General features: G+C 66.9%; 50 protein-coding genes and 1 pseudogene (1 of these 51 running past the window's edge). 23 read left to right on the top strand and 28 right to left on the bottom strand.

Annotated elements, in window-relative coordinates; translation table 11 throughout:
• Positions 1-81: 81 nt before the first annotated feature.
• Positions 82-1,131 carry a hypothetical protein gene (locus BN976_RS10360; protein ID WP_051558380.1) on the bottom strand — a complete coding sequence of 350 codons (1,050 nt, stop codon included), beginning with the start codon at positions 1,129-1,131 and terminating at the stop codon, positions 82-84.
• Between the two features lie 85 nt (positions 1,132-1,216).
• On the opposite strand from BN976_RS10360, the pseudogene BN976_RS34360 reads away from it, so the two are divergent.
• The 8 genes and pseudogenes from BN976_RS34360 to BN976_RS10325 all read left to right on the top strand — a co-directional run.
• Positions 1,217-1,438 (top strand): annotated as a pseudogene (locus tag BN976_RS34360) (DUF3427 domain-containing protein); the annotation flags it as partial.
• A gap of 93 nt (positions 1,439-1,531) precedes the next feature.
• Positions 1,532-2,317, top strand: a complete 786-nt coding sequence (locus tag BN976_RS10355; protein WP_036370319.1) for a maleylpyruvate isomerase family mycothiol-dependent enzyme — start codon at positions 1,532-1,534, stop codon at positions 2,315-2,317.
• Positions 2,314-3,012 (top strand): mycothiol-dependent nitroreductase Rv2466c family protein, encoded by a 699-nt coding sequence (locus BN976_RS10350; protein ID WP_036370316.1) that lies wholly within the window; start codon positions 2,314-2,316, stop codon positions 3,010-3,012. The genes BN976_RS10355 and BN976_RS10350 overlap by 4 nt, the downstream gene beginning before the upstream one ends.
• A 162-nt stretch (positions 3,013-3,174) precedes the next feature.
• Positions 3,175-4,923: a VanW family protein gene (locus BN976_RS10345; protein ID WP_051558379.1), complete on the top strand. Its 1,749-nt coding sequence runs from the start codon at positions 3,175-3,177 to the stop codon at positions 4,921-4,923.
• Positions 4,924-4,995: 72 nt separating this feature from the next.
• Positions 4,996-6,090: a hypothetical protein gene (locus tag BN976_RS10340; protein ID WP_235622023.1), complete on the top strand. Its 1,095-nt coding sequence runs from the start codon at positions 4,996-4,998 to the stop codon at positions 6,088-6,090.
• A 74-nt stretch (positions 6,091-6,164) separates the two neighbouring features.
• Positions 6,165-7,190 (top strand): patatin-like phospholipase family protein, encoded by a 1,026-nt coding sequence (locus tag BN976_RS10335; protein WP_036370313.1) that lies wholly within the window; start codon positions 6,165-6,167, stop codon positions 7,188-7,190.
• Between the two features lie 333 nt (positions 7,191-7,523).
• Complete coding sequence (locus BN976_RS10330; protein WP_145977934.1) at positions 7,524-7,847, top strand: hypothetical protein; 324 nt, start codon at positions 7,524-7,526, stop codon at positions 7,845-7,847.
• Positions 7,844-8,146: a hypothetical protein gene (locus BN976_RS10325; protein ID WP_145977933.1), complete on the top strand. Its 303-nt coding sequence runs from the start codon at positions 7,844-7,846 to the stop codon at positions 8,144-8,146. Before BN976_RS10330 ends, BN976_RS10325 begins: the two co-directional genes overlap by 4 nt.
• A 197-nt stretch (positions 8,147-8,343) precedes the next feature.
• On the opposite strand, the gene BN976_RS10320 is transcribed toward BN976_RS10325, so the two are convergent.
• From BN976_RS10320 to BN976_RS10265, 12 genes are all read right to left on the bottom strand, one after another.
• Positions 8,344-8,682: a hypothetical protein gene (locus BN976_RS10320; RefSeq protein WP_036370309.1), complete on the bottom strand. Its 339-nt coding sequence runs from the start codon at positions 8,680-8,682 to the stop codon at positions 8,344-8,346.
• 181 nt (positions 8,683-8,863) lie between these two features.
• The gene (locus BN976_RS34355; RefSeq protein WP_235622022.1) at positions 8,864-9,613 is read right to left on the bottom strand and encodes a DUF6188 family protein; all 750 of its coding nucleotides are present in this window, start codon (positions 9,611-9,613) and stop codon (positions 8,864-8,866) included.
• Positions 9,614-9,633: 20 nt separating this feature from the next.
• The gene (locus tag BN976_RS33560; protein WP_145977932.1) at positions 9,634-9,894 is read right to left on the bottom strand and encodes a hypothetical protein; all 261 of its coding nucleotides are present in this window, start codon (positions 9,892-9,894) and stop codon (positions 9,634-9,636) included.
• A gap of 7 nt (positions 9,895-9,901) precedes the next feature.
• On the bottom strand, positions 9,902-10,273 hold the full coding sequence (locus tag BN976_RS10305; RefSeq protein WP_036370307.1) for a hypothetical protein: 372 nt from the start codon (positions 10,271-10,273) through the stop codon (positions 9,902-9,904).
• A gap of 12 nt (positions 10,274-10,285) precedes the next feature.
• Positions 10,286-10,585 (bottom strand): colicin immunity domain-containing protein, encoded by a 300-nt coding sequence (locus tag BN976_RS10300; protein ID WP_158498014.1) that lies wholly within the window; start codon positions 10,583-10,585, stop codon positions 10,286-10,288.
• Entirely contained in the window at positions 10,582-10,806 is a 225-nt protein-coding gene (locus tag BN976_RS10295; protein ID WP_036370566.1) for a WXG100 family type VII secretion target, read from the bottom strand. Before BN976_RS10295 ends, BN976_RS10300 begins: the two co-directional genes overlap by 4 nt.
• Positions 10,807-10,922: 116 nt before the next feature.
• Complete coding sequence (locus BN976_RS10290) at positions 10,923-12,251, bottom strand: plasmid pRiA4b ORF-3 family protein (RefSeq protein WP_036370302.1); 1,329 nt, start codon at positions 12,249-12,251, stop codon at positions 10,923-10,925.
• Between the two features lie 159 nt (positions 12,252-12,410).
• Positions 12,411-12,677 carry a TA system antitoxin ParD family protein gene (locus BN976_RS10285; protein ID WP_036370564.1) on the bottom strand — a complete coding sequence of 89 codons (267 nt, stop codon included), beginning with the start codon at positions 12,675-12,677 and terminating at the stop codon, positions 12,411-12,413.
• A 90-nt stretch (positions 12,678-12,767) separates the two neighbouring features.
• Entirely contained in the window at positions 12,768-13,691 is a 924-nt protein-coding gene (locus BN976_RS10280) for a ribonuclease HI (protein WP_036370300.1), read from the bottom strand.
• Between the two features lie 74 nt (positions 13,692-13,765).
• Positions 13,766-16,312 carry an SEC-C metal-binding domain-containing protein gene (locus BN976_RS10275; protein WP_036370299.1) on the bottom strand — a complete coding sequence of 849 codons (2,547 nt, stop codon included), beginning with the start codon at positions 16,310-16,312 and terminating at the stop codon, positions 13,766-13,768.
• A 137-nt stretch (positions 16,313-16,449) separates the two neighbouring features.
• Complete coding sequence (locus BN976_RS10270; RefSeq protein WP_036370297.1) at positions 16,450-16,800, bottom strand: type II toxin-antitoxin system PemK/MazF family toxin; 351 nt, start codon at positions 16,798-16,800, stop codon at positions 16,450-16,452.
• A complete protein-coding gene (locus BN976_RS10265) occupies positions 16,784-17,014 on the bottom strand; it encodes a ribbon-helix-helix domain-containing protein (protein WP_011778414.1) in 231 nt (76 codons plus the stop codon). Before BN976_RS10265 ends, BN976_RS10270 begins: the two co-directional genes overlap by 17 nt.
• Before the next feature lie 216 nt (positions 17,015-17,230).
• Between BN976_RS10265 and BN976_RS10260 the strand changes: the two genes are divergently transcribed.
• The 3 genes from BN976_RS10260 (at position 17,231) to BN976_RS10250 (ending at position 21,518) form a co-directional block, all read left to right on the top strand.
• The gene (locus tag BN976_RS10260) at positions 17,231-18,886 is read left to right on the top strand and encodes an NERD domain-containing protein (RefSeq protein WP_036370295.1); all 1,656 of its coding nucleotides are present in this window, start codon (positions 17,231-17,233) and stop codon (positions 18,884-18,886) included.
• 620 nt (positions 18,887-19,506) lie between these two features.
• Positions 19,507-20,949, top strand: a complete 1,443-nt coding sequence (locus BN976_RS10255) for a neutral zinc metallopeptidase (RefSeq protein WP_409366014.1) — start codon at positions 19,507-19,509, stop codon at positions 20,947-20,949.
• 227 nt (positions 20,950-21,176) lie between these two features.
• Entirely contained in the window at positions 21,177-21,518 is a 342-nt protein-coding gene (locus BN976_RS10250; RefSeq protein ID WP_084182264.1) for a DUF4333 domain-containing protein, read from the top strand.
• Positions 21,519-21,901: 383 nt separating this feature from the next.
• Here BN976_RS10250 and BN976_RS32545 read toward each other — a convergent pair whose 3' ends face one another.
• Positions 21,902-22,738, bottom strand: a complete 837-nt coding sequence (locus tag BN976_RS32545) for an N-acetylmuramoyl-L-alanine amidase (RefSeq protein ID WP_084182263.1) — start codon at positions 22,736-22,738, stop codon at positions 21,902-21,904.
• A 115-nt stretch (positions 22,739-22,853) separates the two neighbouring features.
• Here BN976_RS32545 and BN976_RS10235 point away from each other — a divergent pair, with 115 nt between their 5' ends.
• Entirely contained in the window at positions 22,854-24,431 is a 1,578-nt protein-coding gene (locus tag BN976_RS10235; protein WP_036370289.1) for a serine/threonine-protein kinase, read from the top strand.
• A gap of 199 nt (positions 24,432-24,630) precedes the next feature.
• Here the strand turns inward: BN976_RS10235 and BN976_RS33770 are convergent, their stop codons facing one another.
• From BN976_RS33770 to BN976_RS10220, 4 genes are all read right to left on the bottom strand, one after another.
• Positions 24,631-24,792 (bottom strand): hypothetical protein, encoded by a 162-nt coding sequence (locus BN976_RS33770; protein WP_158498013.1) that lies wholly within the window; start codon positions 24,790-24,792, stop codon positions 24,631-24,633.
• 69 nt (positions 24,793-24,861) lie between these two features.
• Complete coding sequence (locus BN976_RS10230) at positions 24,862-25,128, bottom strand: hypothetical protein (RefSeq protein WP_011778418.1); 267 nt, start codon at positions 25,126-25,128, stop codon at positions 24,862-24,864.
• Positions 25,125-25,418, bottom strand: a complete 294-nt coding sequence (locus BN976_RS10225) for a hypothetical protein (RefSeq protein ID WP_036370287.1) — start codon at positions 25,416-25,418, stop codon at positions 25,125-25,127. The genes BN976_RS10230 and BN976_RS10225 overlap by 4 nt, the downstream gene beginning before the upstream one ends.
• 41 nt (positions 25,419-25,459) lie before the next feature.
• Positions 25,460-26,956, bottom strand: coding sequence for an EspA/EspE family type VII secretion system effector (locus BN976_RS10220; RefSeq protein ID WP_235622021.1), 1,497 nt, complete (start codon positions 26,954-26,956; stop codon positions 25,460-25,462).
• Positions 26,957-27,224: 268 nt separating this feature from the next.
• On the opposite strand from BN976_RS10220, the gene BN976_RS10215 reads away from it, so the two are divergent.
• Together BN976_RS10215 and BN976_RS10210 are read left to right on the top strand one after the other, a co-directional pair.
• The gene (locus BN976_RS10215) at positions 27,225-29,357 is read left to right on the top strand and encodes an EAL domain-containing protein (RefSeq protein WP_036370285.1); all 2,133 of its coding nucleotides are present in this window, start codon (positions 27,225-27,227) and stop codon (positions 29,355-29,357) included.
• Positions 29,358-29,425: 68 nt separating this feature from the next.
• A complete protein-coding gene (locus tag BN976_RS10210) occupies positions 29,426-30,145 on the top strand; it encodes a hypothetical protein (protein ID WP_036370283.1) in 720 nt (239 codons plus the stop codon).
• Positions 30,146-30,149: 4 nt separating this feature from the next.
• On the opposite strand, the gene BN976_RS10205 is transcribed toward BN976_RS10210, so the two are convergent.
• The gene (locus tag BN976_RS10205; protein ID WP_235622020.1) at positions 30,150-30,398 is read right to left on the bottom strand and encodes a hypothetical protein; all 249 of its coding nucleotides are present in this window, start codon (positions 30,396-30,398) and stop codon (positions 30,150-30,152) included.
• 224 nt (positions 30,399-30,622) lie between these two features.
• Here BN976_RS10205 and BN976_RS10200 point away from each other — a divergent pair, with 224 nt between their 5' ends.
• Positions 30,623-32,953 (top strand): esterase-like activity of phytase family protein, encoded by a 2,331-nt coding sequence (locus BN976_RS10200; protein WP_036370279.1) that lies wholly within the window; start codon positions 30,623-30,625, stop codon positions 32,951-32,953.
• 1 nt (position 32,954) lies between these two features.
• Here BN976_RS10200 and BN976_RS10195 read toward each other — a convergent pair whose 3' ends face one another.
• Both BN976_RS10195 and BN976_RS10190 read right to left on the bottom strand, forming a co-directional pair.
• Positions 32,955-33,533: a TetR family transcriptional regulator gene (locus BN976_RS10195; RefSeq protein ID WP_036370277.1), complete on the bottom strand. Its 579-nt coding sequence runs from the start codon at positions 33,531-33,533 to the stop codon at positions 32,955-32,957.
• Positions 33,534-33,597: 64 nt separating this feature from the next.
• Positions 33,598-34,176, bottom strand: coding sequence for a TetR/AcrR family transcriptional regulator (locus BN976_RS10190; protein WP_036370275.1), 579 nt, complete (start codon positions 34,174-34,176; stop codon positions 33,598-33,600).
• A 348-nt stretch (positions 34,177-34,524) separates the two neighbouring features.
• On the opposite strand from BN976_RS10190, the gene BN976_RS10185 reads away from it, so the two are divergent.
• Positions 34,525-34,932, top strand: a complete 408-nt coding sequence (locus tag BN976_RS10185; RefSeq protein ID WP_036370273.1) for a RidA family protein — start codon at positions 34,525-34,527, stop codon at positions 34,930-34,932.
• A gap of 75 nt (positions 34,933-35,007) precedes the next feature.
• Here BN976_RS10185 and BN976_RS10180 read toward each other — a convergent pair whose 3' ends face one another.
• On the bottom strand, positions 35,008-36,021 hold the full coding sequence (locus tag BN976_RS10180) for a TerC family protein (protein ID WP_036370271.1): 1,014 nt from the start codon (positions 36,019-36,021) through the stop codon (positions 35,008-35,010).
• 159 nt (positions 36,022-36,180) lie between these two features.
• On the opposite strand from BN976_RS10180, the gene BN976_RS10175 reads away from it, so the two are divergent.
• Together BN976_RS10175 and BN976_RS10170 are read left to right on the top strand one after the other, a co-directional pair.
• A complete protein-coding gene (locus tag BN976_RS10175) occupies positions 36,181-37,107 on the top strand; it encodes an NAD(P)/FAD-dependent oxidoreductase (protein WP_036370269.1) in 927 nt (308 codons plus the stop codon).
• 9 nt (positions 37,108-37,116) lie between these two features.
• Positions 37,117-37,656, top strand: a complete 540-nt coding sequence (locus BN976_RS10170; protein ID WP_036370267.1) for a YceI family protein — start codon at positions 37,117-37,119, stop codon at positions 37,654-37,656.
• Between the two features lie 50 nt (positions 37,657-37,706).
• Here BN976_RS10170 and BN976_RS10165 read toward each other — a convergent pair whose 3' ends face one another.
• Genes BN976_RS10165 through BN976_RS10155 form a run of 3 tightly spaced genes read right to left on the bottom strand, consistent with a single transcriptional unit; the run spans position 37,707 to position 40,944 of the window.
• Positions 37,707-39,296, bottom strand: coding sequence for an MFS transporter (locus BN976_RS10165; protein ID WP_036370265.1), 1,590 nt, complete (start codon positions 39,294-39,296; stop codon positions 37,707-37,709).
• Positions 39,297-39,299: 3 nt separating this feature from the next.
• The gene (locus BN976_RS10160; RefSeq protein WP_036370263.1) at positions 39,300-40,313 is read right to left on the bottom strand and encodes a TIGR03617 family F420-dependent LLM class oxidoreductase; all 1,014 of its coding nucleotides are present in this window, start codon (positions 40,311-40,313) and stop codon (positions 39,300-39,302) included.
• Between the two features lie 22 nt (positions 40,314-40,335).
• Positions 40,336-40,944: a TetR/AcrR family transcriptional regulator gene (locus tag BN976_RS10155; protein ID WP_036370261.1), complete on the bottom strand. Its 609-nt coding sequence runs from the start codon at positions 40,942-40,944 to the stop codon at positions 40,336-40,338.
• Between the two features lie 343 nt (positions 40,945-41,287).
• Between BN976_RS10155 and BN976_RS10150 the strand changes: the two genes are divergently transcribed.
• Both BN976_RS10150 and BN976_RS10145 read left to right on the top strand, forming a co-directional pair.
• Positions 41,288-41,533, top strand: coding sequence for a type II toxin-antitoxin system VapB family antitoxin (locus BN976_RS10150; RefSeq protein ID WP_036370259.1), 246 nt, complete (start codon positions 41,288-41,290; stop codon positions 41,531-41,533).
• Complete coding sequence (locus tag BN976_RS10145; RefSeq protein WP_036370257.1) at positions 41,530-41,925, top strand: type II toxin-antitoxin system VapC family toxin; 396 nt, start codon at positions 41,530-41,532, stop codon at positions 41,923-41,925. The genes BN976_RS10150 and BN976_RS10145 overlap by 4 nt, the downstream gene beginning before the upstream one ends.
• 73 nt (positions 41,926-41,998) lie before the next feature.
• Here the strand turns inward: BN976_RS10145 and BN976_RS10140 are convergent, their stop codons facing one another.
• From BN976_RS10140 to BN976_RS10130, 3 genes are read right to left on the bottom strand one after another with little or no spacing between them, the layout of a single operon-like run.
• A complete protein-coding gene (locus tag BN976_RS10140) occupies positions 41,999-45,361 on the bottom strand; it encodes an ATP-binding protein (RefSeq protein WP_036370255.1) in 3,363 nt (1,120 codons plus the stop codon).
• On the bottom strand, positions 45,354-46,043 hold the full coding sequence (locus tag BN976_RS10135; protein WP_036370252.1) for a DUF4194 domain-containing protein: 690 nt from the start codon (positions 46,041-46,043) through the stop codon (positions 45,354-45,356). The genes BN976_RS10140 and BN976_RS10135 overlap by 8 nt, the downstream gene beginning before the upstream one ends.
• Positions 46,040-47,542 (bottom strand): DUF3375 domain-containing protein, encoded by a 1,503-nt coding sequence (locus BN976_RS10130; RefSeq protein WP_051558377.1) that lies wholly within the window; start codon positions 47,540-47,542, stop codon positions 46,040-46,042. The genes BN976_RS10135 and BN976_RS10130 overlap by 4 nt, the downstream gene beginning before the upstream one ends.
• A gap of 199 nt (positions 47,543-47,741) precedes the next feature.
• Here BN976_RS10130 and BN976_RS10125 point away from each other — a divergent pair, with 199 nt between their 5' ends.
• The 3 genes from BN976_RS10125 to BN976_RS10115 form a co-directional block, all read left to right on the top strand.
• Positions 47,742-48,488 carry an alpha/beta fold hydrolase gene (locus tag BN976_RS10125; protein WP_036370553.1) on the top strand — a complete coding sequence of 249 codons (747 nt, stop codon included), beginning with the start codon at positions 47,742-47,744 and terminating at the stop codon, positions 48,486-48,488.
• Between the two features lie 5 nt (positions 48,489-48,493).
• A complete protein-coding gene (locus BN976_RS10120; protein WP_036370551.1) occupies positions 48,494-49,120 on the top strand; it encodes a DUF1345 domain-containing protein in 627 nt (208 codons plus the stop codon).
• Positions 49,121-49,251: 131 nt separating this feature from the next.
• A protein-coding gene (locus BN976_RS10115; protein ID WP_235622019.1) for a DUF6766 family protein crosses the window boundary here: on the top strand, positions 49,252-49,366 show its 5' portion. The gene runs 272 nt beyond the window's last position; 115 of the gene's 387 nt are visible here — the first part of the coding sequence; the start codon lies at positions 49,252-49,254; its stop codon lies off the right edge, out of view.

Raw genomic sequence — 49,366 nt, 5'->3', positions numbered from 1 at the left:
CCATGTCGTCGTCGATTCTTCCTGCCCAAACACTCGGGCAACAGAGTCCCACAACGACTGGACCACTACACGGGGCTCACCTCAGGGTGTGTGTCGCGAGGGCGAGATGGCGCTGCAGTCTCTAAACAGTACCAGTGACGATGACCGCGTGATTGCGTCGAGTCGCTTGAGGATGCGCGAGTGCCGCTTGTCATCGATCTTCAAATACAGTCCGAGAGAGCCCATATCGACCGGACCGGTGGCGTGTGTGAGCACTCGCGGCAGCGCCTCGATGATGTCGACGAAGTCCGTGATGAACTCCCGATAGCTCGTCAACGGATCGTCGAGCATGCGCGCGCAGTCGGCGACGATGTCGACGTGCTCCGACCGTACCGGCAGCACCCGGCAGCGCTCCGAGAGCTCCAGGAACCGTTCCAGGTAGTCCATCGTGCGATGCGCAATGTGCTTGATCGCCTCCGGATCCGCCTCCTCGCCGCCCTTGCCCGTGAACGCCGCCATGAACGCCGGCGCTGCCATAAAGCCTTCCAACTGGTGGGCCGTCGCGATCATCTCGTCGATCAGAGTGACCACCGTGGACGCCAGATGCACCGGCGACAGAGCGACGGTAGACGTCGGCGCGGTGAAGCCGAGCTCGCTGTCGCGCAACCGCGACTGCAGCGGAGCGGCCCGCTGCACCAGGATCGACGCGAACAATGCGTGCGGCCACGCCGAAGGCTTCTCCCGCACCAGCGCATCCAACTCGGCCGGTGTGGTCGCCAGCTGCGCCACCGGCGAATCATCCTGTGCCGCCTCAGCGTCCGATTCAGGATCATCGGTGATCTTGCGCATGGCCGCGGCCCCGTCTTCGCCGTAGATGGCCCGCGTGTCGCCGATCAGCGTCCACCGCTTCTGTCGCTCGGCGCGACGGGTCATCTCGAACTCCCGCTCGGCCGCCTCGTCGGCCTCCAGTTGGCGTTCTTCTTCCATCTTCTGCGCGAGCCAATAGATTCCGGCGAACACACCCACGAGTACCGCGCCGCCGACGAACCACCAGATGTACTTGATGACGAATCCGACCGCCAGAAGCAGCAGCAGGATGGCGCAGAACACCGCGCCGTCGCTCGGCTGCGAGTAGCGACCCCTCGATGCCATCTCCGTCTCCTCCCCAGGCCGGATCGTGGAGCCATCACGGTAGAAGCGAGGTCTGACATCTCCGGTTCCACAGGAGGCCAGCAGACTTAGCCCAGAGTTGTTCCACTGGGAATCGCAATCTACGACGTCGGCTACATCCCAGACAGGACAGCGTTACATCAACCATCGTCGTGCCGGATCGCACATCCTGCTGTTCGTTTGCGAGACGAAGAAGTCAAAGTTCGGCGATGGCGCGCCGTACGTTTTCCTCGGGCCGGCGGATTGGGTGTCACACGAGGGCGAGCGGCCGATGGCGATCACCTGGCAGCGAGTGCCTGGCCGCACCCGAATCGGCCGAGCCGACGCGCCGAAAGTGGCAGGCTGGCCATACTGGCAGTGCTCACACCGAAGGAGATTGCCCATGAAGCCCGACATCACGAGTGCGGCGGAGGTTCGCGGCGCGTTGGAGCACTGCTTCGACACCTACGAATCGCTGTGCGCCGACCTCGGCGATGACGAATGGCAGACGCAGTCACTGTGCCCGGACTGGACGGTTCGCGGTGTCGTCGACCATGTCACCAGCATCGAGGCTGCCATGACCGGCTGGATGCCCGACGACGACACCACTCCGCCGCCGTTCGAGCGCGCAGGGGAGTTCCTCGCCGACTCCGCGCCCTACCTCGACAAGGTCCGCGGCGTCTTCGACGCGAGGCGCCGCGACCTGGCGGCCCTGACGGACGACGATTTCCGCCGGCCCTCCTGGACGCCGATCGGTCCCGGCACCTACGGCGGGTTCCTGGCAATCCGAGTCTTCGACTTCTGGGTCCACGAGCGTGACATCACCACGCCCCTCGGACGGACGACCGACGACTCCGGCGTCGGCGCGGAGCTGTCGCTGGCACAGGTGGAGAACTCGATCGGCTACATCGTCGGGAAGAAGATCGGCGTTCCCGACGGCAAGAGCATCACCTTCAACCTCACGGGACCGATCACCCGGCAGCTGCATGTTGCCGTCGACGGGCGGGCGGCCAAGGTAGAGCACCTCGACAATCCAGACGTCGTGGTGACGACCGATTCGACGACGTTCATCCAACTGGCCTGCGGGCGGATCGACCCGCAGGAGCAGATCGATTCGGGGAAGATCAGCTGGACCGGCGACGATGCACTCGGTGACCGGGCCGCCCGCAATCTGAGGTTCACGATGTGACGAATCCGCCTGTCTCCGTTGACTTCCATTTCGATGTCATGTGCCCGTACGCCTACCAGACATCGCGGTGGATTCGTGCCGTGCGCGACCAGACCGGCCTGCACGTGAACTGGCGCTTCTTCAGCCTCGAGGAGATCAACCGCCAGGAGGGCAAGAAGCATCCCTGGGAACGGGAGTGGTCCTATGGCTGGTCGATGATGCGGATCGGCGCGCTGCTGCGCCGGCGGTCCATGGCTGACGTCGACGCGTGGTACGAACGCGCAGCGCGGGCATTGCACGTCGAAGGGCACAAGCCGCACGAAAAGGCTGTCGCGCGACACCTTCTCGAAGAACTCGGCTTCGATCCGGGGCTCGTCGATGAGGCGGTGGATGACCCGACGACGAGTGATGAGGTCATGGCCGACCACAACCGTGTCGTCGACGCCGGCGGCTACGGCGTGCCCACGCTGTTCTTCCCCGACGGGCAATGCCTGTTCGGCCCGGTGCTCATCGACCCGCCAGCCGGTGAAGCGGCACTGCGGCTGTGGGACGCCGTAGTCGCATGGACGGAGTTCCCCCACCTCTACGAGCTGCAGCGGCCCAAATCCACCGCCGATCAGCTGGCGATCGCCGAGGCGTTCCGCCCGTACCTGGAGGCCAGAGACTGGGTTTCGATCAACCGCGGCAAGGTTGTCGGTTTCGACGATCTGCGGTGAGGTACAGCTAGCGCATGGACATTCTCGCGCCAACTGCCAACTGCCGACGGGCGAGGGTGCTAACTGCCCGTGATCGGCCCACGGCGCGGACGGCCATCGATCCGTAAGCTGATTGACGACGTGTTTGCCGACACGCGAAACGATGTACGAGGAACTGAGTCGATGCCGCTCGAAGGGCGCCCCGCCGGCACGCCGGGCGGCACAGTGCACCCGCAGGTCATCCCCGGCGCCAAGCCCGCCAAGCCCCGCCGCTTCCGGGGCCTGTGGCTTCTGCTCGCCGCCCCGTTCGCCGTCCTGGCGGGCCTCTACCTCGGCGATCTGATCCTCAGCTCGGACAGAGTGCCCCGTGGCGTGACCGCCGCCGGCGTGCCCATCGGTGGTCTCACGTTGACCGATGCCGAAGAGCGGCTGCGCGCCGCGGTCACCCCGCGCACCACCCGACCGGTCCCCGTCACCGCCGGCCCCGAGCGCGCCGAGATCGACCCGACGTCGGCCGGCCTGTCCGTCGACTGGCGCGCCACCGTGGATCAGGCCGGCGCCCAACCGCTGAACCCGCTCACCCGCCTCTCGTCGCTGTTCACCACACGCGAGATCGGCGTTGTTTCCACTGCCGACGACACCGCCCTCACCGCCGCGCTCGACGACCTGGGCACCCGCGTCGCCCAGGATCCAGTCGAGGGCACGGTGCGCTTCGAGGGCCGCGAACCCGTCGGGGTGAACCCGGAGACCGGCCACCGACTCGACGTCGACGCTGCCACCGAACTGCTCAAGCGTGACTGGGCCACCGGCAGCACCGTTGATCTGCCGATGATCGAATTGGAGCCCCGCACAACGGCGTCCGACGTCGAGGCCGCCGTCGCCGACATCGCCGCGCCCGCGGTGTCCGGGCCGCTGGTCATCACCGGCGAGGACGACGTCCGCGCCGTCATCTCTGAGAACGTCATCGCGTCGGCCCTGACCTTCACGGCCGACGACGGTGAGATTGTGGCCACCATCGACCAGAACGCCATCGCCGACGCCGCCCGGCCCCAACTCGCCGACTCGGAGGTCCCGCGGCGCGACGCGACCATCGACTTCACCGCGTCCCCGCCGGCGAAGGTGCCGTCGCAGGACGGCCGTCGCATCGAATACGACGACACCCTCGCCGACCTGATGGACGTGTTGACCGACACCACCGACCGCGAGGTCGCGGCCGTCTATGTGGACGAGCCGGCGACGTTCACCACGGCCGACATCGACGCGCTCGGCCCCGTCCAGGTCATCGGCGAGTTCCAGACGTCCGGGTTCTCCGGTGACTCCGGCGTGAACATCAAACGCGCTGCAGATGCGATCGACGGCATCGTCGTCGCGCCCGGGGAGACGTTCAGCCTCAACGGCGCCACCAACCCGCGCACCGCCGCCAACGGCTATGTCGAGGCCGGCATCATCCTCAACGGCAGACCGGACAGCGGCGTCGGCGGCGGTGTGTCCCAGGTGGCCACCACGCTGTTCAACGCCGCGTACTTCGCGGGCATGGAACTCGTCGAGCACCAGGAGCACAGCTACTACATCAGCCGCTATCCGGCGGGCCGGGAGGCCACCGTGTTCGGCGACGAGATCGACGTCAAGTTCCGCAACGACGGACCGACCCCGGTGCAGATCCAGACCACGTGGACGTCGTCGGCGATCACCGTCCAGTTGGTGGGGATCAAACGCTACGAGGTGACGTCGGCGCAGAGCCCGCGCTCGGCGCCGACGAGCCCGAGGACGATCACCATCCCGGCAGGGGAGTCGTGCAGCGCCAGCAGCGGCGCACCGGGATTCACCATCACCGACACCCGCACCCTGCGCGACATCGTCACCGGCGATACCCGCACGGAATCCCACACCGTGCGCTATGACCCAATTCCCAAGGTGGTGTGCGGGGGCTGACGGACTGGCTGCAGACCGCACGCGGTAAGAGGGCGGTCTGACATGTCCCTGCTGCCGAGTAGCGTCCGCGCCATGACTGACAGACACAGACGACGCAGAACCAAGCAGGCGCGTCGGGACGCACGCCGGGCACGGAAACGCCGCGCTGGCACCGGCTCTGAACCGCCTCCCGACGATCCGCAGCAGGACCCGACCAACGCTTTGAGTCCATGGAGCTTCCTGGTGTTCGCCAGCCAGCAGGTCGAGGCGGCAAAACCAGACCCCTTGGCGAACTTCCGTTCCCACCAGGAAGACCCAATCGATATCGACTACCTCGTCAAGAGCCTCGTCGATGACCCCGACCCCGGATCCGCGTCCGTCGTAGCGCTGTTCGCCGAACTGCTGGACGGCGAACTGCAGCTTCGCTGCCGGGAAGCGCTGAACGCCTACAACGGGCCGCTGGTGCCATGGGTCACCGCACTGCGAGACGTCGACGTGTACCGCGCTGTGCGCCTCACACACGTGCTCGGAGACTTCGACCAGATCTTGCTCGGGGCCCGACTCCTCGACGGGCAGGAAGCGACATGCGGGGTTCTGATTAATCACCTCGATGACTCCGAGATCGCCGATGCCGCACTATTTGTGGTCACCATCGACGACGCCGTCGACGAACTGTCCGGTCCTGACTGCACGGCCGCCGACATGAGTCTCGCCGATGCGCGGGCCTGGATCGAGTGCGGACTCAAGCGAAACTTCATCTTTCGCGACACCGCGACGTGGCCCGATTGCCGGCCGCTGCTGCAGTGGCTGGTCGGTCGACTGCCAGACGGCGGCGACCTCTATCAGTCACCCATGTGGGACCCGGATGCGAGCAAGGCGCTGTTCGATGAGTTCTTTGCGTCCGAGGCAGGCGCGGTCTTCGACAGTCGCGACCACCGATACCTCTTGCAGGAACTCACGGAGTCGGGCACGGCCGACCCATTGCGGTGGAGCGCGGCGCGCGTGGAACAGGTGCTCGACTCTCCGCTGTCGGAAGGCGATCACCCGCTGAAGGTCCTCCTGGATGTGCCCGCCCTCCTGAGGGCGTACATCCCGTTTGCGCACGAGCGGAGCGGAATCCGCGAGGGTTTGACCGCACGGGCCCTCGCCGCCCTCGACTGGAGAGATGTTGGCGCTAGGTCCGCCTGAACCTGGCGGCTGCGGTTGAATCCTGTGGTCTGCGGTCTCACCGCAGTGCCCAGCGAACGTGTCAGGCTGGACTGATGGCTGCGAAGCGAAACCCCCACCGCGCAGATCTCGTGCTGTCCGGCGGCGGAGTCAAAGGAATCGGTCTGGTGGGCGCGGTCGGCGCGCTGCGCGACGCCGGCTATGCCCTCGAACGCATCTCGGGAACCTCGGCGGGCTCACTGGTCGGCGCGGTGGTGGCCGCCGGCAGCCAGGCCGGCGGGCTCAGCGCCGAGCAGTTGCGCGAGATCGCGGTGAGCGTGCCCTACCGGAGGTTCCGCGACAGCGGCCCGATCGAACGCATCCCGCTGATCGGGACCGCCTGGGGTCTGGCGCGCGGGACCGGGATCTACCGCGGCGACTTCGCCCATCAGTGGATTCGCGGCGAACTGAAGAACCTGGGTGTGCGCACGTTCGGTGACCTGGCCATCGACGCCGATCACCTGCTGCCGGAGCGCCGCTACCGGCTGGTGGTCACCGTGGCCGACCTGACCACGGGCCAGTTGGTGCGGCTGCCGTGGGATTACGAACGCATCTACGGCCTGGATCCCGACGAGCAGTCCGTCGCCGACGCGGTCCGGGCGTCGATGTCGATACCGTTCCTGTTCCGGCCTTTCACGTTGAAAGACGCTGCTGGGCAACGCTGCACACTGGTCGACGGCGGGGTGCTGTCGAACTTCCCGATCGACTCGTTCGACCGGCCCGACGGTGCCGAGCCCCGCTGGCCGACGTTCGGCGTGACGGTGGTGCCCTACCTGCCCGCCCCGACGGCCCAGCAGTTGATCCCCGGCCTGCGGCTGCCGTGGGACGGGCCCACCTTCCTGGAGAGTCTGATCACCACCATGCTGGTCGGACACGACCAGGCTCATCTCAACCAGCCATGGGTGAAGGTGCGCGCCATCCAGGTGGACTCCACCGACGTCGGCGTCCTCGACTTCGACATCACCCGCGCCGAGGCCGACGTCCTGTACGACAAGGGCTACGCGGCGGCCACCGAGTTCCTGTCGTGCTGGGACTGGTCGGGGTACCTCCAGCGCTTCCGTCGTGCGCATTACGTGACGTGACGCCTGCTCTCCGCTGGGTTGGAACGGCCCAGACGGCATGAATGCAGACCGTCTGTCCATCCCGTCCGCGTTCGGGCGCTGCCGAACCGCGTCATGAGGCAAACCTGTGCCGGCGGCGACATCTCGGGACTCTCGGCTGAGCAGCGCGGCAGCCGACTGGCATGACGCCGAATTGGTGAACGGAAGCGCCGCGCTGCGCCCATAAACTGAATTCGTGAGCGTGCTGGACGTCTGCCTGGCGACGTCGACAGAGTTCGGCCCGACGACGAGCCCGCCGTGTCCCGTCAATCCCGTTGCCCTCGGGCGTCACCCAGATCTGAAAAGGCAGACAGCATGACAACGTCCGCCCGACTGCGCGGCTTGGACTCTGGAACGTGGTGCACGGCTACCTGGATGGCGCCACTGACCACTCAGGTCGACCTGGCACTGCTCATCGTGACCTCATGGCTGCTCGGGAAGTGGTTCCCGGGCACCGGCGCGGTACCACTTCTCCTCGTGAGCGCCGCCGCGGTGTTGTCTCTGTGCGTGGTGGCCGTGATTGTCCTCGCAAGATCAGCGACATCACGCGCGCAGGGCGTCGCACTGAGCATCGCCGGGGCATATACGGTTGTCCTCGTCGGCGCAGCCGCCTACGGAGTCTGGATCCTGCGATGGTGAATAAGGCTGCAGCACAACCGCGTAAGCCGGATTATGGGCCGGTCACCTTTCTGGCGGCGCTGGGCAACATCTTCGTCGTGGAGCTCGCGGTGTGGGTGTTCCTGCCGTGGTTTCTGCTCGCGATCTACGTCGTGCCACTGCTTCTGATCGATCTGGTGCTGGCGATGGTACTGAAGTCGCGGCACGGGACTATGGGGCAGGTCGGTCGAGGGACGTTGATCGGCTTGATCGCAGCGCCGGCAGCGCTGGCGGTGTTCTTGCCGGGGCTGCTACTCGCCCAAGCCCTGGGTTTTGTCTGAGGGATACTCAATCGGGCGGGTTGAGAAGGCGAGATACTGCTCCGGCAATTCGCGAGACTGCCTCTGCCGCTGGGGGTCTCTGAGACCACAGGCCGGGAGATAGGCGTGCCGCGCGCCTGGGTGACACCCTTCACGTCGCGTTCATCAGGGCCGTCAATGGCACCGGTTTGTGACTGCTAGGTGGCAAATGGCGTCGGCTAAACCTGTTGCGCTAACCGCTCGCCCTTGTCCGTGAGATTGAGCCAGCAGTACCACGGCCATATGTCCTGCTGGTCGAAACCGGCCACGTAGACACGACGGATGCGTTCCACCGCCTCGTCGAGCGGTTCGGTCCACGCGGTGAATCCTGTCTCGTCGGACACCTCGCCGACCTCGAACAACCCTTCCTCGACCAGGTCGTGAATCAGTGTCAGCGTCGCGTCTTGAACCGCGCTAAGGGGGGCGCCGGGCTTAGATTCAGATACTTCCCAATGGATTCGGTCGAGCGCGACCCAATCGGCAAGACCTCTGCGGAGGATGGTTTCGCGCGGGGTCATCTCCCCGCCCTTCTTGTGCGCCGCACGGTCCGATCCTATTTGTGTTCCACTCGGTCAGGCGCTGGCATTCGTTTCACGGACGCACAATCACGACTGTGGCGGGCGAGCGAGATTGCGAGGTCTGCTTGCGTCGCTTGTATCCTCGTGGCGGCTCAGAGGGATAGGCCCACGTCTGCCGATGTCATGAGTCGGCGTCGCGACTCCAGGTGGCCAATCTGCCCCGCGGGGTGCATACCACCAGCGCGCCGTGAGGACCGCAAACGCTCCACGCTTCGTATGTCTCGTCTGGCGGGACCTCCAACTGGGTGCCGTCGCTGAAGACGATTTGAAGCGTTCCGTTCGTCGCCGCGGTCGCTGTTTTGACCGTCCGTCCCACCAGTTGGCGCGCCGGTTCGAACGCTTCCTCAACATCTGTATCGGGCGAGAGCGAAATGCTCTCGCCATGGAGCTCCATCCTGAACGGAGACTCGATGACGATGAAGTAGGCGTCCGACAATTGCAGCCTGAGCGTGAACTCGATCAACACTGACTGCACTATCGTGCCGTTCAGGCCTAGATCCATCGCACCGGCGATTGGAGTCCGCTCCGCGTCGGGATCGGTTGTGAGGAGTTCCATCTCGTCCGACCGAGGCCACCTGGACGGAGGGTCATCACTGACCCATGCGTATTCCAGCCCCGACACACGGCCGTCGGCAAGCCAGACGATGATTTCTCCCTGATAGCCGGCACTGTCTTGCACAAGGGCGCGCGCGGGGAACGGCCCGTTCGGGAAGCCTGTGACTGCTGTCCGACCCGCGGTCTTCACGTCGAGGATCCAAGGCGCCGAGCGACGGACGAGCGCCTCACCGAGGCTGTCAATCAGCGCGCGGGATCCAGGGACGTCCGCGGCGGTGATGATGGAACGCACCACATTCGCCTCGTCTGCGGCCATCGGGCGCCAGCCCTGAGATGTCATGGCCATTCACCGATCCGGTGAGTGTTGAAGCGGGCGAGGACAGCGGTGACCGCCCGCCCGTACTCGGTCGGCTCCCATTCGTCGTCGAGGTTGTTGATGAGTTCATCGCCGAGTGCGGTAACGATCCCCTCTGAATCGGAGCGAGACACCTCGTGAAGCCGAATTCGCGCCGCTAAGGATGGGTTGCGACGATCGAGGACGGCGTGGAGGAGTGCCGTCTCGGCGGTGTTGAGACAATCTGTCAGCCTCAATGGCATGGGAGCGTCATCCCTCTAGTTCGACGTAGGGCTGTGAGCCCCGGATGCGAACCCGGCCCCAATCACCCTCCGCCACAAACAGATCGTCAGTGACCTCGAGGGTGTCGATGTTGCCAAGATCTTCTTCGCCCGTCGCATCGGTGTAGTGGCGATCTGCCCTGGCAAGCCACTCGATCCCTTTGACATGCGGAAATACGAGACTGGCCATGGCATAGCAGTACTGCTCGCCGGGGCGTGGTGCATGATAAGCGGGACTGTCGGGAGTCAACACTGCATCGAGCCTGAAAGTTAGTCGGTCAGCAGACTCGGCGATCGCGAGGACGTAGCTGTCTTCAAGATAGACACCGGCGAGGCCAGGAAACTTCCCGTAGTCGATCATTGACAGCCAGCCTCACTCGAATCCAATGTCTCTCAGTGCGTGCCTCGCGCGTCGGGCGCATTCAAACAACCGCTCGCCATCAATGTCTTCAGGGTCAGTCCGAATGTTCGGATCGGCGACATGAGCATCGGCGTCTTCGAACAGCTCCTGCAGGATCGGATAGACAGGTTCGCCGAGTGTGCGTCGTTCAGCTTTAAATGTCTGCAGGAACGACCTTTCGAATGCTGCAGCGGAAATCGAGTGGCCGATGAAGCTGTCGATCGTGTTGAGGTACGCAGTTATGTCGGGTAAAGGCCGCTCTTCAAACATCATCGAAGGGATCCTCGCTCGAGTGTGTCCACGAGGGTGGCTGCGCCGTCGAACCATTCCGCCCACAACGGCGAGTACGCGGACGCCGCTCCCGACCAGCCGCGAGGCATGTTACTCCAGTCCCATTGCATACCGGTGAGCTGCTCGTGAAGCGCGACGGCGTCGGTCCTCACCGCGCGGGACGTGTTGAACGCGAAGTCGGGAACTACGTTCAGGTGGTCCATGGCTTCCTCGACAGCTGTGTTTTCGTTCGAGTCAGTCTATGAGCGCGAGGAAGAGGGTCTCGTCGCCAATTTGCCGGGAGGCAGCTACTGATCGGCCGGCCGCACCCCGACCGTCCTCAAACGCCGAGCGCCCGCCGCGCCAGCGCGGCCGCCACGGGACTGATCAGATCCCGCCGACGCCACGTGACCGGCTGATCGGTGACGTTGATCAGAACCTCGTATGCGGGGAGGTGGCGCAGGGCGGATCCGGTGACGGGAGTCCCGTCCGCGTGGCGCCACCCGAGTTCGGTGAGGATCGCGGCGATTGTGTTCAGCGGCAGTTGGGCGTCCGGGGAAGCCGCGGCGTAGGCGAGCATCACCAGGCCGGCCTGCACGTGGAACTCATCGCCGAGCTTGGGGTTCAACCGACTGGCCAGGTGCTCCCACAACGCCTTGACGTCGCGCTGGGCGGACTGGCCGGCCCTGGTCAGCAATAGTTGGCCCTTGTTCTTGCGGAGCAGGCCGACGTCCTCCAGCATCTCGCGGAATTGCAGTAGCGGGTAGCAGTGTGCCTCGCGGTTCTTCGCTCCGATCCAATCCGCCATCACCGGAACCACTTTCGATGCCTCCATCACGTCAGCCGGTTTGAGATAGCCCGCTCCGGTCAGCGGGATGCCGCCGTCCGCCGCCCGATCCAAGAACCACTGGAAGCCTCGCAGGTGGCCGATCAGATCCGCCGCCTCAAGCGGGGTGTGTTTCTCGGTCAGCGCGAGCGCCGCCTGGGAAAGGCTGTCGCCGTGCGCGGTGTAGGTGAGCCGCTGAACCAGGTCGACCAGACGCGGGTCGACCTTCGCTTCGCGCAACACGAAGTACGGGCCGCGCAGGGCGTCGTTGATCCGATCCGGTTCGAAACGGGCGGGGTCGGGAAGCACCTCGGCGAGGCTCGCCGCGTCGACCAGGTGCCCGCAGTCCTCCGGCGGGGCGGCACCCTCGCCGCCGACGACCGCCGCCGCGGCACACTCGCCATCGGCGGGCAGAACCTGCTCCAGGCGCAGCGTCAGCTCCCAGTTGTCGCCGTAGTCGTAGAGGTAGTGCAGCACATCGCCGGTGGCAGTCAGGGTTTCGTCCAGGCGGGTTTCGGCGGCAGGAATGCCGTCGTCCTCGAAGTCGGCCTCCGCGACGTCGTACGGGCACAGGAACAGCTGGCTGTCCCTGTCGAACGCGCCGCCACCGAGGGAGAAGCGGTGCAGATGCGAGTCGGTCCAGTCGAACGCCACCTGCAGGACCTGATGCACAAAGTCCAACGTCAGGTCCGAGCGCAGATCGATGCGCCGCCAGATCGGCGGATCGGCGTCGTCGATGTCCACCCTGACCCGGTAGACGACGGCATCGTCCCGTCGCGGGTGACGCAGATCGGGCCGCGACTCCAGGTTGGTCACCACCCGCAGGTGTCGCCGGTCTGTCACTGGGCCCTCTGCTCGTCTGTTCGGTCTGCGGTCGAGTCGATCATTATCTGCCTCGCCGACGGTGGAGGAGAGAGGTTGGTGTCCAGGCCGGCAGATCCCACGTCGCGGTCGAGGCGCATCAACGAAGCGCAGCGCTTGTGGCTTTCGCGAGAAGCCACCTCATGTGCCGCGGTCCAGCCGTGTCGAACTGCCGTCAGGTGCGTACAGGACGATCTCGCCGTCGTCGTCGAGCGCGACCGTGGTGACTCCTCGGGCGGCTTCCACCTTGCGGCGAGCAACGCTGTGCTGGCTGGAGACTGCGCGCCCGACTCGCGCCCAGTGGTCGAGTTGCTGTTCCGCCGACCGGTTCTGACGTGCGCCTTCGGCGGCAGCGCTGTCCATCAGATCCGCGGCGAACCGGGTCACTCGATTGGTTGTGTCGGACATTGACACCTCGGATGTGGCAATCTGGCACGGCTGTAGCCGATGCTACAACCCTGCGCGGGTGGCCGATAGCGGGTCGTCCGGTGCGAGTCCTCAAGCGGTCTGCTTCGTGAACTCCCGCGAGAACGTCTCCGCCAGGTCCTGCGCGCGGCGGTGATATTCGGCGCCGTCAAGGCCGCTGTCGCCCAACGCATATCGCGATGCCAGCCGGGCCAGGGCGTCGGCGCCCTCGTTGAGCGGCTCACCGCGGTGCCCCTTCACCCACACCGGGGTGATCCGCTCGCGATCCTCGTAGATCATCTGTTGCGCGCGAACCAGTCCCGGCGTCTTCCCGCTCTCCCGGTAGACGGCGTAGCCCTCCGGCAGCACGTCGTCGCCGGCCATCCACCGCTTCACCATCGCGACCGCGAACTTGCTGTCGCTGAGCACCGTGATGTCGCGGCCGCGCAGCGTCTGTACCGCCGCACCGATGGCGCGCAGCTCGGCGACCAACACCACCTTCGGACCGATCAGCTTGGTCGAATGCCGCAAGCCCTGCAGCCCATATTCACCCGTAGACGCGAGCCACCCGTAGCCGGTGATCCTGCCCCGCACCGAGCCGTCCGTCGCGACCCATACCGGACCCGCCGGCACCGGCGTGGCCTCCCGCAGCCCTGCACACGCCTGCCGCACCAGCTCCGCATCCGAGAGCCTCGGCCGCTCGATCCACACCCCGGGCATCAGCAGGGCGATCTCGTCGCGCAGCGCCCACAGCGTGCTGCGTGCCGGCACCTGCACCACGAACCGGATCCGCTCCCCGCCGGATGACTCGCGGACGCGGCTGATGACGTCGAGCACCGCGGTGTCGACGGACTCGGCCTCCACGGATCCGGTCCAGCGGTGTTCGACGGATGCCGCCGAATACCGGTACCGCGACTCGCTGCACCGAGCGAGCGCAATCGCGACCGACCGCGTCGGGCGCGGCCGTGCCGCCACGATGTCGATCGGCCGTGCAGTGGCCACGGGTTTCGGTGCCATCTCCGTCTCCTCCCCAGCTGAACAGGTGTGACGGCACTGTATTCAGGGGGTCTGACATCGACGATGGACGTGCGTTACGGCAACCCCAACGCCGCCCGGAGCCGGTCCACGCTCATCCCATGGCGGCCCGCGTCGGCGGGGAAGGAGTCGAGCAGTCGGATCAGGTCGGGCCGGCGGGTCGGGTCATCGGCGGCCTGGCGTGGGGTGTGCCCGTCGAGTGCCGGGATCGGTTCGTCCAGCCACTTGGCTTCGTAGTCCAGGATCATCGCGTCGAGCAGCGCGGCGATCTCGGGGTCGTCGGGCTCGATCGCGCCCTTGGCCGTTTCCGGCATGCGCGCGGCCATCGCCCGCGGATCGTCCACGCGTTCGCGGGTGTCCTCGAGAACCTGCATCGCCGGGTCGAGCCGCTCCACCGTGGCCAGCACCCGGTCCATCCGTTCCTCGCTGTTGGTCTCCACCCGCAGCGTCTCCCCGTCGAGCACCAACGTCGCGCGGATGCGCTCCATGCCGTGCGTGGTGACGTGCTCGAACCACTTAGGCGGCTCAGCGTCCTCGACCCGGTCGTAGGTGTCGTCAAGCGCCGACTGGATTGACGCCGCATCGCCGACGTGGACGGTGGCCTCACAGATGATCATCGGGTCACCCTCAGTGTTGGTCAGCGTCGGCGGGGCGAACCGGAGGCTCAGAAACGCGACGAGGTCCACCGGGTCAGGCCCCTCGTCGAGCAGCGCGATTAGTGCGTCACGCTGATGCAGCGCAACGGGTTCCAGCCCGCCGAAGAACTGCGCGGTGTCGTCGCCGGCGGGCAGCACCCGGGTGCAGATCAGCTGTCCAGACTTGAGGTGACGGCTGGCGGTGCGCTCCTGCACCTCGTGGATGTCACCGGTGCGCACGTCGCGTACGGTCACCCCGTGGCCGGGGCGCACCTGCCCGACTTCGAAGAGCGACCGGTCCACCAGCAGCCATTGCTCGGCCAGCGACCGCTCGTCTTCGGGCAGCAGCGGTCCGCGGACGGCCAGGAAGTCCTCGAACGCGCCGCCCTCGAACAACGCCGCGTCGACTACCAACGGGTCCGCCGTCTCGTCGGGCGCATCGTGAAACTGGTTGCGCTCGTAGTCCAGTTCGACGATCAGTGCGCGCCAGCCACTCATCAGCGCGTGCTGCGCTGCCTTCGAGTACAGCCAACCCACGCGCTCGGGGAGCGCCGGCTGCTCCTTTCCGAGATGGCACTTCTTGTACTTGCGGCCCGACCCGCACCAGCACGGCTCGTTGCGGCCGACGTCGGGGCGGGCCTCGCCCCGAAAGCTGCTCAGCATCTCCAGCAACGGATCGTCCGGATCGGCTCCGGCGCGGCGAAGCAACGCCAACCCGCGCTCGACGTCACCGCGGTCGGACGCGATCCGGGCCAGGTCGTACAACGGCAAGGGCCAGTCGGTGTCCATCGACTCGGCGGCCAGCAGCTCCCGTTCGGCCGACTCGATGTCGCCAATGCGCTCCAGCGCCACCGCTCGTAGCCAGCGGAACGCCACCCGCGCGCGGCGCGGCACCTGTGGCTCCAGCGTCTCGGCGAACAACCCCAGCGCCGCGGCGCCATCGGGATTGCGGCCCAGCGTCTCGGCCACCAGCACCTCGGCCAGCCGCGGATCGGCGAGCTCGGCGCCGAACTCGGCGACCAGCTCCCGGTACCCGTCAAGGGGCGGCACCGGCGCGTCCTCGGCTGCGACGTCCTCGTCTGCGTCGTCGGCGAAGTCCTCGTCCGCGGGCAACATCGTGATCAGCTGCGACATCTGCTCATAGATGGCCTTGAGTGCGCGCACGGCGAGCGCATCGTCGTCGTCGAGGTCGTACCGCCTCTTCAGAACCTCACAATCCAGATCGAAGCGCCACCGGTCGAAGTCGAAACCCGCGGGTGCGAGCAGACCCCCGCGGGCCTCCAGGCCGTGGTCGGCGGCGATCTCCGACAGCGGCGGTGTGGGCTCGGTGAACAGCGCCGGATCCGCCGCGCACGCCGTCCACACCGCCGAGTCGAACGTCACCGGCTCTTCGGGGTCCAGCGTCGCTGCCAACGCGGCACCCGCCGACGGCGACGGGTCCGCGGTGACCCGCGTGAAGGTGAGCCCCTCGGGCGCCAACCGCAGACCGACCAGATCGCCGTCGACGACACCCAGGGCGCGCAGCGTGCCCGGCGGCAGTACCAGCGCCCCGCCGTCGTCGACCATCTCCGGGGGAACGCCCCGCTCGTCGAGCACGTCCTCGTCGAAGGCCGGCAACGCGACGCTGACCGGCGAGCCGTCGACCAGACGCGCGTACGGCTCGAATTCGCACAGGTGGGTGATCGCGTCAAGGTCCGGGGTCACGAGCAGGATGTCGTGGGCGAGCTCCTGGGATGTGACCCGGTGCGTGAATACCCGACCGGCCAGCAACGCGGGCAGCCACACCCAGCTTTCGTCGACCAATGGCGCAGCGGGACAGTCAATTTCGTTCAACAGACGGGGGAGGAGTTCCTCCGGATCCGCGACGCCCATATCGCGCAGGCGGTGCGCGATAGCGTCCTTGGGGAGGGGGCCGTGCTCGATCAGAATCGTCGCAAGGGCTTTGGTCGGGTCGAGCTGTGCTGCCACGCCACCACGGTATGCGATTGCGTTCAGACTGCGCCTACGGCGGCCCATACTCGACCTGCGCCGCCTTGAGTGCAGTCTGAACGTGTCGGCCCCAGACCAAGCGCCGGCGCAGCTGAGCGCCGCGGACCTTCAGAGATTCACAGTGCGAGATGCAGCCGCAGAGCGTCATCCAGTTCTGCAAGTTCACGCGCGGAGACACGGCCGATCCGGCGGATCAACCGCTGTGCAGCAATTGATCTGACCTGTTCGGCCTGCGCCTTTGACGCAACCGCCAACCCGCTGTCGGGAGCTTGGAGAAGCACCTGGAATGGATAGATCCTGTCGACGTTGCTGGTTACCGGCACGACGGTAATCACCCCGCGGCCGAGCCTCGATGCGGTGGCGTTGGCTCGGTCATTGCTGACAATGACGGCAGGTCGCGTCTCGTTGGCCTCGCTCGCTCGGGACGGCTCCAGATCGACGTACCAGATGTCACCGCGCCGCATCACCGACGCCGTCTCCGGCGGCGGACTCCCACACATCGCCCTCGCCGCCGCTCGACCACTCGCCCCAGGCCTGCACGTAGTCGTCCTCCAGTGTCGGGTAGCGCAGCATCCGGATTGCTTTCTGAATCGCCGCCGACCGGGACGGAAGACCCGCGTGGTCGACGTAGGCGTCGACCAGCGCGATCTCGTCTTCCGAGAGGCTGATGCTGATCTTCATACCGCAATGCTACCTGGGTAGCATTGCGATGGCTGGTTCGTTGGGACTCTCGACACGGCAACTTCGCGGCGCTTCAGGTGGCGCATCGTCGGTGCCATCCCCTGGCTACGTCGCCGTTCTGTAAGTGCGGCGGCATCTGGCGAGTGCGGACGATTACGTCGCCCCACTTTGGCGCCCGCTCGCTAACATCCCTTCGACGAAGGGGGGACGTCGACGATGACCATCACCGCCGCCGAGACACCGCGGCTGGCCAACGGGGCCGAGCGCAAGGTGTGGCAGGCTCTGATCGACCAGCTCGAACCCGGCGACCTCGTCATCCCCGGCAAGCGGGTGACCGACCACCTCAAAGACCACGAGGTCGACTTCTTCGTCGCGATCGAGGGCGCCGGCATCGTGTGTCTTGAGGTCAAGGGCGGCGAGGTCTGGCACGACGGCGACACCTGGCGGCAGAAGCGCCGCGGCCGCGAAGTCGGCATCGACCCCGTCCGGCAGGCCCGCGAGGCCTGCTACGCGCTGCGCAGCTTCATCGAGAACGACCCCCGGTGGAGCCAGGGCCGGCTGCGCTGGGACCACGTCGTGGTGCTGCCCAACACCGACCTGCCCGACGACTTCGCCCTGCCGGACTGCCCGCGCTGGAAGGTCATCGACCGCAGCGACCTCACCGACATCGCCGCCAAGCTGCGGCATGTGCTGCACAGCCAGGAGTTGGACCGGCCGTTCCTGAGCAAAGACGGCATCGAGCAGCTCAGCGAAGCGCTGAGCGGACGCGGCCTGCCGCAACGCAGCGTCGTGTCCCGTGCCCTCGAAAACGAGGACGCCGCAGACATTCTCACCGAGCACCAGTCCGTCATCCTCGACGCCATCCGGCTGCTCAACCGCGTCGAGATCCGCGGCGGCGCCGGCAGCGGCAAGACCTTCCTGGCGATGGAGCAGGCCCGCCGGCTGGCCCGCGACGGGCAGCGCGTCGCGTTGGTCTGCTACTCGCACGGCCTGGCGTCGTACCTGGAACGCATCACCGCCGCCTGGAACCGGCGTCAACAGCCCGCCTACGTCGGCGAGTTCCACGACCTCGGCAAGCGCTGGGGCGCCCCGGCGGGCCCCGACGAGTCCCTTCGTACCGAGCAGACCGTGCAGTTCTGGGAACACGATCTGCCCGCGCAGATGACCGAGCTCGCAATGCAACTGGACGACGGGCAGCGGTTCGACGCGATCGTCGTCGACGAGGCCCAGGACTTCGCCGACGCCTGGTGGGACCCGCTGCTGGCGGCGCTCAAGGACGACGAGACCGGCGGCCTCTACGTGTTCACCGACGAGGGGCAGCGCGTCTTCCACCGGCACGGGTCACCGCCGGTGCCGCTGGTCCCGCTGGTGCTCGACCACAATCTGCGCAACACGCGCCAGATCGCGAACGCGTTCCAGCCGTTGGTGGATCACCCGATGCGGTTCCTCGGCGGGGAGGGGCCCGCGGTCAAGTATGTGGCGTGCTCACGCGCCGAGGCGATGAACGCGGGTGACGACGAGGTCGAGCTGCTTCTCGAACAGGGTTGGCGCCCTGAGGATGTTGCCCTGCTGACCACCGGAACCCGGCACCCGGAACAACGCGAGCGTCAGGCCGCAGGCAACGCCGCCTACTGGGACAGCTTCTGGGACGCCGATCAGGTGTTCTACGGTCACGTGCTCGGCTTCAAGGGCCTGGAGCGCCGCGCGGTCGTGCTGGTGGTCAACGAGGAGTCCGCGTTCGACCGCTCCCGCGAACGTCTCTACGTCGGATTGTCGCGGGCGCGCGACCAACTCGTCGTCTGCGGCGATCCCGACTTCCTCCGCGACGTCGGCGGACCGGACCTCGCGCGGCGGTTGAACATCCCGGGATGACTCCGGTAACCGAGACATCTTCGGAACTGGGTCATTAGTCCTCCTTATGCCCAATCGCCCACGCGGAATTCGTTGATGCCATCAACACTGCTTAAGTTCCCGCAAGTCACGAGGCGTGGTATCGCGTGGTTCCGCGGGGCCAGTTTGCTGGGCGCGCCTTTCGCGCTGACCACCGACGTGACCAGGCCCGAGCGCGTCGCTGTCAAAGTCGCCGAGCGATCAGATCACCCTTCGGATGACCGTCACGACCTGGCGCAACGCCAAATGGGCGGTACCGCGAGGCATCCGGCACGGGATCCCGCCGCTGTGACCGACCTCGGCCCAGAAGACCGGTCAACCTGCACTGGCCGAACATCTGGCCCACCCATGAGTAAAATGCGCTCAACTCGATAGGGATGCAGTATCCACCGCGGGTTCGCTCCGTGAGCGGCCTTCCGGCAACATTGCGGGGATCCGCGATGCGCGATAGGTACCCCGCTCATACGCTTCGCTAAGCCGTGGGATCACACATTTGGCAACAACTGCCGGCTGGAAGTGTGAGGACGCGGCAGAGTGGGAGCAACGACGGAACGACGGAAGGAGGCGTTTGGGGTGACTCGCCTAAACGGAACGCTCCACCCATGACGGCGGCAATGCGCCCATTCAGTTCGGCGGTGCGGTTGTCGTTGCCTTTGGTGTGGATCCTCGCAGTCTTGGTTGGGTGCAGTTCGGCCAAGGTCGACGGCCGTGCAACCTCGATGCTCTTCAATCCGGAGCGTGCTGGTGGTCTGCCCGTCACTGAGGGCCTGAGCGGCCTGAGACCGAGTGCGCCAACTCCTGTCGGAAGCGTCGATAACACGGACGGTGGGTTAATCGACCACATGATGCTGCTGGCGGTCAACGACATCGAGGAGTTCTGGCGGCGAACGTATCCCGATTACCTGCCTGGACAGTTCGAGCCAGTGGATCAGCTGGTTTCGTACGACTCCAATGATCAGGCCAGCCCGGTGATATGCGGGGAGGAAACGTATGAACTGCCCAATGCCTTCTTCTGTATCCGACAGGACGTGATGGCCTGGGACCGAGGCACTTTCATTCCCGTTGCTCGGGAGTACTTCGGAGACATGGCAGCGATAGGGGTAATCGCCCACGAGTATGGCCATGCACTGCAATGGATGGCAGACCTGACGGATATGGATACCGACGGGCTGGTCAGGGAGCAGCAGGCCGACTGCTTCGCAGGCGTGTATCTGCGCTCCGTGGCCGCGGGCGAGTCTCGGCGCTTCGTGCTCAGCACGGGTGACGGCCTTAACAAGGTCCTCGCTGGGACGATTTACGCGCGCGATCCCCCGTTGCTCGGCATTCTCGATGACGAGCACGGCAGCGCGTTGGACCGGGTCAGCGCCTTCCAGATGGGCTTCAGCGGTAACGCCGACCAGTGCGAGGCGATCGACACCGCTGAAATCGAAGAGCGTCAGGGAGATCTACCGCGCAGTGTCATGATTTTTGACGGCAGCGAGTCGCTGGACAGTCCTATCGACGAGGACACACTGGCGCGTTTGATGGCCGTCCTGAGTCAGGTACTACCAGTGGCCAACCCGCCTACGCTGACAACCCAACGAAATGGATGTGGCGGCGGTGCAGCCAAAGCCCTAACCGCGTACTGCCCGGCGAGCAATGCGATATACGTCGACTTTCCCGCGCTGCAGGCGGCGGGTGAGCCGAAGACTGAGGACGAAGACGAGGTTCTGGTGCAGGGCGACAACACGGCCCTGTCAATGGTGACGTCGCGGTATGCGCTCGCGGTCCAGCGGGAGCGAGGAGTAAACCTCGATACTCCTGTCGCTGCCCTACGGACGGCGTGCCTGACTGGAGTGGCACAGGGACGAATGACCGATGAGAACGGTGCGGACTTCGTGCTGTCCCCGGGCGACGTCGACGAAGCGGTGGCGGGTCTCTTGACCAACGCTGTGGCCGCCAGCGATGTGAACGGACGACCAGCGCCGGCCGGATTCACCCGGATCCTCGCTTATCGGCTTGGGCTGTCCAGTGAGGCCGACGACTGCTTTGAACGGTTCTCGTAGCGATGACGAACTCACCGCGACAAGGGCCCAGGCAGCCGTGGTGGCTGCGCCCCGGCGGCGCACCCCTGCGCGGCGGGCCGCCGACGTACTCACCTCTGGGCCAACCCCCCAACTACAGCCGACACCGTCCACCGGCCACGTTGCATAGGCAACCAACGACTCCATCGCCGCCACCGCGCAGGGCTGCCGCCCAGGTCCCGCCGCAGGACCGGCCTACACCGACGGACATGAAACAGTCGCGACGTCGGGTGCTGGTCGCTGCCGGTCTGACGATCGTGGCCGTCGAGGCGATAGTGCTCACCGTGGCATTGTGGTTCTTCGGATACTTCGACGACCAAGTGCTTAATATCAGCTACGCCGAGGCCGGTGTCCGTCAGATTCTCACCGATCCAATCTACGGCTACGGGGCCAATAACGTCGCGTCGGTCAGGTGCAACGACGGCAGGGATCCCAAGATCGTCAAGGGCAAGTCCTTCGTGTGCGAGGTCATCATCAACGGATCAGCACGGCAGGTGCAGGTGGTCTTCCGGGACGATTCGGGCACTTACGAAGTAGACGGGCCACGTTAGCGACATTAACGGAACTTTCCAGCGTCCAATTCTGACCAGGCGGACGGTGGTAAATCGTTGAGCGAGCTTGAAACTCGGGTAATCACGGAGACCGTCGATCGCGTGGCGCCCAACCTTGTGGTGATCGCACATTCGGGGGCGGGAAGGCAGTTCATCAACTCTGACGGGCCGGCCCGTGAGATCGCCCACCGGTTTGCGGCCGCCAGCGGTTTGCCGGTGGAGGAGTCGAGGTCCTTCGCCCCGACTCCCGGATGTCTAGGCTCCTACTTCTACTTCGGGCGCGACCGCGGTATTCCCATCCTCACCGTCGAGGTAACCAAGGGGTCGAACCGACTGTCTGGGAGCAGCTTCGTCCGGCGCTCCTGCAAGCTGTTAGAGGCCAACTAACGAGATCCCGCCTCGATCTCCGCAACGATCGAAGACGCCTCTGGTCCGCAGATTGGGAACAGTTCGATATCTCCGACGGCCAGTAGGCCGTCGATACGGCTCTTAAGATCGCCCGAAGTTACGTGAGCATATAGGCCCGCGCCGGGGCAGGCAGTGTCGGCGCTCGCATCACGGTGGCCCGCCAGCGTGTCGGTAGAGATGTTGAACTGCTGTGCCGCCCAAGCGAAAGTCAGTGCAGCGCCGTTGAGTTGGTCTTCTGTCACTTGTTCCTCGTCAAAATTGCCTTCGCACACGACGAGGAAGTGGCCTGTGGGGTCATAGCTTGTCGCGGTGTCACCCACGAGCCCGGGGTTTCGAAGCTCATAGATGTTGCCATTGCGGTCGACGCTGAAGTGGTAGGCGATATCGATCCAGCCCTGGGTGTCTTGGTGATAATGCTGATGCTGGCGAAGTCGTGCCGGCGCGCTGCTATTGGCTCCCAGGGCGACGGCGGTGTGGTGGATTGTCAGGCGATTGAGTGTGTGCGGTGTGCCGCCCGGGCGGGCCGGCTGGGCACCCCATGCGTCACGACACAGGATGACCCGCGAGGCGGGGGTAACCGAGGCTGCAACAGTGGGGGTCGGCGGCGGAGGTTGGTTTGCCGCCGCGGTCGGCGGGAGATTGGCCGGCGCTGGAGGCGGGGGGGCGGGAGTCGGCGTCTGACCTGCTGCTGGCCCCTTTGAGCAGGCGCCCAGCGCGGTGACCACCAGCCCCGAGGCGCCCGCGAGTTGCAGGAGTCGGCGGCGCGTTAGGTTGGCTTGACCGTGGGACTGGAGCGGCAGCGATGCATCCATGGCGGTCAGCCTACGTAACGGGTCCGCCCCGCTGTGCTGAAGTCGACTCATCAAATTGCGGGTGCAAAGCGTCGCGTGCTGGCGACACTGCGGGGCTGCTTTGTAATATCGCCGTATGCCCATTGCTGATGGGGCGGAATTTGCTGGGTACACCATCATCCGCCTGCTGGGCGCCGGGGGGATGGGCGAGGTCTACCTTGCGCAACATCCTCGGTTGCCCCGTTTGGAAGCGCTCAAGGTACTTCCGGAGCTTGTTAGCGCTGACCCTGAGTTCCGCCAACGTTTCGCCCGAGAGGCAGACATGGCAGCCTCGTTGTGGCATCCGCACATCGTGGCGGTTCATGACCGCGGTGAGTATGAAGGTCAGCTATGGATCGCCATGGACTACGTCGAGGGCACCGATGCCGCCCAGCTTGTGCGTGAACGGTATCCGCACGGCATGCCGCCCAAGAACGCACTCGAAATTGTGTCGGCGGTCGCCGACGCGCTGGATTATGCGCATGAGCGGTATCTGCTACACCGCGACGTCAAGCCTGCGAACATCCTCCTAACCGATCCCCGCACAGGCGAACAGAGGATTCTCCTGGCCGACTTCGGAATTGCTAAGGCGGCTAATGAAACCCACGGTCTAACCGCGACCAATATGACCGTCGGCTCTGTCGCATACGCCGCGCCCGAACAGCTGATGGGCAATCGTCTCGACGGGCGGGCCGACCAGTACGCTTTGGCTTGCACGGCGTTCCATCTCCTGACCGGTCATCAGCCGTTCACGCAAACTAATCCTGCCGCCCTGATCGGCAGTCACCTCTCCTCGACGCCTCCGCCTTTGAGCAGCGTGCGTTCTGACCTCGCATCGATGGACGGCGCGCTAGCCAAGGGGATGGCGAAGACGCCGTTCGATCGCTTCGACACGTGTCGCGAGTTCGCGCTGGCGCTTAGTCACGGTGACGCGGTTTGGCGTGGTGCTGAGGCACCGACGCAAATCGCACCGAGTGTCCGCCCACCGGCGATACTTCGTCCGATGGCCCCAGACTCAAAGCCTGAGCTGGTGACCACCCGCGCGGAGTCGCGCCTCGGGCTGTCGAATCGCTTGATGCTGTTCGTCTTCGGGTTGGCGGCCCTACTTGCGGTAGCGATCGTTGCCTTCGTCGCTGCAAAGATGGGACAGCAGTCACAGCCGGAACCCCCGACGGCAGCACCGGTTCCACCGTCGGCCCCTTGGGACGAAGCAGAGGACACAACGTCGCGCCGGCCGCGGACCGAGACGGTGACCGAGACGGCCACCATCACTCAGCCAGCACCAGCGCCAGTGCCGCCGCCCCGCCCTGTTCCTCCCGCGCCCCGCCCTTCGCCGGCGGCGTCGGGCGATCTCGGGTTGCCCGTACGAATCAGCAGGCCATTGTGCAACGGTCAGGGGATCGTGGTGCTAGGCAACATCACCACGCCAGGGCAGTATCCGCAAGGAGTCAGGGATCTGTTGAGCAGGCACCCTGGCGCGTCCTATCTGCGCACCGACCAGGCCTGCCCATCTCTGCGTCAGGCTGACGACGAGGGCGACCCGATCTATACGGTCTACTTACCTGTTGGGTACTCGCAGAGCGAAGTTTGTGCCGTGGTTCGCGCTGCAGGAGGTGGGGCATATGGGAAATGGCTCGACTACACGACACCGCCGAGTTACATCATCCCTTGCTGAGTTGGGCGGGGTCACTCAAATACGGTGCCAGTGTCCCCGTGTCCCTCCACAAGCGGGCCAATCTTCGCCGTGCCGCTCAAGCCGGTAGCCATTGAGTAAGGCGGTGTACAGCACGATGCGGGTGGCGACTGCTCCATACTTGTCGAGCAGCGTCGACTTTCCTATGGAGCCCTTGCAGATGCGCGCCAGGTGGGCTCGCTCACGCATCGGAGCGCGACAGCGCAGCCCTGCCGAGCTCACGCATGAACCGGATGGCGTCGTCGAGGTAGGTTGCGCCGGTGCCGGGGCATTGCCGGCGCTCGTAATCAATGTGCGCGGCTGTCTGGGGCGTAGATGCGGGACCGAACATCACTCCTTTCACGACGCTTCGGTAGGGTTCGGCGCCGTCGGCGGTTGAGCGAAGGAAAGGGCACAGATGGCCGCGCAGCTTTCAGCGCAGCCCCGCCCCCACGAACATCAGCACCACGAAAAGAAATTCGAACGCCACCACGCCCAGCACCGCGATGAGCGCACCCTTGGCGAACTCGAAGTGCCCCTTGACGGGAATCAGCGCGGCGACCCCGGCGACGAGCGCCGGGAACAGCGGCGCGAACGGCCAGAACACGCCCATCGTCAGGCACACCGACGCGAACCCGACAAACAGCCCCGCCAGCAGCACGGCCGGTCGCTGGGTCCGAACCACCTCTGGGTTCGTCATACCGACGCCCCCACGTGGACGAGCAACCCGGCCGCGCTGAACACCGCCACCGGCACCAGCCCGGTGAACGGCGCCAACACCAATCCCGCCCCGTAACAACGCCTCTCAGGCGAAGAGCTGCGGCGGAACAGAGCAAGGCCGACCACCAGCAGTGCCACCGCGACCGCGCCAACCGCCACCCAGGCGACCACCGCGCCCTCCGACGTGATCAGTGCGTACACCGCCGCCGCCCAGAACGCTCCGCCCGTGAGCGCCCCGATCACCGCCGCGCGTGTCCAGTCGATCGTCACCGCATCAGCCTCCCGTATCCGTCGAGAAGAGTAAGCACACGTCACCGCCCCGGGAGAAACTCGGTGCCCTGCAACGGTGTGTACACCCGCACCGTCGGCGCGTCGCCTGCCGGGCCGAACGGCGTGAAGTTCCCCGGCGGCACGATCGACATCGGCGGCGTCACCGGCATCGGCGCCGGCTCACCCACGCCGGGGATAGCGGGCGGAACCAGCTGCGGGACAACACTGTTGAAGCCCGGCACCACGGTCGGGTCGCCGACGTCCTTGTCGAACGGCAGCCCGGCCAGCGGGCCGGCGGCGTTGTCGAAGAACGTCGGCCACTCCTGCAGCACCGTGGTCGTCGTCCCGCCGCGGTCGCTGTAGACCTCCAGCGCCGGGAACGTCGTCACGTCGTCCCCGCCCACCCGCGGCCCGGTGTCCGACGGCACGATGCCCAGCGTCCCGTTCACGCTGATGCCCGAGCCCTTGGCCAGACCCTCACCGCCCGGCGAGAACGGATCGGCGGCGTTGTACTGGATCAGCACCCCGCCGTCGGAGGTCTGCACCGCGCCGATCGACGGGGTGCCGGTGCGCACCTGGCCGGTGTCGGCGTTGATCGACGGGTTCTGCCGTGCCACCACGATGCCGTTGTCGAAGTCGGTGTAGATCGCCACCCGCGACGCCTCCGGCCCGGCCGTGGGGGAGAAGTCGCGGTTGTCGCCGAGATTGTTGTCATACGGCGGCCAATCAAAGGTCGGCGCCCACACGTCCTCGCTCGGGATGAACAGATTCGTCCGGACCACGCCCTGGCCCGGCACCGGCTCGATCCGCGCCACCACGACGTTGGCGGCCACCCCTTGGTTCTTCGGGTCGTAGCTGTGCGGGTCGAGCGCGGAGGCGGTCAGCCAGTCGCTGTCGCTTGCCGGGTCGCGGCCGAACACCTCCCGGAACGCGTCGATCTGGTTCCTCGTGCGCTCGGACTCCGCGCCACCTTCCGGCGGCGGTGCTTCCCCGTCGCCTTCCGGCGGCGGCGCCTCGGGCAGCCCGCCGAACTGCCGGCCGAAGCCCAACGCCTGGAACTCGCCGCCGATTGTGGCGATGTTGCCGCCCACGACGCTCAGGTCGGCGTTGGCGCGGGTGACGACCTCGGCCAGCTGGCTCAGGCCCTGCCGGACGATCGGCGCCACCATCAGCTCGCCGGCCCGGTTCCTGGGCACGCTGGCCGCGGCCGCGACCACCCACTCGCGGATCGCCTCGAGGTCCTGCCGCCCGGCCGTCACGATCTGCGCGGACCGGTCGATCTGGTCGGCCAGGCGCCTGTCGAGTAAGCCCAGCTCACCGACGACCCGCCGATGATCGGCGTTGGCCGTGCCGTACGCCTCCGCCGCGCCGCCCGACCAGTGCGCCGCCGGCGCCGCTTCGTCGAGATCGCGGCTCAACCCGGTCAGCGTTGCGCTCTCGTCATACGACGACCCCGGCTCCGGAGTGCCGGCACCGAAGGTCGCCCGCGCCTTCGACCACGTCGACAGGAACGCCTCCAGCACACCCACCGCTGCCATGACTCCCATTGTCGGCCCGCCCCGGTGACCCCACGCGCACCAATCTGCGCATGCCCTGAACGCCGCCTGAAGTTCGGCAAGAGTTTGCCTTATCTGCACGCGCCGGAGAGATGGTCCGCGCAACGAGTGGCCATACATCGGCCCGAGGACTGTTCACCCGAGGGTTCCCGCAGATGAATCAAGATCACGTTTTTGACTCGGGAACGGTCAATATCTGGCGGGCAGTTTATTAACGCCTCTATCATTTTTTGCCGTGGCGTCCGAACATATGACTGGGGATCAACCAGAGCTCCCCGTCGACCTCGTTCGGACTCTGCTCGGCGTGCTCCGGCAGCGCCTGGGGCTGGATGCCGCCTGGTTGTCGTCGTTCGACGACGGGATGCAGGTGATCGAGGTCCTCGACGGGAACGCCGACGGGCTCGGCGTTTCGCCAGGTCAGCGTATCGGACTGCCGGAGTCGTACTGCGTGCGCGTCATCGACGGGCGCCTGCCCGCCGTCATCCCCGACACGTCGGCCGACCAGACCACCGCCGCGCTGCCGATCACCCGCGAATCGGGTGTCGGCGCCTACGTCGGCGTCCCCGTCCCCGTCCCCGGCCACGGCGACGCGACGGCCGGCATGGTTTGCGTGGTCAGCCGCGAGCCCAAGCCGGACCTCACCGACGAGGACCTGCAGATCGTCAAGCAGGTCGCCGACCTCATCGGGACCCTGATCGACTCGCCGGCGCCCGGCGCGGACCCCACCGCCGACCAACGCAAGGCCATCCGCCGCGTGGTGGCCGAACGCGACTTCGAGGTGGTATTCCAGGCGGTGCACGACGCCGCGACCGGCAAGGTGGTGGGTGTGGAGGCGCTCGCCCGCTTCCCGTGCGAACCGTTCCGGCCTGACGCCTTCTTCCAACAGGCGGCCCAGCTCGGCCTCGACATCGAGCTGGAGACCGCGATCGTGCGGCGCGTCCTCTCCATGATCCCGCAGCTGCCCGACGACGTGTTCGTCGCGATGAACATCTCCCCGGCGGCGGCGCTGGCCGCCCCGTGGCACGAGCTTCTGGTCGACGTCGACCCGTCGCGCATCGTCCTGGAGATCACCGAGCATGTCGCCGTAGGAAACTACGGCGCGCTCGACGATGCGCTCGAATCGTGTCGGGCGCGGGGCATGCGCATCGCCGTCGACGACGTCGGCGCCGGCTTCGCGTCGTTCTCCCACGTGCTGGAGCTGACGCCGGAGTTCGTCAAGATCGACCAGTCGATCACCCGTCACATCGACGTCGACGACGCCAGGCGCCGCCTCGCGCAGGCCATCGCCGAGTTCGCCGGACAGATCGGCGCCACCGTGATCGCCGAAGGCGTGGAAAGCCAGGGCGAACTCGACGCCGTCGTCGCTGCCGGCATCACGTGGGCGCAGGGTTTCTGCCTCAGCCGGCCCAAGCCGCACGCGCACGGCTTCCCGCCTTCCTTCGCCACCGCGGCGTCCACGGAACGGGTGCTGGCCCCCGTCGATCTGTTGGGGGACCGCCCTTTTGAGCTGGCACTGACCCATTCACCGATCGGGATGGCCGTCGTGGGCCTGGACGGAGGGTTCCTGCGCACCAACCGGGCGCTGCGGGCGATGCTCGGCTACAGCCGAGGAACATTGGCCGACATGACATTCCAGCAGATCACCCACCCCGATGATCTCGACGCCGACCTGGCGATGGTCGCCGAGTGCCTCGAGGGTCGGCGGCGGTCGTACCGCATCGACAAGCGCTACATCGCCGCCGACGGGCACATCGTGTGGTGCGCGCTGACCGTGGTGCTCGTACACGCCCCACGCGACCAACCGCGCTGTTTCGTCTCGCAGATCGTGGATGTGACGGCCGACCGCGCCCGTGAGGCCGAACTGGCCCGCCAGGCCGCGACCGATCCGCTCACCGCGATCGCGAACCGGTCCGCCGCGTTTCGTCGGCTTGAGCAGCTCGACGCCGGCCACGACGGCTACGGCGTGCTGTTCTGTGACATCGAGAGATTCAAGTCCGTCAACGACTGGTGCGGCCACCATGCCGGCGATCAGCTTCTGGTCGAGGTGGCCGCCCGCCTGCTCGCCGCCGTCGACGAGGGCGCGCTGGTGGCCCGGTGGGGCGGCGACGAATTCCTGGTCGTCACCGACACCGTCGAGGAGCACGAGCTGGCGCGGCTGGCCACCCGGATCGCCGAGGAGGTCGACCGCACACCCGTCACGCTGGCCGACGGGACGCAGATGCCCGTCGCGATGACGATCGGCTTCGCCGCCCACCGGCCGGGCGACGGCCGGTCCATCGACGCGGTCCTCGACCGCGCGGACCAGGCCATGTACGAGCAGCGCCGGCAACGCCGGAACACGGTGCTGCACAAGGGTAACGAGGCAATCGGGTTGGTGGAGTAGGCGCCGCGGCGGCCGCTCAGCCGGGTGCGACGGTGCTCTGGCACAGCGCCGGTGTTAGCGTCCGGTCCATGAACGACGCACGCAGGCGCCGCACGGCGAAGGACGCGCAGGAGGGCGCCGCCGAGGAGACGCCGCTCGTCGACGAAGTGCGGCAGGCGTTGCCCGATCATCCCCTCGAACTGCTCGGCATCGGGAGCGTGATCATCGAAGCGACCAGACCCGACCCTCTGGGCTTGCCGCCGTCGCGTGAGCCGAACGAGACGGTGGACCTGGACAGCCTCGTGGCGGGCTTCATCGGCGTGCCGAACGCCGAGACGACGGCCCTGCTGGCTGTGCTCGCCGAGATGCTCGAGGACGCGGATCTGCGGGCTCGATGCCGCCAGGAGGTCGACGCACGGAGCCACACGCTGCCGCGGTGGCTCACCGAACTGTCGGATGTCGAGGTGTACCGCGCGGTGCGGATGACCCACCCGCAGGGCGACCACGACGAGGTGCTCATCGGGGCCCGGCTGGCCGGCGGACATCAGCTGACCTGTGCGGTGGCCATCGCCCGTGATGGAGGAGCGATCAAAGATGGCTTCGCCGTGGCAGATTCGATCAGCAACGTGGTTCGCACCGCCGCGGAACGCAACACCGACCCGGAAACCGGCTTCGCCGTCATGGCCCTCACCGACGCGCGGTCAGCACTGGAGCACGGGCTCAAGAACAGCGGTGTCGTCCTGGAGCCGACGGATTCGTGGCCCGCCTGCCGCCCGCTGTTGCAGTGGCTGACTCGATGCCTGCACTGACCGCTTACTCAGGGTCGAGCGTCGCGAGAAGCCCGGTGAGGTCCTGGTCGAAGTAGTACACCTGCCCGAGCGCGGTCAGTCGGGCCAGCAGATGGGCCGGCAGCGACTCCCCGGCGCGCAACGCCGACTTCAGCGCGATGATCATCGCGTCGTTGTACTCGCCGACGCCCAGACGCACGAACGCGGTGTTCAGCTCGCTGATGTTCAGCCACTTGCGGCAGTGCTCCACCAGATCCCAAGCTGCTTCGCTCAACTCGGAACTGTCCATAGCTCATTTTCGGCCATGGGTCGGCGCAGCGCTCGCCGAGACTGCGTGTGCTGTGATCGCCACGCGCATTTGACGCGCGTGGAATGCGATTTCGGCGACGGGGTGCCGGACACCAACCCGCCACCCGGCGTTCACCGGGTGATCGTGATCCGCTCATCTGCCCAGGTCAAGGTCAACCGTCCCATCGGCACAACTGAAGAGGGTGACGGATGACGGCCTCGCACCTGGCCCGAGCCATGACCACCGCGGCGATCGCGGCACTGCTGCTCGCCGCCTGCTCCACCGACACCCAGGACGAGGCGCCCGCCGAGGGCACCGACACCCCCAAGGCCACCTCGCCGATCGACTTCAACATCCCCGACGCCGAGCGCTTCCACCGCGCCGCCACCTACCCGGTGTACCTGAACAAACCCGCCGACGAAGACCCGGCTTCCGAGACCGTCGCCGAGATCTCCACCGTCACCCCCGACGGCAACACCGTCATCTACACCGACGCCGCCGCCAAGCGCATCGGCTTCCTCGACATCCGTGACCCCGCCAAACCCGTTGGACTGGGCACGCTTTCGCTTGCCGAGCTGGGACACGCCGACGACCAGCCCACCTCGGTGGCCGCGGTCGGCGAGTTCGTCCTCGTCGTCGTCGACACCACCGGCGGCGACTTCACCAAGCCGTCCGGGCGCGTCGACGTCGTCCGCGTGGCCGACCGGACCCGCGTGCACAGCATCGACCTCGGCGGCCAGCCCGACTCGATCGCGATCGCCGGGGACGGCTCGTTCGCCGCCATCGCGATGGAGAACCAGCGCGACGAGGAGTTCACCCCGCCCGGCGCCGAGGAAGGCGACCTGCCCCAGCCCCCGACCGGTTTCCTTCAGCTGATCAACCTCACCGGCGCCCCTACCGGATGGACGCCGCGCAAGGTCGACTTCGACGTCGAGGCCGCCCGCGCCGCCGGACTGGACGCACCCGAGGACCTCGAGCCCGAGTACGTCAGCATCAACTCCCGCGGCCAGGTCGCGGTGACGCTGCAGGAGAACAACGGCATCGCCATCGTCGACGGCCGCACCGGTGCCGTGCAGAAGATCTTCACCGCCGGAACCGCATCCGTGGCCGGCATCGACACCGCCGAGGACGACGCCATCGACCAGACCGGCTCGATCACCGACACCCCGCGCGAACCCGACGCCATCGGCTGGGTCGACGACGACCACGTCGCCACCGCCAACGAGGGCGACTGGAAGGGCGGCACCCGCGGCTGGACCATCTTCGACGCCACCACCGGCGAGGTGGTCTGGGACGCCGGCAACACCGTCGAGCAGCTGGCCGTGCGCACCGGCATGCACATCGAAGGTCGTTCGGAATCCAAGGGACCCGAGCCCGAAGGCCTGGCGATCACCGAGATCGGCGGCCGCCCCACCGCGCTGGTGGCGTCCGAGCGGAGCAACTTCGTCGCCGTCTACGACGTCAGCGACGTCACCGCCCCGCAGTTCCGCCAGATCCTGCCCACCACGCCCGGCCCCGAGGGCGTGCTGCCGATCCCGTCGCGCGAGCTGGTCGTCATCTCCTCGGAGGCAGACGACGCCGAGGCCCGGGTCCGCGCATCGGTCACCGTCTACGGGTTCGGTGCCGAATTCGCCGGTGCCAAACCGTCTTTCCCGTCCATCGTGTCCGGTGACGTCGACGACGCCCCGATCGCGTGGGGTGCGCTCAGTGCGCTGTCGGCCGACCCCGCCGACGAGAACCGGCTCTACACCTCCACCGACAACGCCTACGGGCCGTCGCGGATCCTCGGCATCGACCTGACGAAGACGCCGGCGCTGATCGACACGCAGCTGCCGATCACCGACAACGGCCAGCCCGTCACCCTCGACGTGGAAGGGGTGGCCGCCAAACCTGACGGCGGCTTCGTGCTGGCGGTCGAGGGCGAGGAGGGCCCCGGCAACGAGCTGGTGTTCGTCGCCGCCGACGGCAAGATCGAGAAGCGGGTGTCGCTGCCCGCCGATGTCGCGGCCGGCCTGGGTGGTCAGGGCCTGGAAGGCGTCGCGGTCGACGGTGACGCCGTCTGGGTGGCGTTGCAGCGCGAGGTCAAGACCGACCCCAAGGGCGTGGCCAGGATCGGCCGTTACACCCCGGCCGACGACCGCTGGGAGTGGTTCTGCTACCAGCTCGACTCCACCGACACCGAGGGCGACTGGATCGGGTTGTCCGAGATCCAGGTGCACGACGGCTCGCTGCTGGTGCTGGAGCGCGACAAGCTCAACGGTCCCGACGCCCGGGTCAAGGCGATCTACCGCGTGGCCATCCCGGACGGCGGGGGAGCGACGGGTGCCGAGGCGCCGAAGGTGCTGCCGAAGACGTTGGCGCGCAACATTCTTCCCGATCTGCAGGCCAACCGCGGCTTCACCCAGGAGAAGGTGGAGGGCTTCGCGGTGGCAGGCAACGGCAAGCTCTACGTCGTCACCGACAACGACGGGCTCGACGACGCCAACGGCGAGACCGTGTTCCTCGACCTCGGGCCCGCAGGCCAGGCGCTCGGCGGATAGCTCAGGACAGCCGGCGGTCCAGAATCTCGAGTGACTTCACCAGCGCCTGGTCCGGCAGCGGGTTGTTGTGCGACGCGGCGATCAGCACCCCGACGATCGCCCCGGCGATCACCCGCCGCTCCAGTTCGTCGGTCGGCGCGCCGGGCCGCTTAGTCAGCCCGGCGGCGATGAGGTCGATCAGCCGGACGTACTCGGTGTAGGCGAGTCCCTGAGCTTCGGGGATGTTGTACATCATCCGCTCACCGGCGACTACGTCGTCCCGTTCTTCTTGTGACAGTGCCGAGTACACGGTGGCGACAGCGTGCCGGTACGCGGCGACGACGCTCAGCTCGGCAGGCGCATCGATGAAAGCCTGCACGATCGGCGAGATCTTGTCGTCGGAGAGCAGCAGCGCTTCCTTCACGCCGAAATAGCGGTAGAACGTGCGTGGCGAGACGTCAGCGGCGTCGGCTATCTGCTCCACGGTGGTAGTGGCGTAGCCCTGCTTCTCGAAGAGGCGGAACGCCTCGCGGCGGATGGCCAGACGTGTCCGCACTTTCTTGCGTTCCCGCAGACTCTGCGGGCGATCGGGTCCCGACACCGGCCCAGTTCCTCCTTCCTCTTCGAATATGTGGGTGCACAACCTGATCCCGCGCCGAAGGCCGCTATGACAGCCTGTTGTCCAGGATGGTCAGCGCCTCGAACACCGTCTCCTGTGGCAGGGGTTCGTTGTGCGACGCGGCGATGAGGACACCGACCACGGCACCGGCGATCACACGTCGCTCAACGTCGTCGACGTCGTCGTCGAGGCGGTCCTTGAGCACCTCGGTGATCGCGTCGATCAGCCGGACGTACTCGGCGTAGACCAGGCTGCGCGCCTCAGGCACCTGGTAGAGGATCCGTTGCCCCGCCACGGCGTCGACGCGCTCCGCCGAGGACAACGTCCCGAACACCTCTTCCACGGCGTGCCGGTAAGCGGCCGCGACCGTCAGCTCCCGGGGCGCGCCCGCGAATGCCTCGACAATCGGCGAACTGTGATCGTCGGACAGGAGCAGCGCTTCTTTTACTCCGAAATATCGGTAGAAAGTTCTGGGAGAAACATCGGCGGCTTCAGCAATCTGATCTATCGTCGTATTCGCATATCCTTGCGTCTCGAACAACCGGAACGCCTCCCGGCGTATCGCGAGACGCGTCTGAGTCTTCTTCCGCTCGCGCAGACTGCTGGAGCGATCAGGCGCCGACACCAGGCAAGTTTCCCTCATCGGACTCTTTTCGCCAAAACGGATGTGCGCAGGCTTTTCCCCGTCTGCTACGAATGTGACCACCCCCTTCGAAAAGGTTCCCACACCGATGGGGCGATTATTCGAATATCCTCAATTGGTCACACTCGGGCAGTTCAGGGCGTCGAAACGACGTTTGCGAATTCCAATACAAATGACTTGTCGAGCAAACTGCTAGTTCGCCGATCGGGCTGCGGATATCGCGTCTGCGCGAGCGGAAGAAGACTCAGACGCGTCCCGGCCGGGTGGATGTCGGTGCCCTGCGCGACAATCCGGCGACCGCCGACCACCCCGAATCCGAGGGAGCTGACCGTGAGCCGACCGATCCAGCGCATCAACCCGCCCCAGCTGTTCGACTCCACCGCGAACCATCACTCGCAGGGGTCGGTGGTGGAGGCGGGAAAGCTGGCGTTCTTCTCCGGCCAGGTGGCGTGGAGCCCGTCGTGCCCGACGGCCCCGTCGTCGCTCGCCGAGCAGGCGCGGATGGTGACGGCCAACCTTCAGGTGTGCCTGGACTCCGTCGGCGCCACCCGCGACGACATCGCGATGGCGCGGATCTACGTCGTCGACCTGACGCCGGAGCGGCTGGAGGAGGCGTTCCCGGCGCTGGGGGAGTTCTTCGGTTCGTCGCTGCCGAGCCTGACCGGAATCGGGGTGCAGGCGCTGGCCGGGCCGGAGCTGCAGATCGAGATCGAGATGGTGGTACGGGTGCCGTCGTGACGGCGGCGCGGCCAGATTGTGCAGATGCGTCAGCAACACGAAACCTGTTATGAACGTGGCGTATTCGGCTTCGGCCTACGGCGCGGCGTCGGGTCGTTCCTCGTCCCGCCGGGTGGCGCGCAGCGAACCGGGGTGCGCCTTCGCCGTCGGGTCGCGCCGGGTTTTGATCAGGCTTGCGACGGTGACGATCGTCAGGATCGCCACGATCACCACCAGGCTGAGATAGGTGTCGACCTCCGGGATACTCGGGTTGATGTCGACGTGGCCCCAGTGCAGCACCAGCTTGACGCCGATGAAGGCCAGGATGATCGCCAGCCCGGTCGACAGGTACACCAACCGGTCCAGCAGCCCCTTGACCAGGAAGAACAACGCGCGCAGACCCAACAACGCGAATGCGTTCGCGGTGAACACGATGTAGGGCTCGCTCGTCACGCCGAACACGGCCGGGATCGAGTCCAGCGCGAACAGCAGGTCGACGCTGCCGATCGCGACCAGGACCGCCAGCATCGGAGTCGCCATCCGGCGTCCGTTGGCGCGGGTGAACAGCTTGCCGCCGTCGTACTCGTCGCTGATCGGGATGAGCCGCCGGGTGGCCCTGATCATGATGTTGTTCTCGACGTCGGGGTCCTCGTCGCGATGCCGGAACAGCTGGACGGCGGTGAAGATCAGCAGCAGGCCGAAGAGCAGGAACATGAACGAGAACAGCGACAGCAGCGCCGCGCCGACGGCGATGAAGATCGCCCGCATGATCAGCGCCAGGATGATGCCGAAGGTCAGCACCTTGTGCTGGTGCTCCTCGGGCACCGCGAACGTCGCCATGATGATCACGAACACGAACAGGTTGTCGACCGACAGGCTCTTCTCGACGATGTACCCGGCGAAATACTGGGTGCCGAAGTCGCCGCCGTAGGTGACGGCGAACCACACGCCGAAACCGATGGCGAACAGGATGTAGAACACCGACCACGCCGTGGCCTCCCGGAACCCGACCCGATGCGGCCGCAATGCCGCCAGGATCAGATCCACTGCGAGCAGGGCGACGATCACCCCGATCGTCACCGCCCACGTCGCCGCGCTGATGTCGAGCATGTGTCGGTTGTCCTCCCGTCTCCCGGTGTGTTCTTACATCGTCACGAGGGATCGCCGGGCGTCAAGGCTATCGAGGTATTGGTCGCCGATTCGTAAGACCGGCGGGTTACCTGGGACGGTCGACGTTCAGCGGCGCGAATTCGGGGAACAAGACGGTTCGTGGAATTCGAATGCGCAGTCGTCGGCGCCGGCGCGGCGGGACTGAGTGCGGCGCTTGTGCTGGGCCGGGCCCGGCGGTCGACGATCGTCATCGACGCCGACGACCCGAGTAACCGGGCGTCACCCGTCATCGGCGGACTGCTCGGCTACGACCGGCGACCGCCCGACGAGCTCTACGCGGCCGGGCGTGAGGAGCTCAGGGAGTACCCGAGCGTGGAATTCCGCCGAGGGGAGGTGCGGGGCGGCCGCCGGATCGACCGCGGATTCCTCCTCGACGTCGACGGCGCCGACGTCCGGGCGCGGCGGGTGCTGCTCGCCACCGGCATGTCGTACTGCCCGCCGCAGCTGCCCGGGCTGGCCGAGCTCTGGGGTCGGTCGGTATTCCACTGCCCGTTCTGCCACGGCTGGGAGATGCGGGACGGGAAGCTGGCGGCGCTGACCTCCGGCGAACAGGGGTTGCACACGGCGCTGATGCTGCGGGGCTGGACCGACGACGTGGTGCTGCTGACCGACGGCCGGTCCGGGCTGTCCTCTGACGACCAGCGGGTGCTGCACCGGGCCGGCGTGACCGTCGACGACCGGCGCGTCGTCGAATTGATCGGTGCGGACGGCCGGTTGGAAAGTATCGCGTTCGCCGACGGAACCCGGCTGGCCAGGGACGGGCTGCTGGTGGAGGCGCCGGTGCGACAGCGGTCCGCGCTGGCCGCGCAGCTGGGCGCGACGTGCACGCCCGGCCCGCTGGGCACCGAACCGCTCACCGTCGACACGATGGCTCGTACCAGCGCCGGCGGGGTGTTCGCGGCCGGGGACGCCTGCACCGAGCAGCCGCACATCGCCGGCGCTGTCGCGTCGGGGTCGCAGGCCGCGATGATCATCGTGCAGAGTCTGCTGGCCGACGCGTACGGGCTGCCGTTCCCGCCGGGGTAGATTCGCATTGTGGCGGACACGGTTTGGACGTTGGACTCCTCGGACGGCGCGCTGACGGTGACCACCGGGGTGGCGGGTCCGGCCGCCGCGATGGGGCACCGGCTGACGATCGCGATGGCGTGGCAGGCCACGGTGCGGTGGGCCGGTGAACCGGTGTCGATGGAGCTGTCGGTGGACGTCGGCAGCCTCGAAGTGCTGCGCGGGGAGGGCGGGGTCAAGGGGTTGACGAGCCCGGAGAAGGCGTTGGCTCGGTCCAACGCCCTCAAGACACTGGGTGCGAACCGGTTCCCGCACATCACGTTTCGGTCCGACCAGATCACGAAGACCGACGGTGGCTACCGACTGTCGGGCACGCTGGAGATCCATGGGAAGGCCCGCGAGCATGTGGTGGACCTGCGGGTGGACGACCTCGGGGACAACTGGCGGATGTCGTGTGACGCCGTGGTCCGCCACTCCGACTTCGGTCTCAAGCCGTACTCGATGATGTTGGGTGCCATGAAGGTCGCCGACGAGGTGGCGGTGTCGTTCTCCGCTGAGCGGGCGAAGTAAGCGTTGGGTTTGCGCGGATACCTGTGACTGCTGGGATTCCACGCCTCAGGTCACACGTCGCGCACCGCGAGGTAGTGCTGGGAGACCGGCGTGCCGTCGGTGTACTGCTCGACGTTCTGTTCGATCAGCTGGTCCTGCCCGGTCAGCCGGGTGTAGTGCTGATGCATGTGCTCGCCCCAGGACCGCACGATGAAGGTCTCCACGAACGTCGACTCCTGCTCGACGCTGCGGAACAGCCGCCACTGCGATGCGCCGGTGCGCTGACGCGACCGGCCCAGCACCGCCATGGCCGCCAGGAACGCGTCTTCCTTGTGTGCAGGCACGCAGTAGGACGTCAGCACCAGCACCGGACCGTCGAGCGGTTCGGGCTCGAAGACCAGCGTCGGCTCGGGCCAGTGCGACGACGGCGTCAGGTCGAGATTGCCGGTGCCGGCGTGCAGCGGCCACCACAGCGACGACAGCGCACACACCACCAGCAGACCCGCACTGACCAGCAGGCTGGTGACGCTGTTCGTGGCGCCGGCGAGCAACCCCCACAGCAGTGACCCGATGGCCTGCCCGCCCATGAAGATCAACTGGTACACCGACAGCCCGCGGGCACGAACCCACGCGGGCAGGCTCAGCTGCATCGAGGCGTTGAGCGTCGACAGCGACAACAACCATGCGGCGCCCCCGACCACCAGGGCCGCCAGCACGGCGGCGAAATTAGGCACCAGGGCCAGCACCGCGGTGGCCACCGCGAACCCCGCCGCGCCGGCCGTGAGCAACACGTTCTGGCCGAACCGAATGCGCAGACCCGACAGCACGAAAGCGCCGAGCACCGCACCCACACCCAGTGCTCCCAGAAGCAGGCCGTAACCGGCCGATCCCAGGCCCAGTTGGTTGGCCGCGATGACCGGCAGCAGCCCCCACAGCGCACTGGCGGGTGCGATGAACAGCACGGTCCGCAGCAGGATCCGCCGCACGATCGGCGAGCTGCGGATGTACCGTCCGCCCGCGCTCAGCGCGGCCAGCGCCCGCTCGGGCGGGTAGTCGCGCTCGACCGCGGGCCGCCGCCACCAGATCAGCACGAGCACGATCCCGATGAACGACACGGCGTTGAGCGCGAACACCAGCGTCGGGCCGGTCAGCGACACCAGCGCGCCGGCGATCGCCGGCCCGATCGCCCGCGCCCCGTTCATGCTCATGCTGCCCAGCGCGGCGGCGGCCGGAATTTGTTGAGCGGGAACGAGATCGGGCTGGATGGCCTGCCAGGCCGGCGCGGTCAGCGCCTGCCCGCAGCCGATCACGAACAACAACATCAGCAGCACGGTCGGGGTGGTCAGTCCGGCGCCGGTCAGCGCCGCCAGCAGGCCGACACCGGCGGCCATCGCACCCTGGGTGGCGATCAACAGCCGGCGTCGGTCGATCAGGTCGGCCAGCACGCCGGACGGCAGCGCCAGCAGCATCACCGGCAGCGTGGTGGCGGTCTGTACCAGCGGAACCAGGACCGCGGCACGGGGATCGCCCACCAGCATCCACTGCGCGGCGACGGTCTGCATCCAGGTGCCCAGGTTGGACACGAACTGCGCGATCCACAGCGCGCGAAAGATCGGCGATCCCAGCGGCGCCCACGTCGAGGTCGACCCTGCCAGTGCCATGCTTTACCGCTGAAGGCGCTGTGCGACGTCCCCGTACCGCTCGAAACGCTCGGGATCGGCCAGCGCGTTGTACAGCACGACGCGGGTGGCGGTCCCCCCGTACTTGGCGGTGAGCGCGTCGGCCAGGCCGTCCCACGTCGACTCGGTCGCGAACGTGGCGATGTGCTCGTCGGTGATCTGCGCGGCCATGCCTTTGACGTCGCCGGCCTTCTGCCTCTCCCGGATGCGGGCGGTCGTCCCCTCGAAGCCGGCCTCGTCCCAGATGAACGAATAGTTCGGGGTGCTGCCGTAGAAGCTCATGCTCGCCCGCACCAGCTCGCGTTCTCGGTGTCGTTCCTCGTCGGTGTCGCCGACGATCGTCATGACGGGCACGATCACCGCGATGTCGTTCGGTGAGCGTCCTGAGTTCTGTGCTCCCTCAGCAAGTTTCGGCATCACATGGCGCGCGATGTAGCCCGGCTCGCCGAGCGGGTGCACATGCACCCCGTCGGCCACCTCGCCCGCCATCCGCAGCATCCACGGGTTCACCGCCGCCACGTCGACTTTCGGATCCGGTGCGTCGATCGGCCCCGCGCTCCACTGCGGGGTGATGAAGTCCAGGTTGTAGAACTCGCCGTGATGGTCCAGCTTGCCCGTCCGGAACGCCGCGAAACAGGCTTTGACCGCCAGCACGTAGTCGCGCAACCGTGGGCCGGGATGCTCGAACTCGGCGCCGTACCGTCGCACCACGTGCGTGCGCACCTGGGTGCCCAGGCCGAGACGGAACCTGCCACCGGTCGCCTCCTGCAGTTCCCAGGCCGAGGCGGCCGTCACGAAGGGACTGCGCGGGAAGGCGACCGCCACGCCCGTCGACAACTCCAGCCCCGGCGCGGCATGGGCAGCCACCGCAGCATTGAGGTAGGCGGTCCGGCCGGTCTCGGTGAACAGCAATCCGCTGAATCCGGCCTCCTGGGTGTGTCGGGCCAGCTCACCGGTCGACTGCAGGGGCTGCGGAGTCGTCATCACGTCGACGTGCACGATTCGCACCCTACGCGCAGCACTACCCGCAGGCAGGCACCTTCATGACCCGCTCGGTGAAGCCCAGGATCGGCTTCTTCAGCGCGGTGACGGCATCGCCGTCCGCGTTGGCCAGCGCGGTTGTCACCAGTGTCGAGATGCCCGCGACCAGCATCTGGCACGCGAACCGGTCGGCCTTGCTGCGGGCCTTGAACACCTTGGCCACGCCGGACACGAACTCCTGCTGCAACTGGGCGCGCTGACGCACGGCCTCCGGTCCTGCCGCATTCACCTCGACCAGGAACAGCCGTGCGGTGGTCGGGTCCAGGGCGAGGAAACCCAGGTACCGGTCCAACAAGGCCGCGAAGCGCTGCATCGGTGTGCCGGCCGCCGGTTCTACCTGAATGGCGTCGATGACGTATTGCTGCATGCGCGCGTACGCGGACATGAAGCAATCCTGCTTGGACGTGAAGTGCTGGTAGAAGGTCGCCTTGGAGACGCCGGCCGCCGCGGTCAGGTCGTCGACCGTGGTGTCGCTGTAGCCCTTCTTGGCCATGACCACTGCGAGCGCCTTGAACAGCCGTTGCTGCTGGTTGTCGGCGACCTGTTCCCTGGAGAGGTGGTGACGGCCGGAGGCGAGCCGGTCGGGCATGCGGTGGCCTCCTCGAAGCCCGTTGGCGTGCTGTTGAGCAGTATAGGAGTCGACGAATCATGCGCTTGCCGGAGTCGTCAAGGCTGGCGTGGCGATTCAAAAACGGAACGGTTTTTGAAAACGATGCGGTTTATGTACGATTTGTGTGGTCTGTCTCATACGAGCGGTCGAGGCTCGCTCGGCGAGGGGTTGAGCGAGGCCTCCACAAAGGACGCGTTGGTGTCTGGTGGCGCACAGAGGGGGAGTGTGGTCACCAGAGCCGCGCCGTCAGTCCGCCGATGACATCGGAAGCCCTCAGCAGGCATGATCCGAGGTACCATTTCGTGGGTGGAAGGGTACCAACATGGCGTTGAACATCAAGGATGAGAAGGTCCACGACGCGGTGAAACAGCTCGCACGCCTCACCGGGGAGTCTCAAGCTCAGGCGGTGGCGACAGCGGTGCAGGAGCGGTTGTCCAGAGTCCAGCAGGACGATCTCGCGGAACGCCTTCTAGCCCTCGGACGTAGGACCGCGCAGCGGATGACGTCGGCGACCAATGACCTCGACCATGGCGAGATGCTCTACGACGATGCAGGACTACCGCGATGATCGCCGATTCGTCGGCGATCATCGCGATTCTGCGGGACGAGGACGACGCGGTCGATTACGCCAGAGCGGTCGCCGCCGCCGACGTACGTCGACTGTCCGCGGCCAGCTATCTCGAGTGTGGAATCGTGCTCGACGCGCAGCGCGATCCGGTCGTGAGCAGAGCTCTTGACGAACTGATCGATGAAGCGGCGATGACGATCGAGCCGGTGACCGAGCGCCAGGCCAAATTGGCGCGCCGCGCGTATGCCGAATTCGGAAGAGGGAGCGGGCATCCGGCCAGATTGAACTTCGGCGACTGTCTGTCGTACGCGTTGGCGCTGGATCGTCGTGAACCACTTCTGTGGAAAGGCAACGACTTCGGGCACACCGGCATCGCGTCCGCACTCGAGTAAGTCTTTGCCGCGTCGAGACTGCATCGGCTGCGGTCTTCACGCACGTTTCGCCCCGCTACACGCAATTTCGGCGTCAAACCCCGGCGGGCACCTTCGCGCCGGCCCGCATCTCCCGGCGCAGCTGCCCGAACTCCGAGATCGTGCGCGTCGCCACCGTCGCCACCGGCCGCGCGTTGCGGCCCGTCGCCTCGGTCTTGGACACCATCACCACGCTGTCGATGTAGGGCTGGATCGTCGTCGCGTTCTGCACCGTCGCGACGATCACCAGCTGGAACCCGAACTTACGGAACGCCTGCAGCGCCTGCTGCGCGAACTGCGGATCCGACTTCGAGAACGCCTCGTCGAGCATCAGCTGCGCGAACACCGGCCGGTTGTCCGTGCTGTCGGGCGCCGCAAGGTTGAAGCTCAGCGCACCGGCGAGGCAGAACGCCATCAGCTTCTCCTGCTCTCCGCCGGAGTTGTCGCCGGCGTTGGAGTGCGTGCGGATCAGCTCCTCGCTGGCGACATCCCACTCGGCGCAGTCGAACGTGAACCGGTTGCGCACGTCGAGCGCGTCGCGGGTCCACGCCTTGTCCTCCGGCGCCGTCGACGCCAGCCGGTTACGCAGCCGCAGGATGTCGGCGTACTGATCCAGGATCGCTTGCTTGTCGCCGAGCCCGACCTCGGCGATGCGCCGCGAGATGGCCCGCACGATCTCGGTCAACTCGGACACCGCCGTCAGGCTGCGCGGCGTGGCCCGCAGCGTCAGCCGGGTGCCGCGGTTGAACTCCACCGACCCCAAACCCGTATTGACACGGTCGATCTGGTCACTGATCCGCCGGGTTTCCTGCTCGGCCACCCGGTGCAGCGTCAGGATCGCATCCGGCGCCTGCTCGGTGACCAGACGCATCATCCGCTCGTAGGCCTCGGGCAGCTCCCGCTCGTCGATGTGCCGGCACAGCGCGACGTAGTCGTGCACCCGCTCGTCGAAGTTGTCCGAGTCGTTAGGGATCGCATCCGGGAACGAGGTGTCGAACGTGTTGAGGATGCGGGCCAGCTCGTCGTAGGAGCGGCGCCGGCTCTCGCGCAGCTGTTCGCGTTCCTTCTTGATCGCGGTGAACAACGCGTCGCGGTGCGGCTCCGGGTCCAGCAGCTCCAGGCTCACCGGCACCTGGTTGGCGTAGCGGCTCAGCAGGTCGGTGAGCGGCTCCGAGACGAATGCCGGCTGCAGCCGCTCCTGAAGTTCGAGGAGCTGCGTGCGGCGGGAGTCGAGGTCGTCGCGGCGGGTCTGGATCGCACCCCGGCGCGTCATCAATTTCTGGATCTGCGACCAGCATTCGTCGGCGCGGGCGTTGAGCGCCTCGATGTCGGGGTGGTCGGCCAGCAGCAGCTCGTACTGTTCGCGCAGCCGGTCGGCGTGCCCGTCGGCGGTCTCGGTGTCGATCTGGCTCCACTGCGGGAACTGCTCGCAGATCGCCTTGCACGCCGCGGCCCGGTCCCGCCAGGTCTGGCGCTGCGCGGCGATGTCGTCGGCGACGCGCCGCGCCTTCTGATAGGCCTCCTCGGCCGCGGCCAGGTCGACGGTCAGTGCGTTGATCTTCGCCGACACGTCACCCTGATACAGGTACTCGGACTGCTTGAGTGGGCGGCGGTCGTCCTTGATCGCGAGCCGGTCGGAATCCTTGTACAGGCCGGTGTCGGTGACCGCGCGGCGGAACCGGGCGAACACCTCGGGGGTGTCGACGCACACGTGGTCGCCGGCGGCGGTGACCACGTCGACGGCCTCGGCGGCGCACGGGTGGGCCGGGTCGACCGCGAACAGCTTGGCCGCCAACGTGTTCGACTCCGGATCGACCGGCTCGGCGCCCAGGAACTTCGCCCGCACATGGTGCAGCTGCAGCCGTCCCCGCATGTTCGTCTCGTTGACGAACTGCAGCACCTTGGTCCAGTGCTGATCGGGCACCATCAGCCGCAGCCCGACACCGCGCAGCACCTTCTCCACCGCGGTGCGCCAGCGAGTCTGGTCGGGTTTGAGGTCCATCAACTCGGCGATGTAGGGCAGGTCGATGGAGTCGACACCGACCGCATTGCAGATCTGCTCCCGCATCACGAGCGCGAACTCCGGCAGCGCCGAGCCGACGTGCTCGACACGTTTGAGTTCCTTGGCGGCTTCGTCGCGGGCCATCCGCGCCGACTTCTGCGCGTACTCGGCGTCGGTGGAGGCCTCACGGTTGCGCTCCACCTTGGCCAGCAGCTCGGTGGCCTGCGCGAGCAGCTCTTCGCGCAGGTTCCAGAAGTCGTCGGCCGTCTCCGGCACGTCCAGCTGCTGGGCGGTGAGCATGTCCTCGTAGGCGCCGCGCCGGCGCGACACCTGCTCGGCCTCGGTCTCGGCGGCGGTCACCTGCGACTGCAGCGGGCCGATGCTCGCGCTGGACCCGCTGATCTGTGCGTTGAGTGAATCCGCCTCGGCCTTGGCCAGATTCAGGCTCCGGGTGACGTCCTCGTACTCGTTGTCGAGCTGATCGATCGTGGTGTCGAGCTGCGCGATCTGCGCCGGGCACTGCGTCACCCGGACATGATCGGTGTAGGCCCGCACCATCGGCAGGTCGACCAGGTCGATGATGCCGAGATCGGTGGATTCGGATGCGTAGCGCTGCTGGATCTTCTCGATGTCGCCGAGGATCTTGCGCTTCTTCTGCGCGACCGCCAGCAGTTCGCGCGCCTCCACCAGCGGGTCGATCTGCTTGAGCGCCTCCGGTAGCCGGGTCAGGCTCTCGGGCTCGTCGAGCATGAACTCGCGAACGAACTGTTCCAGCCCGCCAACGCTTTTCAGCGATTTGGCCTTGCCGAGCAGCTGCTGGGCCGCATCCGAGGCGCGGATGCCGATGGTCGCGTACAGCTGCGCCAGGTACTGCGACTCCACCTTGGTGGTGAACCGCCAGCCGTCCTCCTTGAACACGCCGGTGTCGAATCGTCCTGCGGCCCAACGGTTGCAGACATCCTCGATGTCGAGATCGCCGTCGCCGAGCACGAAACGGCTCGACGAGTCGTTGCGCGATTCACCGGTCAGCCACTTGAGCACCAGGCCCGTCACGGTGCGTCCGGAGTCGCTGGCGTAGGTGACGGCCACCGCCGACCAGGCGGTGCCGTCGCCGCGCAGGTACATCACCCGGCTGGTGCCGCCGTCGCTGCGCTGCCCCCACGCGCCGCGCACGTACTTGTCCACGGTGCGCCGGCCCGCGCTGGATCCTGCCGCGGTGTTGTCGCCGGAGGCGTTGAAGTTGCGTCGGTTGAACGGCAGGAAGCCGAGCGAGATCGCGTCCAGCAGTGAGGATTTGCCGCTGCCCGAGGCGCCGGCGATGAGTGCGCCGCCCTCGCTGAACGGGATGTCGTGGTAGCCGTCGAACACGCCCCAGTTGATGACCTGGAGCCGGGACAGGTGGAATTGCTCAGTCAAGATCGGTCTCCTCGGCCGGCGCCCCTCCGTTGAGCAGCAGCTCGAACTGCTGCTGCAACTCGGTGATTACGCTGGCCGTCATCACGGCGGTGATCACCGGGCTGATGGTGTAGCTGTCCTCGTCGTCGCGGCTCTTGCGCAGGATGTCGAGCCCGGCCAGCCGGGCGATGGCGGCGTCGATACGACCCGCGAACGTGACGGCGTCACGGTCGGTGTCGTTGAGCACGCCGGAAAACAGGCCGTGCATCTCCTCGCGGCTGATCAGCACGCTCTGTCCGCCGGCGGCGCGCATCATCTGCGCCAGGTGCAGCGCCAGGATCGAGTCGTAGGTGCCGAGCGGCTCGCGCCGGAGAAGCTTTATCCCCTTGGCGGATTCGTAGCGGGCCTGCTCCACGAACGCCACGTCGGTACCGTCCACGATGCGCAGGATCAGGTCGAGTTCGGACAGTCTGGTGGCCAGCTGCCGGCGGTATTCGAGCACCCAGGCGTAGATGTCGGCGTCGGATTCGGCGCTGATGTAGCGGCGAGTCAGCAGGTGTTGCAACGCCCAGCAGGCCCGGTCGGGTAGTTCGGAGACGTCGCCGTCGAAGCGCGGCCTGCGCTGGTGTGGGGGACGGGCGGTCTGGTCGACCTGCGGCAGTTGAGAGAACGCCTCGAAGTCGGTGTCTTGTTCGGTGGTCACTGCGCGGCTCCGACGCTGATCGGTTCGGTGAACAACAAATGGGGAACGGCGATTTCGCGGTCCTTGCCGTCGAGGGACCGGAACCGGACCGTGGTGGACGGGGCCTCGTGCTCGTTGGGCTGCTTGAGCGCCCACGACCACAGCACGATGACATGCCCGAGGTAGGCCCCTTGTCCGGAACGGCCGAGCATCTCAATGGCTTCCGGCAGTGACACCGGACCCTTGGTGACCGCGGCGTTGAGCATGTCCGACATCGCGGGCGCGTCGACCTGGGTGGTCAGCGCCGCGAAGCTGGTCAGGTCGACGTCGCCGCCGGCGGGCTTGGCCGGCTTCGGGTTGGACAGGTCGCCGATCTTGAAGCTCAGTGCGCCGACAGAGCTGATGGTGTGGCGGGCCAGCGGCAGCTCGATGTCCAGCCGCGAGTCGATCAAGCTCGATTTGAGGAGATTGCGCGCCGCGCCGATGGCCTCGTTGAGCTGGCGGGCCACCCCGCGGCTCTGCTCCAGCGTCCCGAACGCGGTGAACCGCTTGACCCGCTGGGCGCAGCGCTGCTGGATGCGTTCGACCTCGTCGATCTGGTGTCCGACCAACTCGAAGAAGCCGGCCATCACCTTGCGCAGCGCGGGGTCGAGGTGGGGCAGCGCATCGGCGACGGCGGCCACGTCGGCCTCGAACTCGGCGCGCTGATCCGGGTCGTTGATCATCCGCAGGAACGCGCGGTGGCTGTCGCGGCCCTGCGAGTCCCAGGCAGCCTGGTAGTCGGCGTACATCTGGCGCTGCCGGTCGCGGTACTCGACGTTGGAGTCGATCGGCTCGTCGAGCGCGGCGGTGGCCTGCTCGATCATCGAGCCGTACTGACCGATGTCGGTGATCAGGCGTTCCATCTGCATCGCGATGGCGCGGGCCTCGTCGTAGGCGTCGGTAGCGTCGGTTTCCGAGAAAGTGCGTCGCTCGCCCCTGTCGAGTTCGTCGAGTTCCCGGTGCAGAGCCTCGATCTCGGCCTCGATGCTCTTGCGGATGCGGGCCGGGTCGCCGCCGACCTTCAGGGCCACCTGCTTGAGCCGGGACGCGATGCCGTTGATCGAGCCGCCGGTGGCGATGGTGTCCTGGCGGCGCATGCCGCGCAGGAAGTCCAGCGCCCGGCGGGCGTCCTGGGTCAGGTAACAGACGTTCTGGTCGCTGCGGGGATCCACGATGCGGTGCAGCCAGCCCTGGCTGGCCCACGACTTGATCAGCGTCAGGCCGGACTGGGGGTCATCGAGCTCGTCGAGGTCACGCTCCAGCCGGACGACAAGCTCCGTCTCCGGCGTCACACCGTCGGCCAGATGCCGCTCCATCAACGTCGCATACAGGCCGAGGTTGGTGGTGGCCAGCAGCCGGATCGCGCGGGAGGCCTGCAAGTCGCGGTTGAGTTCGAGCAGGCCGGACGCAGACAGAGTGGAGTTGTCGTGCACCTGGCCCCTCGATGTGCGTCGTGTCGTTGCTGGACGCCCCAACATAGGCCACGGCGGGGACATCGCCCGCCTGGGGGACGGGAGTGTCGTCGGCTTTTCGCCGGGGGCTGTGACGTATGTGACCAGCGGGATTGCAGTGTGTGCTGGGGTTTCGGCTCGCTTGTGGTGACCGGCGTCGCGCGGCGGAAATCACGACCGTGTGTGCACGCTCACGGTGCATCGCCGGCGTGCCAGGATGAGCGGCATGACGCTGGTGTTTGTCCATGGCAATCCCGAAACCGACGCGATCTGGGGACCGCTGACCGCGGTGCTGGGCCGCGACGACGTGGTGCTGCTGTCGCCGCCCGGCTTCGGTGCGCCGCTGCCGGACGGCTTCGGCGCGACGATGCTCGAGTACCGCGACTGGCTCGAAGCCGAACTGGAGCGGATCGACGGCCCGATCGACCTCGTCGGTCACGACTGGGGCGGCGGCCACGTCGTCAACGTCGTCATGCACCGGCCCGAGCTCGTGCGGAGCTGGGTGAGCGACGTCGTCGGCCTGTTCGACCCGGAGTATGTCTGGCACGACATGGCCCAGGTGTGGCAGACGCCCGGCGCGGGGGAGGAATCCCTGGACGCGATGCTCGGCGGTGGACTGACCGCGCGCACGGAACTGATGGCCTCCTTCGGCATTCCGGCCGACATCGGCGCGGCGATCGCCGAGCATCAGAACGACGACATGCGCACCGCGATCCTGGCGCTCTACCGCTCGGCCGCCCAACCGGCGATGGCCGAGGCCGGCCGCGCACTGGAGTCGGCGGCGGCGCGGCCCGGGCTCGCGCTGCTGGCCACCGACGACCCGTTCATCGGTGCGAACGACAACCGGCGACGGGCCGCCGAGCGCGCCGGTGCCCGCGTCGCGGTGCTCGACGGGCTGGGGCACTGGTGGATGGTCGAGGACCCGCATCGCGGCGCGGAGGCGTTGACGGAGTTCTGGGCGACGCTGGGGTAGTGCACATGCGGCTGCACAGCCCCGCCGTGCGTGTGCTGGGCGGCGCGGTAATCGGTCTGCTGGCAACAGGTTTCGCCAGCTCGATGGGGTTTCACTGGTTCTCCCTGTTGATCGGGTGGGACGTCCTGGCGGTGACGTTCATGGTGTGGACCTGGGTGGTGATCTGGCCCTACGACCCGGCGGAGACCGCGTCGCACGCCGACTACGAGGAACCGGGCCGCCGCACCGTGCACGGGCTGATCCTCGGGGGCGCGCTGGCCAGCCTGGTGGGCGTCGGCCTGCTGCTGGCCAAGGCGCGCCCCGACCACTTCGAGGTCGTCGCTCCGGCCGTCGCCGTGGCCAGCGTGGTGATCTCGTGGTTCGCGGTGCACACCCTCTACGCGCTGAGCTACGCGAAGATCTACTTCAAGGAAAAGCCGGTCGGCGGAATCGATTTCAACACCGACGTGCCGCCGCGCTACAGCGACTTCGCGTACGTCGCCTACGCCGTCGGCATGAGCTTCGCGATCTCGGACACGAACCTCACGTCGTCGAAGATGCGCGCTGCGGCGCTGGGTCACGGCCTGCTGTCGTATCTGTTCGGATCGGTGATCGTCGCGTCGGTGGTCAATCTGATCGCCTCGGGGCTGTGAATCGGGCCGGCGAGCGTGCGTCTTTGCGGGCTTTTTCACGGTGTGTCGGCCGCAGACACGCACGCTCGCGGTACGGAGTTCGTGGGGTTGTGCGTGCATAGCCACCCCCGAACGGGGGTACATCCAGCGAAGTGAAGACAAGAAGCGGCAACTGGGTGCGCGACAACGGCCTGCTGTTGGCGTGCCTGGGCCTGTTCGTGGTGTTTTTCGTCGGCATGATCGTCTCCGGTGCCGCGACCTACAACG

It is taken from the genome of Mycolicibacterium austroafricanum (assembly GCF_000612725.1).
GTDB lineage: Bacteria > Actinomycetota > Actinomycetes > Mycobacteriales > Mycobacteriaceae > Mycobacterium > Mycobacterium austroafricanum.
This window is presented reverse-complemented; position numbering and strand designations above follow the sequence as displayed.

What these genes read in the sequence shown, in the direction of transcription:
- BN976_RS10360 (WP_051558380.1), bottom strand. Translation starts at nt 1,131, where the DNA reads ATGGCATCGAGGGGTCGCTACTCGCAGCCGAGCGACGGCGCGGTGTTC.
- BN976_RS10355 (WP_036370319.1), top strand. Translation starts at nt 1,532, where the DNA reads ATGAAGCCCGACATCACGAGTGCGGCGGAGGTTCGCGGCGCGTTGGAG.
- BN976_RS10345 (WP_051558379.1), top strand. Translation starts at nt 3,175, where the DNA reads ATGCCGCTCGAAGGGCGCCCCGCCGGCACGCCGGGCGGCACAGTGCAC.
- BN976_RS10340 (WP_235622023.1), top strand. Translation starts at nt 4,996, where the DNA reads ATGACTGACAGACACAGACGACGCAGAACCAAGCAGGCGCGTCGGGAC.
- BN976_RS10335 (WP_036370313.1), top strand. Translation starts at nt 6,165, where the DNA reads ATGGCTGCGAAGCGAAACCCCCACCGCGCAGATCTCGTGCTGTCCGGC.
- BN976_RS10330 (WP_145977934.1), top strand. Translation starts at nt 7,524, where the DNA reads ATGACAACGTCCGCCCGACTGCGCGGCTTGGACTCTGGAACGTGGTGC.
- BN976_RS10320 (WP_036370309.1), bottom strand. Translation starts at nt 8,682, where the DNA reads ATGACCCCGCGCGAAACCATCCTCCGCAGAGGTCTTGCCGATTGGGTC.
- BN976_RS34355 (WP_235622022.1), bottom strand. Translation starts at nt 9,613, where the DNA reads ATGGCCGCAGACGAGGCGAATGTGGTGCGTTCCATCATCACCGCCGCG.
- BN976_RS33560 (WP_145977932.1), bottom strand. Translation starts at nt 9,894, where the DNA reads ATGCCATTGAGGCTGACAGATTGTCTCAACACCGCCGAGACGGCACTC.
- BN976_RS10305 (WP_036370307.1), bottom strand. Translation starts at nt 10,273, where the DNA reads ATGATCGACTACGGGAAGTTTCCTGGCCTCGCCGGTGTCTATCTTGAA.
- BN976_RS10300 (WP_158498014.1), bottom strand. Translation starts at nt 10,585, where the DNA reads ATGATGTTTGAAGAGCGGCCTTTACCCGACATAACTGCGTACCTCAAC.
- BN976_RS10295 (WP_036370566.1), bottom strand. Translation starts at nt 10,806, where the DNA reads ATGGACCACCTGAACGTAGTTCCCGACTTCGCGTTCAACACGTCCCGC.
- BN976_RS10285 (WP_036370564.1), bottom strand. Translation starts at nt 12,677, where the DNA reads ATGTCCGACACAACCAATCGAGTGACCCGGTTCGCCGCGGATCTGATG.
- BN976_RS10280 (WP_036370300.1), bottom strand. Translation starts at nt 13,691, where the DNA reads ATGGCACCGAAACCCGTGGCCACTGCACGGCCGATCGACATCGTGGCG.
- BN976_RS10265 (WP_011778414.1), bottom strand. Translation starts at nt 17,014, where the DNA reads ATGAAGATCAGCATCAGCCTCTCGGAAGACGAGATCGCGCTGGTCGAC.
- BN976_RS10260 (WP_036370295.1), top strand. Translation starts at nt 17,231, where the DNA reads ATGACCATCACCGCCGCCGAGACACCGCGGCTGGCCAACGGGGCCGAG.
- BN976_RS10255 (WP_409366014.1), top strand. Translation starts at nt 19,507, where the DNA reads ATGACGGCGGCAATGCGCCCATTCAGTTCGGCGGTGCGGTTGTCGTTG.
- BN976_RS10250 (WP_084182264.1), top strand. Translation starts at nt 21,177, where the DNA reads ATGAAACAGTCGCGACGTCGGGTGCTGGTCGCTGCCGGTCTGACGATC.
- BN976_RS32545 (WP_084182263.1), bottom strand. Translation starts at nt 22,738, where the DNA reads ATGGATGCATCGCTGCCGCTCCAGTCCCACGGTCAAGCCAACCTAACG.
- BN976_RS10235 (WP_036370289.1), top strand. Translation starts at nt 22,854, where the DNA reads ATGCCCATTGCTGATGGGGCGGAATTTGCTGGGTACACCATCATCCGC.
- BN976_RS10230 (WP_011778418.1), bottom strand. Translation starts at nt 25,128, where the DNA reads ATGACGAACCCAGAGGTGGTTCGGACCCAGCGACCGGCCGTGCTGCTG.
- BN976_RS10220 (WP_235622021.1), bottom strand. Translation starts at nt 26,956, where the DNA reads ATGGCAGCGGTGGGTGTGCTGGAGGCGTTCCTGTCGACGTGGTCGAAG.
- BN976_RS10215 (WP_036370285.1), top strand. Translation starts at nt 27,225, where the DNA reads ATGACTGGGGATCAACCAGAGCTCCCCGTCGACCTCGTTCGGACTCTG.
- BN976_RS10210 (WP_036370283.1), top strand. Translation starts at nt 29,426, where the DNA reads ATGAACGACGCACGCAGGCGCCGCACGGCGAAGGACGCGCAGGAGGGC.
- BN976_RS10200 (WP_036370279.1), top strand. Translation starts at nt 30,623, where the DNA reads ATGACGGCCTCGCACCTGGCCCGAGCCATGACCACCGCGGCGATCGCG.
- BN976_RS10180 (WP_036370271.1), bottom strand. Translation starts at nt 36,021, where the DNA reads ATGCTCGACATCAGCGCGGCGACGTGGGCGGTGACGATCGGGGTGATC.
- BN976_RS10165 (WP_036370265.1), bottom strand. Translation starts at nt 39,296, where the DNA reads ATGGCACTGGCAGGGTCGACCTCGACGTGGGCGCCGCTGGGATCGCCG.
- BN976_RS10155 (WP_036370261.1), bottom strand. Translation starts at nt 40,944, where the DNA reads ATGCCCGACCGGCTCGCCTCCGGCCGTCACCACCTCTCCAGGGAACAG.
- BN976_RS10150 (WP_036370259.1), top strand. Translation starts at nt 41,288, where the DNA reads ATGGCGTTGAACATCAAGGATGAGAAGGTCCACGACGCGGTGAAACAG.
- BN976_RS10145 (WP_036370257.1), top strand. Translation starts at nt 41,530, where the DNA reads ATGATCGCCGATTCGTCGGCGATCATCGCGATTCTGCGGGACGAGGAC.
- BN976_RS10130 (WP_051558377.1), bottom strand. Translation starts at nt 47,542, where the DNA reads ATGTTGGGGCGTCCAGCAACGACACGACGCACATCGAGGGGCCAGGTG.
- BN976_RS10125 (WP_036370553.1), top strand. Translation starts at nt 47,742, where the DNA reads ATGACGCTGGTGTTTGTCCATGGCAATCCCGAAACCGACGCGATCTGG.
- BN976_RS10120 (WP_036370551.1), top strand. Translation starts at nt 48,494, where the DNA reads ATGCGGCTGCACAGCCCCGCCGTGCGTGTGCTGGGCGGCGCGGTAATC.